The sequence below is a fragment of the Pantoea sp. C2G6 genome (assembly GCF_051336815.1).
Classification (GTDB): Bacteria; Pseudomonadota; Gammaproteobacteria; order Enterobacterales; family Enterobacteriaceae; genus Pantoea.
Genome location: NZ_JBGMNJ010000002.1, coordinates 57672 through 114071 on the forward strand (window position 1 = coordinate 57672; position 56400 = coordinate 114071).

The following is a 56400-nucleotide window of genomic DNA, read 5'->3' on the forward strand; positions in this document are numbered from 1 at the left end:
CGACCTGTTACCGGTGCCGCCTGCGGTGGCGGAATACTCCACTGGCCTGCGGATGGGCGACACGGCTGAGCAGATGGCGAAGAGCCACAGTATCAGCCGCGAGGCGCAGGATGCGCTGGCGCTGCGTTCCCATCAGCGCGCCGCCAAAGCCTGGCAATCCGGGGTACTGAATCAGGAAGTGATGCCAGCCTTTGTGCCGCCGTGGAAAGCCGCCATTGCCCAGGACAATAACGTGCGTATGGAGGCGAAAGCGGAAGATTACGCCCGGCTGCGTCCGGCGTTTGATCGGCAGCACGGCAGTGTGACCGCCGCCAACAGTACGCCGCTGACCGATGGCGCGGCGGCGGTGATATTAATGCGCGAAGGACGCGCCCGCGAACTGGGCATCCGGCCGCTGGGCTATCTGCGCAGCTACGCTTTTACCGCGATTGCGGTACAGCAGGATATGCTGCTGGGACCAGCTTACGCCTCTCCGCTGGCGCTGGATCGTGCCGGACTGACGCTGGCCGACCTGACGCTGATCGACATGCATGAAGCCTTTGCCGCCCAGACCCTGAGTAACCTTCAGCTGTTTCGTGATGAACGTTTTGCCCGCGAGGTGCTGAATCGTCCTCATGCGCTGGGTGAAGTCAACGAAGAGCGCTTTAACGTGCTGGGCGGATCGATCGCCTATGGTCATCCTTTTGCCGCCACGGGCGCACGGATGATCACTCAGACGCTCAATGAATTGCGGCGGCGCGGCGGCGGGTTAGGGCTGGTTACCGCCTGCGCGGCGGGCGGTCTGGGTGCGGCAATGGTTCTGGAGGCCGAATAATGGAACAGAATGCCTTTCAATTAAAGATGCGACTCGATCACGTTGGCATCATTACTATCGACGTGCCCGGCGAGAAGATGAACACCCTGAAAGCGGAATTCGCTGAACAGATCACCGCCATCATTGCCGAAGCACGCCGCGACCCGCAGCTGGCGGGGCTGGTGCTGATTTCCGGCAAAGCGGATAACTTTATTGCCGGTGCGGACATCAGCATGATCGATCGCTGCCAGAGCGCACAGGAAGCGGAAGCGCTGGCCAGGCAGGGGCAGGAGGTAATGGCGGCGCTTGACGCACTGCCATTCCCGGTGGTGGCGGCAATCCACGGAGCCTGTCTCGGTGGCGGCCTGGAGCTGGCGCTGGCCTGCGATGCGCGGATCTGTTCGCTGGATGATAAAACCCGTCTCGGCCTGCCGGAAGTGCAGCTTGGCTTACTGCCCGGCTCCGGTGGCACTCAGCGCTTACCCCGTTTGATCGGGGTGCAGCAGGCGCTGCCGCTGATCCTGACCGGCAAAAGTTTGCGGGCAAAACAGGCGCGTAAGCTGGGCGTGGTGGATGATGCCGTACCGCAGTCGATTTTACTGGAGACCGCCATCGCGCGGGTGAAAAAGGGCAAGGTCAGCGGGCGAACGCTGCCGCTGTGGGATCGGCTGCTGCACGGCCCGATCGCCCGTCAGGCGCTGTTTGCACTGGCCAGCCGCCAGACCTCCGCGAAAACCCAGGGCAACTACCCGGCGGCGAAACGCATTATTGAGGTGGTGCGCATCGGGCTGGAGCAGGGCAGTCAGGCCGGACATCAGGCTGAAGCGCGCGCCTTTGGTGAACTGGCGATGACGCCAGAATCTGTTGCGCTGCGCGGGCTGTTTTTCGCCACCACCGCCATGAAAAAGGAGCGGGGCGGTGAAGCGGAGCCCGCCGCGCTGAAAAGCGTCGCTATCCTCGGCGGCGGGCTGATGGGCGGCGGCATCGCCAGCGTCACCGCCATCAACGCCGGGTTGCCGGTACGCATTAAAGACATCAGCCTCGACGGTGTGAACCATGCGTTGAAAACCAGCTGGGAACTGCTGAGTAAAAAGGTCAGGCGGCGTCAGCTGACGGCGGCACAGCGCCAGCAGCAGATGGCACGCATTACCGGCGGGATCGATTATCAGGGCTTTGCGCAGCGCGACGTAGTGATTGAGGCGGTCTTTGAAGATTTAGCGCTGAAGCAGCAGATGGTCAGTGAGGTGGAAGCGCACTGTCAGCCGCACACCCTGTTTGCCTCCAATACTTCTTCACTGCCGATTGCGGACATTGCCGCCCATGCGCAGCGCCCTGAGAATGTTATCGGGCTGCACTATTTCAGCCCGGTGGAGAAAATGCCGCTGGTGGAGGTGATACCCCATCTCAATACCGCCACGTCGACGCTGGTCACCACGATAGCGCTGGCGCGTCGTCAGGGGAAAACGCCAATTGTGGTGGCGGACAAGCCGGGCTTTTATGTTAACCGCATCCTGACACCCTATATAAATGAAGCGATGCGCTGTCTGCTGGAGGGGGAGCCGATTGAACATATCGATCGGGCGCTGGTGAAGTTTGGCTTTCCGGTTGGCCCGATTCAGCTGCTGGATGAAGTGGGTATTGATGTGGGCAGTAAAATCAGCCCGATCCTGCATCAGGCTTATGGCGAACGTTTTGCCGCCCCGGCCGCCTTTGACGCGGTGCTGAACGACGGCCGCAAAGGGCGTAAAAACAACAAAGGTTTTTATCGCTATGACCAGCCGCGCTGGCAGCGTAAAAAACCGGATGCCTCACTTTATGCCCTGCTGAAGATCACGCCACAGGCGAAACAGAGTGAGGCGGAGATCGCCGAGCGTTGCGTCATGATGATGCTGAATGAGGCGGCGCGCTGTCTGGATGAGCAGGTGATCCGCTGCGCGCGCGACGGCGATATTGGCGCGGTGTTTGGCATCGGTTTTCCGCCTTTTCTCGGTGGTCCGTTTCACTACATGGAGCAATTAGGACCGGCTGAGCTGGTCAATCGGTTAACCCGGCTTACGCAGCGGCATGGGGAACGCTTTGCACCCTGCGACGCGCTGAATCAGGCGGTCAAAGAATAGACGAAATTTTACATTTCTCTGTGAAATAGAATAACCACTCCGATTCAGCGGGTTAGAAACAGGGGGTCAGAGTGTGCGGCGCAGCATGATTCTGAGAAGTGCTTATTTAATAAACAACCGGTTGACTATACTGAAGCCATTAGGGTAAAACACAGCGTTCATTCGCAGAGTGAAGAGTCAGGCGCGATGCGTCGGGCGATGTCGACAAACAACAGCGGTGCTTTATGCAAGTTTTTATCATGCGTCACGGCGATGCGGCTCTGGAAGCAGCCAGTGATTCAGTCAGGCCTTTAACCTTATGTGGCTGCAATGAATCACGCCAGATGGCCAACTGGCTTAACAGCCAGACGCCAGATATTGAGCGTGTCCTGGTGAGTCCCTATTTACGCGCGCAGCAAACGCTCGCGACCGTGCGTGAAGCCTTTCCCCTGCCGGAAGATCAGGATGTTTTACCGGAACTGACGCCGGGCGGCGATCCAGGGCTGGTAGGATGCTATCTGCAAACCCTGGCGAATGAGGGAGTGAAATCGGTACTGGTGATTTCACATCTGCCGCTGGTGGGTTACCTGGTTTCAGAACTCTGCCCGCAGGAAGCGCCGCCGATGTTTGCCACCTCCGCCATCGCCTGCGTCGAGTTCGAACCGGCGCAGCATGCCGGGAAACTGCTGTGGCAGGTCAGCCCGAAAAAGCTGGCGAAAGCGATGTGACCGCAGGGGGCCGGGATCGCCGGCCCCGCTCTCAGGGCAGCTCAGGCGGTTGCCACTCCTCAATCTCAATCAATACCAGCAGCGCGGCATCACCGCCGAACATTTTCGGTGCCTGGTGAAATGCCATCACCCACGGATGCTGGGCCAGCCACAGCGGCGTCTGCTGCTTCAGAATATGTTTTCCATGACCGGTCATGACGCTGGCGCAGAACAGATGTTCACGGCGACAGGCGGCGATCAGCGCCCCCAGCTCCTGCTTGGCCTGCTGCTGCGTTAAGCCATGCAGATCGAGGAAAATCTCTGGCGTATAGTCGCCACGCCGCAGTTTTTTCAGCTCAAAATGGCTGACATCGGCGCGCACGTAGCGGGTCGCCCCTTCGGTGGAGAGCAGCGGCTGAAACTCATCCGAAAAATAGTGGCTGTTGTCCGCCTGCTCTGAGAGCAGACGCTTTACCGGCACCTCACGGGTTTTCACCCGCGGTTTGTGCACAAAAGTATCCTGCTTTAACTGGCGCGTCCCGGTCATTAACTGACGAAACAGCGCCTGATCATCCTGGCTTAATGGCGTTTTTTTACTCATGGCGGGTCAGTCATATCTGAAAAGGCTGTCACACAGCAGAGCCGCTACCTTACCGTTAAGTGTCATTAAATGTCAGCTTTTTCACCTTGCTGCGCTGAATTCTCTGCGGCTTCATGGCACACTATCGGCCGATTTAGCAAAAGGCCTGCGGAGGGCTACGTGGACAAAATTTTCGTCGATGAGGCAGTGAATGAACTGCACACCATTCAGGATATGCTGCGCTGGGCGGTAAGCCGCTTTTCCGCTGCCGGAATCTGGTACGGACATGGCACAGACAATCCCTGGGACGAAGCCGTTCAACTGGTCCTGCCGTCACTCTGGCTGCCGCTGGATATTCCTGAAGATATGCGCAATGCGCGTCTGACCGCCAGTGAACGTCTCTTGATCGTCGAGCGCGTCATCCGTCGCGTTAACGAGCGTATCCCGGTCGCCTATCTGACCAATAAGGCCTGGTTCTGCGGCCACGAATTCTTTGTTGATGAGCGTGTGCTGGTGCCGCGTTCACCGATTGGTGAACTGATTGAACACCGTTTCGCCGGCCTGGTCAGTGAAAAGCCGCGCCATATTCTGGATATGTGTACCGGCAGCGGCTGTATCGCCATTGCCTGTGCTTACGCCTTCCCGGAAGCGGAAGTGGATGCCGTGGACATCTCCACTGGCGCGCTGGCGGTGGCGGAGCAGAATATTGAAGAGCATGGTCTGATCCACCAGGTGACGCCGATCCGCGCCGATCTGTTCCGCGAACTGCCGCCGCTGAAGTACGATCTGATCGTCACCAATCCGCCCTATGTGGATGCGGAAGATATGGATGACCTGCCGAACGAATATCGCCATGAGCCGGAGCTGGGCCTGGCCGCGGGCAGCGATGGGCTAAAGCTGGTGCGGCGCATTCTGGCCTGCGCGCCAGACTACCTCAGCGAGCAGGGCGTACTGGTCTGCGAAGTGGGCAACAGCATGGTGCATATGATTGAGCAATATCCCGATGTGCCCTTTACCTGGCTGGAGTTCGACAACGGCGGTGACGGCGTCTTTACCCTGACGCGCCAGCAGATTGTCGACGCACAACATCATTTCTCTTTCTATAAAGACTAAAAAGCGGGGCGAAGCATCGCCCGCCGCACTCTGACAAGGAATCAGCATGGCCGGAAACAGCATCGGGCAATTTTTTCGAGTAACCACCTTTGGCGAGTCTCACGGTCTTGCGCTGGGCTGCATTGTTGACGGCGTACCGCCGGGCATCCCGCTGACCGAAGCGGATATTCAGCACGATCTCGATCGCCGCCGTCCGGGAACCTCGCGCTATACCACCCAGCGCCGCGAACCGGATCAGGTGAAAATTTTGTCCGGTGTGTTTGAAGGGGTGACAACCGGCACCTCGATTGGCCTGCTGATTGAGAACACCGATCAGCGCTCGCAGGATTATGGCGCCATCAAGGATCTCTTCCGTCCGGGTCATGCCGATTACACCTACGAGCAGAAGTATGGTCAGCGCGACTACCGCGGCGGAGGACGTTCGTCGGCGCGCGAAACCGCGATGCGCGTCGCCGCCGGTGCGATTGCCAAGAAATATCTGCAAATGAAACACGGTGTGGTGGTGCGTGGCTATCTGGCACAGATTGGTGACGTCGCCTGTGAGCTGAAAGACTGGAGCATCGTGGAACAGAATCCGTTTTTCTGCCCGGATGCGGAGAAGCTGGACGCGCTGGACGAACTGATGCGCGGACTGAAGAAAGAGGGCGACTCGATTGGCGCTAAAGTCACGGTGATGGCGGAAAACGTGCCACCAGGCCTGGGCGAGCCGGTGTTTGACCGGCTGGATGCCGATCTGGCGCACGCGCTGATGAGCATCAACGCGGTGAAAGGGGTGGAGATTGGTGACGGTTTCGCGGTGGTCAATCAGCGCGGCAGTCAGCATCGCGACGAGATCCGTCACGACGGTTTTCAGAGCAATCACGCTGGCGGCATTCTGGGCGGCATCAGCAGCGGCCAGACCATCAGTGCCAATCTGGCGATGAAGCCGACCTCCAGCATCACCGTGCCGGGTAAAACCATCACCCGCGACGGCGAAGAGGTAGAGATGATCACCAAAGGCCGTCACGATCCCTGCGTCGGGATCCGCGCGGTGCCGATCGCCGAGGCGATGATGGCGATCGTGCTGATGGATCATCTGCTGCGTCAGCGGGCGCAGAACGGTGACGTTCACTGCACTGTGCCGCGCTGGTGATGCCATGAAAGCTCTCCTGCTTACGCTTAGTGCGCTGCTGTTCAGCGCCGCCAGCCTGGCGGCGACGCCGTGGCAGCGCATTCAGCAGCCGATCAGCGGTGCGCCGCAGTCGATCGGCGGCTTTGCCAACGGCTGCATTATCGGTGCCCAGGCGCTGCCGCTGAATTCACCCGATTATCAGGTGATGCGTCAGGATCAGCGGCGCTATTTCGGTCATCCCGATCTGATTCAGTTTATCCAGCGCCTCAGTACTCAGGTTCACAACCTGCAACTCGGCAACGTGCTGATTGGTGATATGGGTATGGCGGCCGGTGGCCGTTTCAGCAGCGGTCACGCCAGCCATCAGACCGGCCTGGATGTTGACATCTGGCTGCAACTGCCGAAAACCCGCTGGAGTTCGCAGCAGCTGCTGAAGCCGCAGCCGCTGGATCTGGTGGGGCCGGGTGACAAAAATGTGATTGCGCGCCACTGGCAGCCGGAGATTGACAGTCTGATTAAACTGGCGGCGAAAGATGAGGATGTGACGCGCATCTTTGTTAATCCGGCGATTAAAAAACAGCTTTGTGCCGATGCGGGCGCTGATCGTGACTGGCTGCGTAAAGTCCGTCCGTGGTTCGCCCACCGCGCGCATATGCATGTGCGGTTGCGCTGTCCGGCGGGCAGCACCGGATGCGAAGAGCAGCCATCACCGCCAGCGGGCGACGGCTGTGGCGCAGAGCTACAGAGCTGGTTCCTGCCGAAACAGCCGGGCTCTGGCGCGCCAGTGAAGCGTGAGCCGCCACCGTTACCGCCTGCCTGTCAGGCCCTGCTGGATAAACATCTTCTGTAAGGGATCCCATGGATTGGTTTGTCGTCAGCCCGCTGCTGGTCGGGTTACTGTTTCTGATCGCGATGCTTGCCGGTTTTATCGATTCCATTGCCGGGGGCGGTGGGCTGCTGACCGTACCTTCTCTGCTGGCGGCGGGGCTCTCTCCGGCGCAGGCGCTGGCGACCAATAAGCTGCAATCGGTGGGCGGTTCCTTCTCAGCCAGCCTCTACTTTATCCGGCGCGGTGCGGTGAAGCTGAATGAGCAGTGGCTGAATATCGCCATGACGCTGATCGGCTCGGTGCTGGGCGCGATACTGATTCAGCGTTTGCAGGCGGACTTTCTGCGCCAGATGCTGCCGCTGTTTTTAATCGCTATCGGTCTGTGGTTCCTGCTGATGCCGCGCCTCGGTGAAGAGGATCGCGCACGTCGTCTGCACGGTCTCGCCTATGCGCTGGTGGGCGGCGGCGCTATCGGCTTCTATGACGGCTTTTTCGGACCGGGCGCAGGCTCCTTTTATGCGCTGGCGTTTGTCACGCTCTGCGGCTACAACCTCGCCAAAGCCACCGCCCATGCTAAAATCCTGAACTTCACCTCTAACCTCGGCAGCCTGCTGTTCTTTATTTTCGGCGGCAAAGTGGTGTGGGGAACGGGCCTGGTCATGATGCTGGGGGCGTTCTGCGGCGCGCGGCTGGGTGCACGGCTGGTGCTGAGCCGCGGACAAAAGCTGATTCGCCCGATGGTGGTGATTGTCTCCGCCGTCATGAGCATTAAACTGCTGTGGGACAGCCACGGCAGCGCCGTTCTGGCGTGGTTCGCCACGCTGCAATCGTAACTTTTACCTGATAACCTCATGAACTCAACCCACCATTATGAACAGCTGATCGCGCTGTTCGATCGCTGCTTCAGCGATGAATTTCAGACCCGCCTGATTAAAGGCGATGATGAACCGATCTATCTTCCTGCTGATGCAGAGTCGCCGTGGAACCGTGTGGTGTTTGCCCATGGCTTTTACGCCAGCGCGCTGCATGAGATCTCTCACTGGTGCATCGCCGGTGAAGCGCGTCGCAAGCTGGTCGATTTTGGCTACTGGTACTGCCCGGATGGCCGCGATGCGCTGACTCAGAGCCAGTTTGAAGCGGTTGAAGTGAAGCCGCAGGCGCTGGAGTGGATGTTTTGTATGGCGGCAGGCTTTCCCTTCAACGTCAGTTGTGACAATCTCGACGGGGATTGTGAGCCGGATCGCATCGCGTTCCAGCGCAAAGTTCATGCTCAGGTCATGAGTTATCTGGCGTCGGGCATTCCCGAGCGTCCCGCGCGTTTTATTACCGCCCTGGCGGAATTTTATGGCAGGCCTTCATTAACGGCGTCACAGTTTCCCTGGCCGGACGATCTGTGAAGCAGCAAGGCACTATTACACGAGGAATTGAGATGATCGCAGAATTTGAAGCGCGTATTCTGGCCCTGATTGACGACATGGTTGATCACGCCAGTGACGATGAGCTGTTTGCCAGCGGTTATCTGCGCGGGCATTTGACGCTGGCGGTAGCGGAAGTTGAGCAGCTGGATGAACATACGCCAGAAGCATTACAGATCCAGGTCTCCCGCAGCCTGCAAAACGCCATCGCCGCCGGGGAACTTTCGCCGCGCGATCAGGCGTTGGTGGTCGGGATGTGGGATAACCTGTTTGTCCAGGCCCGCCAGCTCTCCGCCTGAGGGTGCAGGGCGGCATGCCGCCCTCAACGGTCGCGTTGCCGCGTTACACCGCTTTTCCCTTCAGTAATTTTCTTACCCAGTACCGATTCGGATTCAGCGCGGCCAGCGTGCTGGCGTCTAAAGGCTGCGGCTCGCCCGTCAGCTGGGCGGCCAGCACCTCGGCCGCCAGCGGCGCGCTGCACAAGCCCCGCGAACCCAGCGCCCCAAACAGATATAAGCCGCTAAAGTCTGGCGCGTCAGCAATCTCGTGGCCTGCGGCCTGCTGTGCCGGTAAATCGGCGTACTGCGCCAGCGTAGCGGCATAGTCCGGCACGCTGCCCACCATCGGCAGGTGATCGCGTGAGGCGCAGCGCACCCCCATCCGGGCTTCGCCGCCGCTGACATCCACCGTCTCGGCCCAGTGGTGCTCAGGCAGACAACTTATCAGGCGGCTGCGGTTCTCCTGCTGGTCCGCTTCCCGATACGCCGTGGTGGTGTCGCCACGATGGTAGCTGGCTCCGATACAGTGGGTGCCGAACTGCGGGCTGACCGGCGTCAGATAGCCGTCGTAACAGAGCACCGTTTGCAGCGCACTGAGTGCGGGCGTTGAGGGAACGTGGCTCACCTGACCGGCCACCGGATAGAGCGGAAGCGGGGCGCTTTGCGCAAAGTCAGCAATCGCATGGCCGTTTGCCAGCACCACCGTTGCGTGACGTACCGCCGGACGGTCGCTGAACGACAACTGCCAGTGCTGATCTTCCTGTTCCAGCCCGGTCACGCGGTGCAGCCAGTGAATGCGCAGCCCCTGGCTCTCGCCATAGGCGAGCATCGCCGCGGTCAGCTCCGCGGGTGACAGCCAGCCACCCTGCGGATAGAAAATGCCGCCGCAGCCGTGATCGACTTTTGCCAGCGCCTCCGCCTCTTCGGCATCCACGCCATAGGCAATGGTCTCAGGCAGGCCCATCGTCAGCATCTGCCCGATTTTTTTACGGCTTTTTTCATCCCAGCCCAGCTGTAACACGCCGCTCCAGTGGTGCTCATAGGTGACGGGCAGCTGGTCGTAAAGCCGTCGGGCAAAGCTGAACGCCGCCGGAAAAAAGGTGGCAAGCGCCGGATCGTGCTGATTAAGCAGCGGATAGAGTGCGCCCTGACGGTTGCCGGAGGCGCCCAGTGCCGGTGCCTCATCGGCGCAATAGAGCGTCACCCGCCAGCCGCGACGCAGCAGCGCCAGCGCTAAACTGGCGCTGGCGACGCCGCCGCCAATCAGCGCCACCTCCTGCGCGTCAGCGGAGCGGCGATGATACCAGGGCTGCGCGCCAGGCAGCGCAGGCGCCTGCTGGAGGGTGCCACATAACATTTCGCGCTTCGGACCAAATCCTTTGCGGCGCGTCACCGCGAAGCCAGCCTGTTGCAGGCCGCGCCGTACAAAGCCTGCCGCGGTAAAGGTCGCGAAGGTCGCCTGCGGCCGGGCCAGCCTCGCCATCATGCTGAACAACTCTGGCGTCCACATATCCGGGTTTTTCGACGGGGCGAAGCCATCCAGCAACCAGGCGTCTACCTGACGGTTCAGGCTCTCATCCAGTTCAGCCATCAGCAGGTTAATATCCCCCAGCCACAGGTCAAGCGTGATGCGTCCGCCATCAAACAGCAGGCGCTGGCAGCCGGGCAGGGCGGCAGGCCACTGTGCCTGGAGCGCCTCTGCCCAGGGCCCGAGTTCAGGCCACTGCTGCTGCGCTGCGGTCAGATCGGCACGGGTTAACGGATATTTCTCAAAGCTGATGAAATGCAGACGTTGTAGTTTCGCATCGGGCTGCTGGCGCTGAAAGGCGTCAAACGCCCGCCACAGCATCAGAAAATTAAGGCCGGTGCCAAAACCGCTCTCGGCGACAATCAGCAGATCGCGCGGATGCTCAGCAAAACGCTGCGGAAAGCCGTTGCCCCCCAGGAAGACATACGCTGTCTCTTCCAGACCATTTTCATTGGAGAAATAGACGTCGCTAAACGCTCGGGAAACAGGTGTACCCTGTTCATTCCATTCAAGCTGTGCATGTTCAACCGGGGTTAATTTCACGGTAAAGGCTCATTTTTCAGGCAGTGGCGCGATTTTAACGGCCTGCGTGACATGACGCAAATTTACAAAAGGAAATGGCTGATCGGACTTGTTCGGCGTACAAGTGTACGCTAGAGTGCACGTCAATTAAGAAGAAGTCGATGAGGAAGATTGAATGAAACGTGCTGTGATTACTGGCTTAGGGATCGTTTCCAGTATTGGTAATAACCAGCAGGAGGTGCTGTCATCTCTGCGTGAAGGGCGCTCTGGCATCACCTTTTCTGAAGAGATGAAAGATTCCGGCATGCGTAGTCACGTCTGGGGTAACGTTAAATTAGATACCACCGGCCTCATCGATCGCAAAGTTGTGCGTTTTATGAGTGATGCGTCCATCTATGCTTATCTTTCGATGGAAGAAGCGATTAAAGATTCCGGCCTCACCACTGAAATGTATCAGAGCAACCCACGGGTGGGTCTGATTGCGGGTTCAGGCGGTGGTTCTCCTCGCTTCCAGGTGTTTGGTGCTGACGCCATGCGCAGCCCACGCGGCCTGAAAGCGGTTGGTCCTTATGTGGTTACTAAAGCGATGGCCTCAGGCGTCTCTGCCTGCCTCGCCACGCCGTTCAAGATTCATGGCGTCAACTACTCAATCAGCTCCGCCTGTGCCACCTCGGCGCACTGTATCGGTAACGCGGTTGAGCAGATCCAGCTGGGTAAACAGGATATCGTTTTTGCTGGCGGCGGCGAAGAGCTGTGCTGGGAAATGGCCTGTGAGTTCGACGCCATGGGCGCGCTCTCTACCCGTTACAATGAAACGCCAGAAAAAGCGTCACGCACCTATGACAATGAGCGCGACGGCTTTGTTATCGCCGGTGGCGGTGGCATGGTCGTGGTTGAAGAGCTGGAGCATGCGCTGGCACGTGGTGCGCATATCTATGCTGAAATCGTCGGCTATGGTGCCACCTCTGACGGTGCCGATATGGTTGCCCCATCCGGTGAAGGCGCAGTGCGCTGCATGAAGATGGCGATGAACGGCGTCGATACGCCAATCGACTATCTGAACAGCCACGGCACCTCTACGCCAGTGGGCGATGTGAAAGAGCTGGGTGCGATTCGTGAAGTGTTTGGTGATAACACGCCATACATCTCTGCCACCAAAGCCATGACCGGCCACTCACTGGGTGCGGCAGGCGTGCAGGAGGCGATCTACTCGCTGCTGATGCTGGAGCATGGTTTTATTGCGCCAAGCATCAACATCAGCTCACTCGACGCGGCGGCGGAAGGCATGAATATTGTCACTCAGCCGATGGAAAAAGAGCTGACTACCGTCATGTCGAACAGCTTCGGCTTCGGCGGCACCAACGCCACGCTGACCATGCGTAAATATCAGGCGTAATTTTCTCTCTGCTCTGAGGGCCGGCTTGCCGGCCCTTTTGTTTTGTTCCCGCCGCGCGTTTTCCTTTTGCGTCAGCTCTCCCGCAGTAGCCGCTCTAACTTATCGCATCCAGCGACAATCTCATCAGGCGTCAGCGCCGCGAAGCCCAGAATCCAGCCCTGCTGACGATCCGGTCCGGCATAGAGCGGACTCAGCCGCGGCAGCAGTAAACCATGCTGCGCCGCCTGGGCGGTGAGTCGCGCCTCATTCTGTTGCACGCTTACCGTTAACTGCAATCCGCCCGCGCTGGCCAGCGGGGTGAGCCAGGGTGTCAGCCGCTGACTAATCTGCGCCAGCAGCAGATCGCGCCGGCTGCGATAGAGTTGTCGCATCAGACGCAGATGGCTGGCGAAATGGCCCTGCTGCATAAAAGCGGCGGTGATGGCCTGTGGCAGCAGCGCACTGTGTCCATCCAGTACGCTGCGTGCCCGACCGACAGGCGTAATCAGCGCGGGCGGCACCACCATCCACGCCAGCCGCAGGGAAGGAAACAGTGACTTTGAAAAAGTGCCGAGCGTGATGACCCGCTGATGGCGATCCACTCCCTGTAGCGCCGGGATTGGCCGTTCATCGTAATGAAATTCACTGTCGTAATCGTCTTCAATCAGCCAGCTCCGGTTGCGCTGCGCCCATTCCAGCCAGGCCAGGCGGCGTGGCAGGCTCAGCGTCACGCCAGTTGGATAGTGATGCGAGGGTGTCAGGTACATCAGTTTTGCGCTGCCGGCAGCCGGCACCGCCCCTTCTGCGTCAACCGCTATGCCGCGCAGCCGCGCGCCCGCCGCCAGCAGAGCGCTGCGGGCGCCAGGGTAGCCCGGCTCTTCCATCCACACCTCATCACCCGGATCGACAAACATCATCGCCAGCAGCTGCAACGCCTGTTGCGAACTGGTCAGGATAATCACCTGCTCAGGCTGGCACGCCACGCCACGGGACAGCGCCAGATAGTCCGCGATAGCGCTGCGCAGCGGCAGATAGCCGCAGGGATCGCCATATCCCATCGCGGCGCTGCCGAGCGAACGCTGTACGTTGCCGCTCAGGCGTCGCCAGGTTTCATGGGGAAAAGCGCGTAACTCCGGCGAACCGGCGGCAAAGGCATGAGGAAAAGGGGGATCCTGACAGCCGCCGGTCGCCAGCAGCAGCTCACCGCGTGCGGAGAAACGGGCAGACGCCAGCCGGGCAGGGGGCGAGGAGGTGGCTGGCATGGTAATGGCGACAAAGGTGCCACGGCCCGTCTCACGCCGCAGATACCCCTCACTCTCCAGCTGGCCGTAAGCCGCTTCCACCGTGACGCGCGACAGGCTCAGATCCTGCGCCAGCTGACGGCTTGAGGGCAGCTGCTGACCGGCGTGGAGATGGCGACGGCCAATCGCCAGCCGCAGCGTGGCGCAGAGGCGTTCACGTACGCCGCCACTGGCCTGATGCTGGAAAAGTTGCAACAGCGGTGAACGCATATGGGTCTTATTTCCCTGCTGAAATCGGTCTCAGTAAGCAGTCCACTTTGCCGTAAACTGCGCAGAGATCACAACAGGAGAATCACAATGTCATCGCTATTACGTTTTCCCGTCGCCACTCCGCAGCAGAGTCTCGACTATCTCCAGGCGAAACTCGCTTACTACACCGACGCCTGGGATCTGGCGGAGGATCTGGCACAGCAGCAGCCGGACATCGTGGTGATTGATGCCCGTGCCGCAGCAGCCTATCGAGCCGGGCATATCTGTGGGGCGATAAACTTCCCGCATCGGGAGATAGATGCAGCCACTACCGCGCAGCTCGATCGCCATAAAGTCTATGTCACCTATTGTGACGGTATTGGCTGTAACGGATCGACGAAAGCGGCGTGGAAACTGGCTTCTTTTGGCTTTCAGGTGAAAGAGTTGATTGGCGGGCTCGACTTCTGGAAACGCGACGGTCATCCGCTGACCTGGGGAGAGGCGCCGGGCGAATGGCCACTCGCCGCGCCTGGCGCATCCTGTGGCTGTTAACTCAGAGCACCAGCCAGAAGAACAGGAACACGACCAATAATGCGACAAACAGACCCAGCAGCGGACGCTGTGCCAGCGGCTGCAACGCGGGCGGCAGTGACGCTACCCACGGTGCCCAGATGGGCTGCGGTCTGATCTCGCTGGCAGCCAGCGGCTGCTCGTGTAACTTTTCGGCGCGACGGCTGAAGAGCAGGTTCAGCAGATCCTGCGTTTGCGTCACGGTCAGTATGGTTTGCGGCGTCGCCTGGAAGCGCTGCTGGCTGTAATCCTCCAGCAACCGTTGCTCCTGCTGATCGAGTGGCTGTTTCAGCGACGCTTCCAGCAGTTGCAGCGTCGGCGCGCTGTGCTGGCTCAGCGTCTGGCGCACCTGCAAATACTGGGTCAGCAGCGGGAAGTGGCGTGACGGGATCGGATCACCGCTGGTCAGCCCCACCAGTTTCAGCGCCGCGTTCCATAATTTACCGGTCGATTCGCCGGTGGCGGCGGCAAGGCGCACCACCTGCTGATTCAGGGTCTGATGCTCGGCGGGCAGCAGGCTGCGATCGCTGACGCGGGTCTGCTGCGGCTGGGGAATAGTCATCTGACCGTTCTGCAACATGGTCAGCACCTGACGCAGCTGATCCTGGCTCAGGGCGCTCAGCACCGTCTGACCAAACTGCTGTCGAATAAAATCGCTGACCGCCTGACGGTTATTGCCTTTGGGCAGCAGATCGGTCAACTGGGTCATCAGCTGGCGGGTGGCATGGCCATTCTGCGCCTGAGTCAGACGACTGTTCAGGTACTGTTCCGCCGCAGGGAAGTGGCGTGACTGCAACTCCGCTTCACTTTTAACCCCGACTTCATGACGCACGCCCGCCCAGAGCTCAGGCGCTTTCAGGTTGCTGAGCGATGAAATTCGCACAATCAGACGTTCTAAGGTGGTGCGCTGCGCAGGGGAGAGGGGCTGTTCACCCGCCACCGAACCGGGGCGCGTGGCACCGGTTTGACCATTGACAGATGAACGATCGCCGACCGGCACACCGGGGCCGCTGAGAGGTTGCATGGCGGATTCCTTGGGAAAACAGAACAGCGTGGGGTGCGCCGGAAAAAGAATGCGCCATGATAGCAAAAGCCCCCGGGAAATCCCACGGGGGCGCGCCGGTTTTGGCGGGAGTTTTATGCGGCGGTGCGTTGCAGCTGACGGCGACGCCAGCGTTTCCAGACTGGCGGCACCAGCAGCACCCCAATCGCCAGCACCAGCAGGACTTTACAGATCAGGCTTTCCCACAGGATCACCAGATTGCCGTTGCTGATCGACAGGGCACGACGCAGGTTCTGCTCCAGCATTTCACCCAGCACAAAGCCCAGAATCAGCGGCGACATCGGAAAATCCATTTTGCGCAGGATGTAGCCAAAGATCCCCAGTCCCACCATCAGCAGCAGGTCAAAGGTGGTGCTGTGTACCGCATAGACGCCGACGGCAGAAATAGCGGCAATCGCTGGCACCAGGAACCACAGGGGAATGGTTAACATGCGGGCGAAGACGTTAATCATCGGGATATTCATGATCAGCAGCATCACGTTGCCGATCAGCAGCGCCGCAATCAGACCCCAGACAATATCCGGCTGCTCAACAAACATCGCCGGACCTGGCGTGATGTTGTAGAGCGTCAGTGCACCGACCATCACGGCGGTGGTGCCCGATCCGGGGATGCCCAGCGTCAGCATCGGAATAAACGAGCCACAGGCGGAGGCGTTGTTTGCCGCTTCCGGTGCCGCCACGCCGCGAATGTCACCTTTACCGAACTGATCGCTGCCGCTGATTTTCTTCTCGGTCATATAGGCGATGGCGCTGGCGATGGTCGCCCCTGCGCCGGGTAACACCCCGACAAAGAAGCCGATAAACGAGGAGCGCAGCGTCGCGCCGGTAGCCATTGCCGCCTCTTTCATGTTGAACATCATGCGACCGCTGGCGCGGACCGCTTTCTGTCCGCCGCTGGTGGACTCCAGCATCAGCAGAATTTCACTGACCGAGAACAGACCAATCACCACCACCACAAACTGAATACCATCCGAGAGATGGACGCTGCCAAAGGTGAAGCGATAGACGCCGGTGTTGGCATCGACGCCCACCGTCGCCATCCCCAGGCCAATCAGCGCGGCGAGGAAAGATTTAAGCGGATTGTGGCTCATCATGCTGCCGAGACAGGCGATAGCGAACACCATCAGCGCGAAATATTCCGCCGGGCCAAACGCCAGTGACCAGCTGGCCAGCAGCGGGGCAAACAGAATAATGCCGAGAATGGCGATGGTCGAACCGATAAAAGAACTCACGGCTGAAATCGACAGGGCGACGCCCGCCTTGCCCTGCTGCGCCATCGGATAACCATCCAGCGCGGTCATAATCGCCCCGGCATCACCCGGCACGTTAAGCAGGATCGAGGAGATGCGTCCGCCATATTCACAGCCGATATAGACCGTCGCCAGCAGGATCAGCGCCGACTCCGCCGGTAAATGCAACGCAAAGGCCAGCGGCATCAGAATTGCCACGCCGTTAATCGGCCCCAGGCCCGGCAGCAGGCCGACGATAGTACCGATAAAACAGCCAATCAGGGCGATCAGCAGGTTCTCTGGCGTCATGGCGACGGCAAAGCCCTGCATTAAAAAGGACCAGGTATCCATGATGCTCTCCTTAACTCAGCCAGCTGCCGACCGGAAGGGTGACTTCCAGCAGACGATCAAAGGCGTAAAACAGGGCGGTGCCCATCACCACGCCGGAGAGGGCCGCTGCCCACCAGCGCGCACCAAACAGCAGGCCAATGCCAAAGGTCAGCAGGGTGGTGCAGATGGCGAAACCCAGGGTTTCAAACAGCCAGCCATAGAGCATCAGCATCGCCGCCAGCGCCACCAGCCGTTTCAGCGTGCTGCTGGCGGGCCAGTGAATGGTGTCGGGTTTACGAAATAGCATTAGCAGGGCGCAGACTGCCATCAGGCCCAGGATCGCCATCGGAAAGGGGCGTGGCCCCACCGGTTCATAGCTATATTCGCTCTGGATTTGCCAGGCTACCACCATGCCGCCGAGGCACAGCGCCAGCCACAGGCCAGCAAAAATACGATCGCTCATGATTCGCTCCGCTTATTTGGCCAGGCCAAACGATTTCGCCTGCTCACGGTAATCCGCCACCTGCTTTTTCACGTAGCTGTCGAGCTCCTGACCGAACATGTTGAACTCGAACAGGCCACGCATATCACGCTGCTTTTTGAACTCCGGGGTTTCCACCATCTTTTTGAACGCCTGTTCCCACCACTGATAGTCAGCTTCACTGACTTTCGGGCCGAGGTAGTAGCCGCGGATAACGGGCCAGACAATATCGAAGCCCTGCTCTTTGGCGGTGGGCACTTCTGCCAGCTGGCCCGGCAGACGCTTATCGGACATCACCGCCAGTACCCGCATTTTGCCGCCCTGCAAATGCGGCACCATCTCACTCATATCGCCGGAGACCACCTGAATATGATTGCCGAGCAGCGCCGTCACCGGTTCGCCACCGCCTTCAAAGGCGACATAGCGCATCTTGCGCGGATCGACCCCCGCCGCGCGCGCCAGCAGGGCGGTTTTCATCCAGTCCTGACTGCCGATTGAGGCCCCGGCACCCACCACCACTTTGGTCGGATCTTCTTTCATCGCCGCCATCAGTTCGCCGAGGGTTTTCCACGGCGCATCTTCACGCACCGCCACCATGCCGTAGTCGGTGCCGACGGCCGCCAGCCACTTCACATCGTCGACCGAATAGCGGCCAAATTTGCCCTGTGACAGATTCAGCAGCGACCCGCCAGAGAAGGCGACCACGGTGCCCGCTTCCGCCGGGCGCTGGGCGATAATGGCGTTATACGCCACCGCGCCTACGCCGCCTGGCATATAGGTCACGCGCATCGGCGTTTCAATTTGTTTGGTTTCCTGGAGTGAAACCTGCAACAGTTTACAGGTAAGGTCGAAACCGCCTCCCGGCTTAGCCGGTGCGATACATTCGGTGCGGCCAGGGCCATCGGCGGCGATAGCCGCGGGTGCCATCAGGGCCAGCAGGGCAGAGGTGAGGGCGGTATGGATTATTTTTTTCATCGTGCGCTCCATTCATTCTTCCAGAGTGTGATTTCCACCGAAATATCGGGGTTACTGAATTGTTAAAACAGTTACCTTTCATTTACCTTTCATTGCCCCGATTTAATGACAGGATGTGATATGCGTCTCTTACTGGTAGAAGATACGGTCGATCTGGCGTGCTGGTTGCAGAAAGCGCTGACGCAAAAAGGCTTTGCCGTTGACTGGGTCGCCGAGGGTGTCGCCGCCGATCACGCCCTGCAATGTGAGGCCTATGCGCTGGTGGTGCTGGATGTTTCCCTGCCGCGTATGGATGGGCTGGAGGTGTTAACGCGGCTGCGGCGACGCGGCCAGAGCGTACCGGTACTGCTGCTGACCGCCTGTAACGCGCTGGACGATCGGGTGCGCGGCCTCAACCTCGGGGCGGATGATTATCTCACCAAGCCGTTTGAACTCGATGAGCTGGAGGCGCGGCTGCGCGCACTGCTGCGTCGCAGCCAGAGCCAGCCCGCGCAAAGTCAGTCACTGGGCCAGCTGGTACTGGAAGAGGAGGGCTATTTTCTGCTGGCGGATAAGCCGCTGGCGCTGACGCCGCGTGAGTCGAGCATCCTCACCACCCTGATGCGGCGTCACGGCCGGCCCGTTTCGCGCCAGCATCTCTATGAACAGACCTTTACCCTGAGCGATGAGGCCAGCCCGGAAAGCATCGACCTTTACGTTCACCGGGTGCGTAAAAAACTGGCGGGCAGTGACGTCGCCATCGTCACGCTGCGCGGGCTCGGCTATAGCCTGGAAACGCTGCCATGCGGCTGATCCACTCGCTGCGCGGTGAACTGCTGGCCTGGCTCGGCCTGCCACTGCTGCTGCTGTGGGCACTGTCGGTCTATACCCATTATCAGAGCGGGCTGGCGGCCGCCAATCAGGCGTACGATCGCTCGCTGCTCGCCTCGGCGCGGACCGTGGCGGAACGGCTGGTGGTGCGCCAGCAGCATCTGGAGGTGGATGTCCCCTGGGTGGTGCTCGACAGCTTTGAGCGCAATATGAACGACCAGCTGTTTTATCAGGTGATCTCCCCGCAGGGCAAAACCCTCTCCGGCTATGACGATCTGCCGCCGATCCCGCCCGCCAGCAAAATGTCGGACGCCTATCCGGCGCTGGTGCACTTCTATGATGGACGCTATCGCCAGCACCGCATCCGCGTTGCGGCGTTATGGCAACCGGTGAGCGAGGCGGGCGTGGAGGGAATGGCACTGATCCTGGTGGCGGAGACGGTCAACTCCCGTCAGGAGTTTGCCCGCGGGCTGATGCGCACCGCCCTGATCAGTCAGAGCGGGCTGGTGCTGATGACGCTGCTGCTGGCCAGCCTGATGCTGCGGCGAGTGCTGCGGCCGCTGCGGCGGCTGTCGCGCATTGTTTTGCAGCGCGATGGAGGAGAGTTAACCCCGCTGCCGTCGCTGCCGTGGTCAGAGTTACAACCGCTGATCGTCGCCTTTAACCGCTATCTGGAGCGCCTGCGCGGGCTGCTGGCGCGTCAGGATCGGTTCAGCGCCGACGCGGCGCATCAGCTGCGCACGCCGCTGACCATCCTGAAAACCCAGGTAGGCGTGGCGCTCAACAGTGAACGGCCGGAGCAGTGGCAGGAGAGCCTGCACGGTATGCGGCATACGCTGGATGAGACCATTTTACTCACCGATCGGCTGCTCCAGCTGGCGCGCATCAAAGCCCGGCACGGTGAAGATAAGCCGATGGCGCGGGTCGATCTGGCCGCGATTGTGCGTGAAGCCTGCCTCAGCCGCTACACGGCGGCGCGCACCCGACAGATCGATCTCGGCTATGAGGGTGACGAGAGCAGCCAGGTGATCGGGGATGGTCTGCTGCTCGGTGAGCTGTGCGCCAATCTGCTGGATAATGCGATTAAATATACTCCTCACCACGGCGTGGTGACGGCGCGGGTGACGGCGGGAAAACTGGAGATTGAGGATAGCGGGCCGGGCATTGACGAAGCCGGGCAACTTAAAGCGCTTCAGCCTTTTCAGCGGCTGGATAATGTGGGGATGCAGCCGGGAGCCGGTATCGGGCTGGCGCTGGTTCAGGATATTTCTCTGTGGCACGGGGCCAGTATGCAGCTGGATCGCAGCCCGCAGCTGGGCGGGCTGCGGGTGACGATCGTTTTTACAGGCGCCGAAGGCTGACCGCGCCCCGGCGGGTTAACGGCTGGCGCAGCCGCTGTGCCAGGATCACCCCGAACAGCGTCAGACCGCCGCCAATCCAGTGATAGCTGTGCAGCTGTTCATGCAGGAACAGTACCGCAATCAGGGCGGTAAACAGCGGCGTCAGATTCATAAAGATGCTGGTGGTGCTGGCCCCCAGCCGCTGTACCCCGTGGATCCACAAAAAGGGGGCAATGATCGAGGCGAACAGCCCGGCAAACGCTACCAGCGGCAGATTGTGCCGGTTCAGGGCGACCTCGGGAGCCAGTAAAAAGCCGGGCAGCAACAGCAGCACGCCAAAGAAAATCTGCACATAGAGGCTCTGCCAGATCGGCAGCGGCAGTGACCAGCGCCGGGTCAGAACGCCATACAGCGCATAGGCGGTGGAGGCGCCCAGCATCATCAGCTCACCTTTACCCAGGCCGTGATCCAGCAGTTGCCCGACATCCCCCTGACTCACCAGCCACACCAGACCGGTAAAGGAGATAAGGCTGCCGAGCAGGATGCCGAGCGTGGGGGCGATCCGCAGGATCACCACGCTCAGCAGGACGGTCAGCAGCGGGATCAGCGCACCGATGATGCCCATAAACAGGGCGCTGACGCTGTGAGCCGCGTAGTAGGCGAGACTCTGATAGAGCACCATCCCCAGCAGTCCGAGGATCAGCAGCCGCCAGAGATGGGGCCTGATTGCCCGGCGCGCCCGCCAGACGCCGGGCAGCACAAAGGGCGTCAGCACCAGCAGCGCCAGCAGCCAGCGATAGAAGGAGATCGCCGCGGGATCGATCGCCGTGGCCGACAGTTTGCTGACAATCGAATTGATCGACCAGATCAACACCGCACAGAGCGGGTAAAGAAAAAACATGCGCGCACTCCAGATCAGATAGTGGGGCGCAGTGTACCCCTGGCGGGATTTATTCAGAAAGTGATGAGCAGACAAATAGATCGCCATTCGGCACAGAATGACACTTTCACCTGGCCGCCGCTATCTGGCCGTTGGTTAGGCTAACGCGGCGCTTTGTGCCAGAATAATTCCCTCTTTTGCAACAGACAGGAAAGCCGTGGTGAAAATTCTGGTTGATGAAAATATGCCTTATGCCCGTGAGTTGTTCAGCCGCACCGGAGAGGTGGTTCAGGTGCCCGGCCGGCCGCTGCCGCTGGCGGAATTAGCCGATGCCGATGGCCTGATGGTGCGCTCCGTCACCCAGGTTAATGAGGCGCTGCTGGCGGGGCAGCCGGTGAAGTTCGTCGGCACGGCCACGGCAGGCACCGACCATATCGATGAGCGCTGGCTGCAACAGGCGGGGATTGCTTTTTCCGCGGCACCCGGCTGCAACGCGATTGCGGTGGTGGAATATGTCTTCTCCGCGCTGCTGCTGCTGGCAGAGCGTGACGGTTTCCAGCTGCGTGACCGTACCGTCGGCATTGTTGGCGTCGGTAATGTCGGTGGGCGGCTGCAAAAGCGGCTGGAAGCCTGGGGGATCAAAACGCTGCTGTGCGATCCGCCGCGCGCCGATCGTGGTGATGAGGGCGATTTCCTGGCGCTGGATGAGCTGGTCGCCCAAGCGGACATCCTCACCTTTCATACGCCGCTGTTTAAAGATGGTCCCTATAAAAGCTGGCATCTGGCTGATGCGGCGCTGCTGATGGCGCTGAAACCGAATACCATCCTGATTAACGCCTGTCGTGGTCCGGTGGTCGACAACGCGGCGCTGCTTGAAGTGCTGAAGATGCGCCACGATCTCAGCGTGGTGCTCGACGTCTGGGAGCCGGAACCCGACCTGTCGCTGGCGCTGCTCGACCGGGTCGACATCGGCACGCCGCATATCGCGGGCTATACGCTGGAAGGTAAAGCGCGTGGCACCACCCAGGTGTTTGAAGCCTGGTGTGACTATCTCGGTCAGCCACAGCAGGTGCCACTCAGCAGCCTGTTACCGGTGCCGGAGTTCAGTGAAATCACCCTGAATGGCCCGCTGGATCAGCCAACGCTGAAACGCCTGGCGCATCTGGTGTATGATGTGCGCCGCGATGATGCCCCCTTAAGAAAAGTCGCGGCAAAACCCGGCGAGTTTGACCGACTGCGCAGGCAGTATGAAGAGCGCCGCGAATGGTCATCGCTACAGGTGTTATGTGATAACGCCGACACGGCTGAGCGGCTTAATCAGCTGGGTTTTAACGCCACCACCTCCCCGCGATAGTGCGTCAGGCGGTCAGGGCCGGATGTTTCGGCCTGCTAACCGCCCAGAGCTGATTGTCAGCGCCTGCGGGCGTCGGGCAATCCGGGGAGGGATAAATCTGAATCCCTGGGCGGTGAATATCACCGCCTTCTGTTTTTATGTCATTGTCTGGAGTAAACCAACATGTCTGACGGCTGGAATATTGCGCTACTGGGCGCAACAGGCGCAGTAGGGAACGCTGTACTGGAACTGCTGGCGGAACGCCAGTTCCCGGTTGGTGAATTATATTTGCTGGCCAGCGAGAACAGCGCCGGTGAGACGAAGCGTTTTGAGGGTCGCTCGCTGCGGGTCGAAAATGCGGCGACCTTCGACTGGTCACAGGCGCAGCTGGCCTTTTTCGTGGCGGGACGTGACGCCTCGGCGCGCTTTGCCGACGACGCGGCCAATGCCGGTTGTCTGGTGATCGACAGCAGCGAGCTGTTTGCGCTGGAGCCTGACGTGCCGCTGGTGGTGCCGGATGTCAATCCGCAGGTGCTGGCGGACTACCGCAACCGCAATATCATCAGCGTGGCGGACAACCTGGTCAGCCAGCTGCTCAGCGCGATTAAACCGCTGGTGGATGCGGCGGGCCTCGGCCGGTTGCAGGTGACGAATCTGATCTCCGTCTCCAGCTATGGCAAAGCGGCGGTTGACGCGCTGGCCGGTGAAAGTGCGCGGCTGCTGAACGGCATCCCGGCGGACGATCACCACTTCGGGCGTCAGCTGGCGTTTAACCTGATGCCACAGCAGGCGGACGCGGAAGGCAGCGTTGAGAGTGAGCGTCGGCTGGTCGATCAGGTGCGTAAAGTATTGCAGGATGAAGGTTTACCGATTGCGGTCAGCAGCGTGCAGGCTCCGGTCTTTTATGGCAACGCGCAGATTGTGCACATTGAAAACCTGCGTCCGCTGTCGGCGGATGAGGCGCGTGGCGAACTGGCGCAGGCGTCCGATATTCGCCTGAGCGAAGAGGATGAGGTGCCGACGCCCGTAACGGATGCGTCCGGTAATGGCGAGTTGTCTATTGGCGGGGTGCGTAACGACTATGGTATCCCGGAGCTGCTGCAATTCTGGTCAGTGGCTGACAATATTCGCTTTGGCGGCGCGCTGATGGCGGTGAAGACGGCGGAGAAACTGGTGCAGGAGTATCTGTAACCATGTCCGACAGTCAGACGCAAAAACTGGCGCTCGGCATCGAGTATGATGGCAGCCGTTATTACGGCTGGCAGCGTCAGCAGGAAGTACGCAGCGTGCAGGAGAAGCTGGAGCGCGCGCTGTCAAAAGTGGCCGATCATCCGGTCAGCGTATTTTGTGCCGGGCGCACCGATGCGGGCGTCCACGGCACCGGGCAGGTGGTGCATTTCGAAACCACCGCGCGGCGGCCGGATGGGGCCTGGACGCTGGGGGTGAATGCCAATCTGCCCGCGGACATCGCGGTGCGCTGGGTGAAAGCGGTGCCGGAGGAGTTCCACGCCCGCTTCAGCGCCACCGCCCGACGCTATCGCTACCTGATCTATAATCAGCGCCTGCGTCCGGCGGTGCTGGCGCAGGGCGTCACGCACTTCTACCATCCGCTGGATGCGGAAAAGATGCAGCGCGCCGGGCAATGTCTGCTGGGCGAAAATGATTTCACCTCCTTTCGCGCGGTGCAGTGTCAGTCGCGTACCCCGTGGCGCAACGTGATCCACCTTAACGTGACCCGTCAGGGCCCGTACGTGATTGTGGATATTAAAGCCAACGCCTTTGTGCATCACATGGTGCGCAATATCGTGGGCAGCCTGATGGAGATAGGCTGCGGCAATCAGCCGGAGTCATGGATGGCGACGCTGCTGGCGGCGAAGGATCGTACTTTAGCCGCAGCGACAGCCCGGGCAGAGGGGTTGTATCTGGTGGCGGTGGATTATCCATCCCACTTTGCGTTACCACAGCCGTCGATGGGACCCTTGTTCCTCGCGGATTAATTCACTTTCAGGCTATAGAAGGGCGCGCTATGGAGTTTCTCCATTTTCTGGTTGATTTTATTCTGCACATTGATGTGCATCTGGCCGAACTGGTTGCGCAGTACGGTGTCTGGATTTACGCAATTTTGTTCCTGATCCTGTTCTGTGAAACCGGCCTGGTAGTAACGCCCTTCCTGCCGGGCGACTCGTTACTGTTTGTGGCGGGCGCGCTGGCCGCGCTGCCGGGTAACGATCTCAATGTGCATCTGATGGTGGCACTGTTAGTGGTGGCGGCGGTGCTGGGTGATGCGGTGAACTACACCATTGGCCGCTTGTTTGGCGAGCGGCTGTTCAGTAACCCGAACTCGAAGATTTTCCGTCGCAGCCATCTGGATAAAACCCATGCGTTTTATGCCCGTTATGGCGGAAAAACCATTATCCTGGCGCGTTTTGTGCCGATCGTCCGTACCTTCGCGCCCTTTGTCGCCGGGATGGGTCACATGTCTTACCGCCACTTCGCGCTGTTTAACGTGACCGGTGCGTTGTTATGGGTGCTGCTGTTCTCCTATGCCGGTTACCTGTTTGGCGATTTGCCGGTGGTGCAGGAAAACCTGAAGCTGCTGATCGTCGGCATCATCCTGGTCTCGATACTGCCGGGTGTGATCGAAGTCTGGCGTCATCGCCGTCAGGCAAAGCAGCAGAAGCAGCCCTGAGAGTTTGCGCAGGGGTAAGACCAGATTTTTATCCACAGTCTGAACGGGTTGTGGTTTAATGAGCGACATTTACCGTCTGCTGAAGCGGTTTTCAGCAGTATCAAGACGACTGGACCAGGTCAGTTTTAAACAGAAAGGTCATCAATGAGCTGGATTGAACGCATTCTTAATAAAAGCACCACGACGCCTGCGCGCAAAGCAAGCATCCCGGAAGGGGTGTGGACCAAGTGCGACAGCTGTGGCCAGGTTCTCTACCGCGCCGAGCTGGAGCGTAACCTTGAGGTCTGCCCGAAGTGTGACCATCACATGCGCATGCACGCCCGTGAGCGTCTTGGCAGTTTCCTCGATCAGGGCACCATGGTTGAGCTTGGCAGTGAACTGGAACCCAAAGATCTGCTGAAGTTCCGCGACTCGAAAAAGTATAAAGATCGTCTGGTCGCGGCGCAGAAAGACACCGGCGAGAAAGATGCGCTGGTGGTGATGAAAGGTCAGCTGCATGGTATGCCGGTGGTGGCAGCCGCCTTTGAATTCGCCTTTATGGGCGGCTCAATGGGCTCCGTGGTCGGCGCGCGTTTTGTGCGTGCGGTTGAACAGGCGTTAGAAGATAACTGTCCGCTGGTCTGCTTCTCCGCCAGTGGCGGGGCGCGTATGCAGGAAGCGCTGATGTCGCTGATGCAGATGGCGAAAACCAGCGCGGCGCTGGCGAAGATGCAGGAGCGCGGTCTGCCCTATATCTCCGTGCTGACCGACCCGACCATGGGCGGCGTCTCGGCCAGTTTCGCGATGCTGGGCGACCTCAACGTGGCGGAACCGAAAGCGCTGATCGGCTTTGCCGGCCCGCGCGTCATCGAGCAGACCGTGCGTGAAAAACTGCCGCCAGGCTTCCAGCGCAGTGAATTCCTGATTGAAAAGGGCGCGATTGACATGATCATTCGCCGTCCTGAAATGCGCTATAAACTGGCAAGCCTGCTGGCAAAAATGATGAACCTGCCGGCACCGCTGCATGACGGTGAGCCGTCCGCACCTGCGACGACTGAGCCGGAAAGCAACGAGGCCTGACAGGAGATAGAGAGGCGCGTCCACCGCGCCTCTTACCAATGCACCGTATACCTCAGCATCACGCTGGCAGGTATAAATAAACAAAACGGGACATATGGACAATCTTCACCTTCCCCAAGCCACGTCGCCTTTGGCCACGTGGCTTTATTATCTTGAGCACCTGCATACTCAGGCCATTGAACTGGGTCTGGATCGTATTCGCCAGGTTGCGCAGCGTCTCGACCTGCTGAAACCCGCCCCCTTTGTCTTTACCGTCGCCGGTACTAACGGCAAAGGCACCACCTGCCGCACCCTGGAAACACTGCTGATGGCGGCGGGCTACCGGGTGGGCGTCTACAGCTCACCGCATCTGGTGCGCTACACCGAGCGCGTCCGTATTCAGGGCCAGGAGCTGAGCGAAGCAGAGCACTGCGCCAGCTTCGCGGAGATTGAAGCGGGGCGCGGGACGATCTCGCTGACCTATTTCGAATTTGGCACGCTGTCAGCGCTCAATCTGTTCCGCCAGGCGCAGCTGGATGTGGTGATCCTCGAAGTGGGACTCGGCGGACGGCTCGACGCCACAAACATTGTGGATGCCGATGTCGCCGTGGTGACCAGCATCGCGCTGGACCACACCGACTGGCTTGGCCCGGACCGCGAAAGCATCGGGCGCGAAAAAGCGGGCGTGTTCCGCGCGGGGAAACCGGCGGTGGTGGGGGAACCCGATATGCCGCAGAGTATTGCCGCGGTGGCGCAGGAGAAGGGCGCGCAGCTGATACAGCGCAACCGTGACTGGTCATGGCGCGAACAGGCAGAAAGCTGGTCGCTGCGTGATGGGCTGGGTGAACTGAACGACCTGCCGTTACCCCAGGTGCCGCTGCCTAACGCGGCCACGGCGCTGGTGGCACTGCGGGTTTCTGGCCTTGCGGTCAGCGAGGCGCAGATCCGCGCCAGCCTGCCGCTGGCGATGCTGCCGGGGCGTTTTCAGACCCTCAGTGAATCCCCGCGGGTGATTCTGGATGTGGCCCATAATCCCCATGCGGCGGCCTATCTGGCGTCACGTCTGGCAGCGCTGCCAAAACGCGGCAAGGTGCATGCCGTGGCTGGCATGCTGCATGATAAAGATATTGCCGGTACGCTGGCAGCGCTGGCGCCGGTGGTAGACGCATGGTATTGCGCGCCACTGGAAGGGCCACGCGGTGCCAGTGCGGAGCAGCTGCTGAGCGCGCTGCCACAGGGAGAAGCGTTCAGTTCGGTAGAACTAGCCTGGCAGCAGGCGCGCCAGCGGGCGGCGCCGCAGGACATTGTGCTGGTCTGTGGTTCGTTCCACACCGTTGCGCAGGTCATGGAATCGATTGAAACGGAGAAAGGGCGTGGCAAGTAAGTTTCAGAACCGTTTAGTCGGCACTGTTATTCTGGTGGCTGTTGGCGTGATTGTATTGCCAGGGCTGCTGGATGGTCAGAAAAAGCACTATAAAGAGGAGTTCGCCGCCATTCCGCTGGTGCCGAAACCTGACGATCAGCAGGACAGCGAAATGGTGCCGCCGGTGACGCAGTCGCTGCCGGCTCAGCCGCCGGAAGGCGCAGGCGGTGCGGTCAGCAGCAGCGGCAAAACCAATGTGACCGCCGAACAGGGCCGTGCGCAGCCCGATGAAGAGAGTGAGCCCTCAGTGGTGACGCCGCCGCCGGTCCATCAGTCCACGCCAGCGCAGACGGCGACGAAGCCGAAAGCGGTGGAGCAGACCAAACCCAAAGTGGTGGAGCAGCCGAAGCCGAAGCCGGTTGAGCAGCAGAAGCCTAAAGTGGTGGAGCAGCCAAAACCGAAGCCGGTCGAGCAGCCGAAAGCGGTGGAACAGCCGAAGCCCGCTGAGCAGCCAAAAGCCGCCGAGACCACCGCACCAGCAGGTCAGGCTTATGTGGTACAGCTGGGCGCGCTGAAGAACGCCAGCAAAGTGAATGAGATTGTGGCGCAGCTGCGACTGTCGGGGTATCGCGCCTTTACCGTGCCTTCAACGCCGGTGCAGGGTCAGATTACCCGTATCTATGTCGGACCGGATGCCTCGAAAGCCAAAATGCAGAGCGCGGTTGGCGAGCTGAAAAGCATCTCAGGACTGGGCGGGGTGGTGAAACCCTACAGCGCCCGCTAAAAGCGCTGATTGGCGTGGCCGATAGCAGTAACAGGCCGCGCCAATCGCCTCTTCCGTCCAGCCTCTGCCGGGCGGCGGCGGGTAAAAAATTGACGATTTTCAACGGCCTGTCCGGTTGAAGATCACCCCGGCGACGAAGGTTTTTTTCATCGCCTTTTTTATGGATGCAGAACAGGAAAACCGCTACGCAAACGTTTTCTTTTTCTGTTAGAATGCGCCCCGAACTGGATGCAGGGGTGCAATGGCACTGGCGCTGGAAGAGTTCATGATCTGGATTGATTACGTCATTATTGCGGTAGTTGGTTTTTCGGCTCTGGTCAGCCTGGTCCGTGGGTTTGTCCGTGAAGCCTTATCTCTCGTTACCTGGGGATGCGCGTTTTTTGTCGCCAGTCATTACTACGCTTACCTTGCAGTCTGGTTTACAGGTTTTGACGACGAGCTGGTTCGTAACGGTATCGCCATCGGTGTGCTGTTTGTGGCTACCCTGATAGTCGGGGCCATTGTGAACTACGTTATCGGCACGCTGGTGGAGAAAACCGGCCTGTCGGGAACCGACCGGGTGTTGGGCGTCTGTTTCGGGGCATTGCGTGGAGTGCTGATCGTAGCCGCTTTGCTGTTCTTCCTTGATACATTCACTGGCTTTTCCAAAAGTCCGGACTGGCAACAGTCTCAACTCATTCCCGAGTTCAGTTATATCATCAGGTGGTTCTTTGATTACCTGAAAAGCACGTCGAGTTTTTTACCCCGGTGATGTGACCGGGAGTGCGGCTTAATGAGGAAATGACAACATGTGCGGTATTGTTGGTATCAGCGGTTTCATGCCGGTCAACCAGTCGATCTATGATGCGTTAACGGTGCTCCAGCACCGCGGGCAGGATGCCGCAGGCATTTGTACTATCGATGCGCTGAAATGTTTTCGCCTGCGAAAGGCAAATGGCCTGGTCAGCGACGTTTTCGAAGCACGCCACATGCAGCGTTTGCAGGGCAATATGGGCATTGGTCATGCGCGTTATCCTACGGCGGGCAGCTCCAGTGCCTCTGAAGCGCAGCCTTTTTATGTCAACTCGCCGTATGGCATTACCCTGGCGCACAACGGTAATCTGACCAACGCCCATGAACTGCGTAAGCACCTGTTCGAAAAGGGTCGCCGTCACGTTAACACCACCTCCGATTCTGAAATCCTGCTGAACATCTTCGCCCAGGAGTTAGATCGTTTTCAGAACGATCCGCTGGAAGCGGACAACATTTTCGCCGCGGTCGCCGCGGTGCACCAGCAGGTGCGCGGTGCCTATGCGGTCGTCTCGATGATCATCGGGCATGGCATGGTCGCCTTCCGCGATCCCAACGGCATCCGTCCGCTGGTGCTGGGCAAACGGGTAATCGCCGACGGTCGCACCGAATATATGGTGGCGTCCGAGAGCGTGGCGCTGGATACCCTGGGTTTTGAGTTCATCCGTGACGTTGCGCCGGGTGAAGCGGTCTACATCACTGAGCAGGGTCAGCTCTCTACCCGCCAGTGCGCCGAAAACCCGAAAAGCAATCCCTGCCTGTTCGAGTATGTCTATTTTGCGCGTCCCGACTCGTTCCTCGACAAGATTTCGGTCTACAGCGCCCGTGTCCGTATGGGCACCAAGCTGGGCGAGAAAATTGCCCGCGAGTGGGAAGATCTCGACATCGACGTGGTGATCCCGATCCCGGAAACCTCGACTGACATCGCGCTGGAAATCGCCCGCATTCTCGATAAACCCTATCGTCAGGGCTTCGTGAAAAACCGCTACGTTGGCCGTACCTTTATCATGCCGGGCCAGCAGTTACGTCGCAGCGCGGTTCGCCGTAAGCTGAACGCTAACCGTGCCGAGTTCCGTGATAAAAACGTACTGCTGGTGGATGACTCTATTGTGCGCGGCACCACCTCTGAGCAGATCATCGAGATGGCGCGTGAAGCGGGTGCCAAACGGGTTTACCTGGCGTCAGCGGCACCGGAGATCCGTTTCCCGAATGTCTACGGTATCGATATGCCAAGCGCGACCGAGCTGATCGCCCACGGCCGGGAAGTGGAAGAGATTCGCCAGCTGATCAAAGCTGACGCGCTGATTTTCCAGGACCTGGACGATCTGATTGAAGCGGTACGCGAAGAGAACCCGGACATTACCCAGTTTGAGTGCTCGGTGTTCAACGGCGTGTATGTGACGAAAGATGTCGATCAGCAGTATCTGGAGTATCTGGAATCGCTGCGTAACGATGACGCCAAAGCGCTGCTGCGCCAGAACGAAGTGGAAAACCTCGAACTGCACAACGAAGGTTAATGTCGCTAAGCGAGCAGCATCAAACAGGGCGGGCGCAATCCCGCCCTGTTTGTTTTCAGAAAGGCGCTGAGCGCGTTATGATGGTGCATTCGCGGACATAAGGCTGGACTATGAAACGACTCATCATTGGCATCTCGGGCGCAAGCGGTGTGATCTACGGCGTGCGTATGTTGCAGGTGTTGCAGCAGGTGGAAGAGGTGGAAACGCATCTGGTGATGAGCCAGGCGGCGCGTCAGACGCTGGGGCTGGAGAGCGATTACTCACTGCGCGAGGTGCAGGCGCTGGCCGATGTGGTGCATGACGTGCGCGATATTGCGGCCAGTATCTCATCCGGCTCGTTTAAGACGCTGGGAATGGCGATTTTACCCTGCTCGATGAAAACCCTCTCCGGCATCGTACACAGCTACAGTGATTCGCTGCTGACCCGTGCCGCTGACGTGGTGTTAAAGGAGCAGCGCAAGCTGGTGCTCTGCGTACGGGAAACCCCGCTGCATGTGGGGCATCTGCGGATGATGACCACCGCGGCGGAACTGGGTGCGATTATTATGCCGCCGGTGCCCGCCTTTTATCATCGGCCGGAGACCATCGAACAGCTGGTTGATCAGACGGTTAACCGGGTTATCGATCAGTTCGATATTGAATTAGCGGAAGATCTCTTTGCGCGCTGGCAGGGTGCATAAAGTTCCGCTGGCGCACTTATTTAGTGCATAAGCGCGCCCCCGATCACTCTTCGTGCATTTGGTGCACCAAAAGTTAACATCATCGCTTTTTCTCTTTTACTTCACTGTTATATTCCCATCACAAAGTCAGCGTTTTCGCCTGTCTGAGGTCACGCTAAGTGCGCGGATAACTTGCAGAACTGGCATGAAACATGCAAATTACTTTGCGCAAACACATCACGTACCACATAACAAAAAGCACTTCACTTGAGGGTAATCTATGAAAAAGCGTGTTCTGGCTCTTTCCCTGATGCTGGGCTTAACCACCGCTGCCAGCGTTTTCGCGGCAGTACCGGGTTCAATCCGTATCGGCACAGATCCAACTTACCCACCGTTTGAGTCGAAAAACGCGCAAGGGCAGTTAGTGGGCTTCGATATTGATCTCGCTAACGAAATCTGTAAACGCATTCATACCCAGTGTACCTATGTTGAGAGCGATTTTGATGCGCTGATCCCTTCGCTGAAAGCGAAGAAGATCGATGCCATTATCTCTTCACTCTCCATCACGGCAAAACGTCAGGAAGAGATCGCCTTCTCAGATAAACTCTACGCCGCCAACGCGCGCTTAGTGGCACCGAAAGGCTCAAAAATTCAACCGACTATTGAGTCGCTGAAAGGCAAAAACATCGGTCTGTTGCAGGGCACCACCCAGGAAACCTACGCTAATCAGAACTGGCGGCCAAAAGGGGTGAACGTCACGCCTTACGCGAATCAGGATCTGGTTTATCAGGATCTGAATGCGGGCCGTATTGATGCCGCGTTCCAGGATGAAGTGCAGGCCAGCGAAGGCTTCCTGAAGCAGCCGGTGGGTAAAAATTACGCCTTTGCCGGTCCGGCGGTGAAAGATGACAAGATCTTTGGCGTCGGCACCGGGATGGGACTGCGTAAAGATGACAGCGAGCTGAAAGCGGCGATCGATAAAGCCTTTGCTGATATGCGTAAAGATGGCACCTACGATAAGATTGCGAAGAAGTACTTCGATTTCAATGTGTATGGCGACTAACCATCCTGTCGCTTTACCGGCTGCGCACCGGCGCTGACACCGACGGCGGGTGACATCCCGCCCGGACAGCGTGCCGTCACCAAAAGGTAAAGCTAAGCTGCCCGCCGTTTGCAGGCGGGCAGCGTTTTGTTCTCATCCTACGACAGGACCCTTTCGATGCTGTATGGCTACTCTGATGTAATTCTGCGCGGCACGCTGGTGACGCTGGAACTGGCGCTGACCTCGGTGATATTGGCGCTGCTGCTGGGGCTGATTGGGGCCGGAGCCAAACTCTCGCGCAGCCGACCGCTGGCGATGATAGCGGAAGGCTACACCACCCTGATTCGCGGCGTGCCTGACCTCGTTCTGATGCTGCTGATCTTCTACGGTCTGCAAATTGTCCTCAACCAGATTACCGATGCGCTGGGCATGGCCCAGTTTGATATTGACCCGATGGTCGCCGGTATCATCACGCTCGGCTTTATCTATGGCGCTTACTTCACTGAAACCTTCCGCGGTGCCTTTATGGCGGTGCCGAAAGGACAGATTGAAGCGGCCACCGCCTTTGGCTTTACCGGTGCGCAGGTGTTTCGCCGCATTCTGTTTCCGGCGATGATGCGCTTCGCGCTGCCGGGTATCGGTAACAACTGGCAGGTGATCCTGAAAGCTACCGCGCTGGTCTCGCTGCTGGGGCTGGAGGATGTGGTGAAGGCGACGCAGCTGGCGGGCAAAAGTACCTGGCAGCCATTCTACTTCGCCATTGTCGCGGGGGTGATCTATCTGGTGTTCACCACGCTCTCCAATGGCGTGCTGTGGTGGCTCAACCGGCGCTATACCGTGGGCGTGAAGAGGGCGAGCTATGATTGATATTATTCAGGAATACTGGAAATCGCTGCTCTGGACCGACGGCTACCGCTTTACCGGGGTGGCGATTACCCTGTGGCTGTTAATCCTGTCGGTCACGCTGGGCGGCTGTCTGGCGATTCTGCTGGCGATCGCGCGGGTATCACCTAACCGGTTTATCAGTTTTCCGGTCTGGCTGTTTACCTATGTGTTTCGCGGTACGCCGCTCTATGTTCAGCTGCTGGTGTTCTATTCCGGCATGTATACGCTGGAGATTGTGAAAGGCACCGAACTGCTCAACGCCTTTTTCCGCAGCGGCCTCAACTGTACGCTGCTCGCTTTTACGCTCAACACCTGTGCCTACACCACCGAAATTTTTGCCGGTGCGATTCGCGCGGTGCCGCACGGCGAGATTGAGGCGGCGCGGGCTTACGGCTTCTCCACCTTTAAACTCTATCGCTGCATTATTCTGCCGTCGGCGCTGCGCACTGCGCTGCCCGCCTACAGCAATGAAGTGATTTTAATGCTGCACTCCACCGCGCTGGCGTTTACCGCCACGGTGCCGGATCTGCTGAAAGTCGCACGGGATATTAACTCGGCGACCTATCAGCCGTTCACCGCCTTTGGTCTGGCCGCGGTGCTCTACCTGATTATCTCTTACGTGTTGATCAGCCTGTTTCGCCTGGCGGAACGTCGCTGGCTGGCCCACGTGAAACCCTCTTCATCGCATTGAGTAGAACTATGGCTGACAAAAAATTAAGCGTCACCGAATTGCATAAACGTTACGGTGAACATGAAGTGCTGAAAGGGGTCTCGTTAACCGCCAATGCCGGCGATGTGATCAGTATCATTGGATCGTCTGGTTCAGGGAAAAGTACCTTTTTACGCTGTATCAACTTCCTCGAAAAACCGAGTGAAGGCACGATTGTGGTCAATAACCAGCAGATCACCCTGGTGCGGGACAAAGATGGTCAGCTGAAGGTGGCTGACAAAGAGCAGCTGCGCGCCCTGCGTACCAGCCTGACCATGGTGTTCCAGCACTTTAATCTCTGGAGCCATATGACGGTGCTGGAAAACGTGATGGAAGCGCCGATTCAGGTGCTGGGGCTGAGTAAAGCGGCCGCGCGGGAACGCGCCATCAAATATCTGGATAAAGTCGGGATCGATGCGCGGGCGCAGGCGAAGTATCCGGTTCATCTCTCCGGTGGTCAGCAGCAGCGGGTGTCGATTGCGCGCGCGCTGGCGATGGAGCCGGAAGTGCTGCTGTTTGATGAGCCGACCTCGGCGCTCGATCCTGAACTGGTCGGCGAAGTGCTGCGCATCATGCAGAAGCTGGCGGAGGAGGGCAAAACCATGGTGGTGGTCACGCATGAGATGGAGTTTGCCCGGCACGTCTCCAGCCATGTGATTTTCCTGCACCAGGGCAAAATTGAAGAGCAGGGGCCGCCCGCAGAGCTGTTCGGCAACCCGAAAAGCCCGCGTTTGCAGCAGTTCCTCAAGGGATCGCTGAAGTAACGGTTATCGGAGCGTCAAGGTGAGGAAACAGGGCACCTGCGTAAAGTGCCCTGCGTAGAATAAGCACACACCCCGTCCAGGCGTCTGCATCATCGTCGCGTGCTGCGCCTGTACTCTGCATCCCTGCTGATTCACGCTTGCAGTAACTTCAGCGCCGTGTCCTCATCGGTTACCAGTCCCGATACCCAGCCGCCGTGCAATGCGGCGCGGATCGCCGGGTACTTGCGCTCACTACCGGCAAAGCCAATGATTTTGCGCTGAGTGTGACTTTCCAGATGTACGCTGGTCAGGAGTGCATCCGTTTCGCCCCATACACGTTCGCCCTGCTGATTGAAAAAGTGACCGAGCATCTCGCCTACCACGCCACGCTCCTTCAGCGCCTCAACCTGCGTATCGGTGATAAATCCCTCGGCGTTCAGCGGGCAGCCTCGCATCACTTCGCCAATCCCGACAAAGGCCACGTCCGCCTGTAGGGCGCGATCGGTGACCCGCTGGTACACCTTGTGCTGTACCCACATCGCTTTATCCTCTGGCGTGTCGGCGTACAGCGGCGCAGGAATAAAGAAATACTTACCCTGCATTTTTTCGGCCATCTTCAGCGGGACGTCATAGCGTGTCCCGGAATCATCCCGCGCGATGGCACCAATCATCGAAACACAATGATGCTGCGGGCGATCCACCCAGGGCAACGCATCGATCATTGCGCGCAGGGTTTTGCCGGAACCAATGCCAAACACCTGGGGTTTTTCCTCATTAATAAATTGGCTCATCACCGTCGCGCCTTCGACTGCCAGCATTTGCTGAATGGCATCTTCGTTCAGACTGGCTGAGGGCACGACGCGGCACAGATCCAGAGCAAACTTCTCCTGAACCTCGCGTGCCAGCTGCAAACAGTGGGTGACGGGGTGCTCGATTTTTACATTTACCATGCCCATTTCACGTGCACTGGATACCAGACGCTGCGCCACCTGGCGTGATAATCCCAGCGCCTGGGCAATCTCCTGCTGTGTCACACCTGCAACGTAATACATCCACGCAGCACGCGCGGCCAGCTCCTGCTTTTTCTCTTCTCTGCTCATCACGCTGTTCCGTCTGATTCGGGGGAATATCTTAACGCGAGCTACGCGAAAAGCGCTAATCGAGCAAATGCCCATAAATAGGGCAAAAGTATTATTTGTGATCGGGTTCGCAGAAGGACCTGCACCAGGGACACTATGCTAACGCTCATCGGGCAAATGCCCCTCATTGTGGCAAATGTTTAATCGAGGCGACTATGACCAGTCAATCAGTGTGGATGCATATCGGCGCAGGATCTTTTCACCGGGCACACCAGGCATGGTATCTGCATCAACTGCGTAAGCAGGGTGACGAAAGCTGGGGTATTGCGCTCGGCAATATCCGTCAGGACGCGGTGCCGCTGCTTAATCAGCTCGCGGCACAGCAGGGGGAATATGTACTGGAAACCGTGACGCCGGAAGGTCAGCGAGACTATGAAACCGTCACGTCACTGCGCAAAATTTTGCCCTGGGACAGTGAAATCAGCGCGCTGATTCAACAGGGAGCCCGTGCGGAAACGCGCGTGATTAGCTTTACCGTGACCGAAGCGGGCTACTATCTGACACCCGCATTTACCCTGGATCTCAATCAGGCGGACGTGAGAGCCGATCTGGACGGCGAAATCCGCACTCTTTACGGTGCACTCAGCCGCATTCTGACACAGCGTGTTGCACAAGGTGGTGCGCCAGTGACGCTGCTGAACTGCGACAATCTGCGCCACAATGGTGAGCGTTTTCGTAACGCCTTCCTGGCGTTCCTGACGGCTAAAGGCGACACGGTGCTGGCCGACTGGGTGCGGACACAGACCCGCTCACCGAACACCATGGTTGATCGCATTACCCCGCGTCCTACTCAGGACGTGGCAGAGCGCGTCCAGGCGGCAACCGGCAAACCGGATGGTGCCGCAGTGATGGCTGAATCTTTTATTCAGTGGGTCATTGAGGATGATTTTATTGCCGGACGTCCGGCTCTGGAAAAGGTGGACGTTGAGCTGGTGGAATCGGTACTGCCGTGGGAAGAGGCAAAAATTCGCATTCTCAATGCGACCCATGCCGCGATTGCCTGGGCGGGTACCCTGATTGGGCTGAACTATATTGACGAGAGCACCCGTCATCCGGTCATTTATCAACTGGCGTACGATTACGTGACGCAGGATGTCATTCCCTCACTGTCGCCCAGCCCGCTCGATCTGGCAGATTATCGTGACGTGGTTCTGGCCCGGTTCAGCAACCCCTACATTAAAGACACCAATCAGCGCGTCGCTGCCGATGGTTTATCCAAAATTCCCGGCATGGTGACGCCAACCCTGCACGAGTGCTACCAGCGCGGCGCAGAACCCACCGCAACGGCGATGATCCCGGCGCTCTTCTTTCTGTTTATGCAGCGATGGGCCAGTGACGATTTACCCTACCCCTATCAGGATGGTGCGCTTCAGGCCACAACGCTGCGTAAGCAGTTCGCCAGCGCCGATCCGCTGCAAGCGTTCCTGAGTGATCGTGCACTGTTTGCGGAACTGACTTCTGATAAGGCTTTTCACGCGCTGGTGACCCGCACTGTTGCGCGATTGCAGCAGTGGCTGAAACAGCCTGAACTGGCGGCGGTGTAATGATGTATCTCGGTATTGATATTGGCACCTCAGAGCTTAAAGCATTGCTCATTAATATGCAGGGGGAGATTGTCGCGTCTCAGCACGCCGGCCTCAGCGTGCAGCGTCCCCATCCTCACTGGGCAGAGCAGGATCCTGAACACTGGTGGCAGGCGTGCAGCGAGGTACTGGCGGCATTGCGTCATCAGTTTCCTCAGGCATGGGCGGCGATTCGCGCGATTGGATTATCCGGTCAGATGCACGGGGCCGTGCTGCTCGATGCCGGAGGCAGGGTGCTGCGCCCCTGTATCCTGTGGAACGACACGCGCAGTGCGCCGCAGTGTGAAAAGCTACGGAAACGCCATCCCCGGATGATAGCCATCAGCGGCAATATGATTATGCCTGGCTTCACTGCGCCGAAACTCTGCTGGGTCGCGGAAAATGAGCCAGAGATCTTTAGCCGCATCGATAAGGTTTTACTGCCGAAAGATTACCTGCGCTGGCGTCTGACCGGGTGCTTTGTTACAGAGCCTTCGGACGCAGCCGGAACGCTGTGGCTCGATGTTTCCCGGCGTGACTGGTCGGATGAACTGCTGGCCATCACCGGACTGACGCGCGCCAGAATGCCTGAACTGGTGGAAGGCAGTGCAATAAGTGGACGTCTACAGCCGACACTGGCGAGCGAGTGGGGCTTATCTGCCTCGGTCACGGTCGCGGGGGGCGGTGGGGACAATGCCGCATCGGCCGTAGGGGTGGGCGCAGTGAACGCCGGTGATGCCTTTATCTCACTGGGGACGTCCGGTGTGATTTTTGTCGTCAGCGATCGCTTACAGGCTGACCCTCTATCCGGGGTACATGCTTTCTGCCATGCACTACCTGGCCGCTGGCATCAGATGAGCGTGATGCTCAGCGCTGCCAGTTGTCTGCGCTGGCTGTGCCATCTGCTGTCAGTGAGTGAAAGCCAGCTGATGGAGGAGATGGCACAGCTCAGTGATGAACAGCTGCGCAGCGCCCCGATTTTTCTCCCCTATCTCTCCGGGGAGCGCACCCCTCACAACGATCCTGACGCCTCCGGTTCTTTTTTCAATCTGCGCCATGAAACCCCGCGCGCCCTGCTGGGCTATGCGGTGATTGAAGGCGTGGCATTTGGGCTGGCTGATGGGTTAAAGGCGCTCGGCGAGGCCCGGCATCACATTCAGCAATGCAGCCTCACCGGTGGCGGAGCGCGCAGCACACTCTGGGCTCAATTGATTGCCGATGTGCTGCAACTGCCGATTGTTACCCATCCGGCCAGCGCCTCTGGCGCGCTGGGCGCGGCACGTCTGGCGTGGCTGGCTGATGGCGGTACTGAGCATGAAGTGTGTCTGAAACCGGCAGTCCAGGCGCGCTACCAGCCGGACAAGGCACGCGGGGCCGTGCTGCAACAGCGGCTGCGACTGTTCCGGGAACTCTACATCCAGCAGCAACAGGTGCGTAACCTGCTACCTGCATAACGACTAACCAGACAGAAGGTAATGGTGATGCAATCGAACGAATACTGGTTTGGCTTACCGAAAAAGATGTTCTGGGGTTTCCTCGCTATCGCCATCTTTATGGCGGGTGATGGTTTTGAAATGGCGTTTTTGTCGCGCCATATCACCGATATGGGCTTTACGCCCGCAAAGTCGGCGGTGGTGTTCACCTTCTATGGCCTGGCGGCAGCGCTGGCAGCCTGGGCGTCGGGCGTGGTCGCCGAGCTGATCACACCGCAGCGCGCGATGATGATTGGCTTTGTGCTCTGGATTGTCATGCATACGCTGTTTATGTCGCTTGGGCTTGGACTGCGCAACTATCCGCTCATGGTGCTGTTCTACGGCATTCGCGGGCTGGCTTATCCGCTGTTTATTTACTCGTTCATGATGATGCTGGTGCAGGTCTTACCGCGCGAAAAACTGGCGGCGGCGACCGGCTGGTTCTGGGCGATGTATTCTATCGGCATCGGTGTGGTTGGCAGCTATCTGCCCAGTCTGACCATTCCGATGCTGGGGGAGACGGGGACATTGTGGCTGGCCATCATCTGGGTAGCCTGCGGCGGGATTCTTGCCTGGTTCAGCCTGCGCAATGTGCCGGTAGATCGATCCCGGGTGAACCTGCCGATGCGTGACAAGATGACAGAGATGTCGCGTGCCGTGACCATCCTGTTTACCAATCAGCATGTCTTTTATGCCTGCCTGATTCGCATCATCAACACGCTGTCACTGTTTGGTTTCGCGATTGTTATGCCACTGCTGTTTGTCGATCGTCTTGGCTTCTCCATTTCTGAATGGCTGCAAATCTGGGCGGTGTTCTTCTTTGTCACTATCTTCACAAATATCTTCTGGGGCCTTACCGGTGAGAAGCTGGGCTGGATCCGTCAGGTACGCTGGTTTGGTTGTCTGGGGATGGCCATCTCCAGCCTGACTTTTTATTATCTGCCGCTCTATGCGGGTCATAACTTCTGGGTCGCATTAATCCCTGCGGTCATGCTGGGGATCTTTGTCGCCGCGTTTGTGCCGATGACCGCCGTGTTTCCGACGCTGGAGCCGCATCACAAAGGGGCTGCGGTCTCGATTTATAACCTGTCTGCGGGTCTCAGTAACTTTGTGGCCCCGGCTATCGCCTCCGTCATGCTGCCGTTCTTCGATATTGTCGGTGTGGTATGGGCCTATACTGCGCTATATGTATTCGCTGGCGTGCTGACCTTTATTATTCGTGTGCCACAACCGGGGCACACGCGGGAGGAGAGGGCAATGCAGTCGCGGGTAGCGCGGCAGCGTAGCTGATTAAACAGACGGCGGCCTGGAGCCGCCGTCTGTTTATCCTGCGACATCCTGCAATGCTTTCTGCAAATCGTACCAGCGGAAAACAAAGCCAGAGGCTTCCAGCCGCTTCGGCAGCACATGTTGTCCTCCCAGTACCAGCACCGACGACTCGCCCATCATCAGTTTAATGGCGCTGGCCGGGGTGCGCATAAAGGCCGGACGATGCATCACCTCGCCCAGCGTTGCCGCGAACTGCTCATTACGCACCGCATAGGGCGACACCATATTAAACGGACCGCGCAGATCGTCATGATCCAGCAGCCAGAGTATCCCGTTGATCATGTCGTCAATATGGATCCACGGCATGTACTGCTTGCCGCTGCCGATCGGTCCGCCGACACCGAGCTTAAACGGCAGTTTCATCTTGCTGAGCGCGCCGCCTTCCGCCGCCAGCACCACGCCGGTACGCAACAGGCAGACGCGGGTGCGTTCGCTCTCCGCGCTGAGCGCCAGCTGCTCCCAGCGGGCGCAGAGCTGATGCGTGAACTCATCGTGACCGGGGTCCTCTTCGGTCAGCACCAGATCGCCGGTATCCCCATAAAAGCCAGTGGCGGAACCGGAGATCAGCACGGCGGGCGGCGTGGCGCTGGCGTTGATCAGGGAGGCGATCTGTTCGGTGATCTGCCAGCGGCTTTCACACAGCTGCTGTTTATGCGGCTCGGTCCAGCGTTTATCAGCAATCGGCTCGCCGGCCAGGTTAATCACCGCATCAATGTTATCGAGGCTGGACTGCTGCGCCAGGCCTGACCAGAGCGCCACGTTTTCGCCCAGCTTTTCCCGGGCGCTGACCACATCACGTGTCACGACACTGATCTGATGACCCTGCTGTTGCAGGCGCGGTATCAGATGCCGACCTATCAGTCCCGTACCCCCGGTAATGAGAATATGCATGTTGTGGCTCCCTTAACGTTTTTGTTATTCGCACCCTTCAGCATAGAAGAGTGGAGCCACTCTGAAGTGAGTCGCGTCGCGCTTTCTGACTCAGGAGGCAAACATCGGACCAGCTCAGCGTTGCCTTCGCAAATAAAAGTCGGTAAACATGATGCAACCCTGACAGCCAATTGAGGTTATCGATGAACTATCCGTCCATTACCCTGTGGTCAGATTCATCATTTTTCAGTCCTTACGCCATGTCGGCTTATGTTGCGCTTACCGAAAAGGGCATCCCGTTTAGCTTAAAGCGTGTCGATTTATCCAGAAATCAGCAATATGCAGCGGAGTACCGTGAGCTTTCCCTGACCTGTCGGGTGCCGACCTTGCAGGTTGACGGCTTTCTGTTAAGTGAGTCTTCCGCCATCAGCGAATATCTGGAGGAGCGTTTTCCCGCGCCGGAGTTTGAACGTCTCTACCCGCGTGACCGCGAGCAGCGTGCCCATGCCAGGGAGATACAGGCCTGGCTGCGCAGCGATTTTCAGTGGATCCGCCAGGAGCGTCCGACAGAAGTGCTGTTCGCCGGTGAACGCTTCGCCCCGCTGAGCGCCTCGGCGCAACAGGCGGTGGATAAGCTGATTCGCGCGGTCGAGCGTCTGCTGCCAGAGCAGCAGCAGAATCTTTTTGGAGAGTGGTCGATCGCCGATACGGACCTGGCGGTGATGCTTAACCGGCTGGTATTGCATGGCGATCCTCTGCCGCCGCGTTTACAGCATTATGCTGAGTTTCAGTGGCAGCGAGCCTCGGTACAACTGTGGTTAGCAGAAAGTGGTAAAAATCGATAACGGCTGAGGCTTGCTCAAGCTGACGGAAGTGATTACCTTACGCCACATAAAAATAACGGGCAAACGGTGTGCATCCAGGCACGCCAAACAGGAAAGGGTTACGGATGGTGGATCAAACTGCGGGTGACGGCATCGAATGGGTCGATATTGTAAACGAAGAGAATGAAGTCGTTGCTCAGGCGACACGTGCGCAGATGCGTGCCCAGTGCCTGCGTCACCGCGCCACCTATATTGTGGTTCATGACGGTATGGGCAAGATTCTGGTACAGCGTCGCACCGAGATAAAAGATTTTATGCCGGGTAAACTGGACGCGACCGCTGGCGGCGTAGTGCAGAGCGGTGAAGATATGCTGGAGTCGGCGCGACGTGAAGCGGAAGAGGAGCTGGGGATTGCCGCGGTGCCCTTTGCGGAGCATGGCAAATTCTACTTCGAAGATGAGCACTGCCGCGTCTGGGGTGGCCTGTTCAGTTGCGTGTCGCACGGACCCTTCGCCATGCAGGAATCGGAAGTCGATGAGATTATCTGGATGACGCCAGACGAGATCACCGCGCGCTGTGACGAGTTTACCGACGATTCGCTGAAGGCGCTGTCGCTGTGGATGAGCCGTAACGGGGAGAACCGGGCCTGACCGCTGGCGACCGTTCCCGCTGACAAAAAAAAGGCATGCCCGCGGGCATGCCTTTTACCTTATGGCCGGAGAATCAGCCTTCAGCCTGTTTTGACTGAATTGCGGTCAGGGCGATGGTATAAACGATGTCATCAACCAGCGCGCCGCGTGACAGGTCGTTGACCGGTTTGCGCATCCCTTGCAGCATCGGACCGATAGAGATCAGATCCGCCGAGCGCTGTACCGCTTTGTAAGTGGTGTTACCGGTGTTGAGATCCGGGAAGATAAACACCGTGGCGCGACCGGCCACCTGAGAGTTCGGCGCTTTCGATTTCGCCACATCTTCCATGATGGCGGCGTCATACTGCAACGGACCATCAATCACCAGATCGGGACGTTTCTCCTGCGCAATGCGGGTCGCTTCACGCACTTTTTCCACGTCGCTGCCGGCACCAGAATTACCGGTGGAGTAGGAGATCATCGCCACGCGCGGGTCGATACCAAAGGCTTTGGCGGAATCGGCCGACTGAATCGCAATCTCCGCCAGCTGCTCAGAGGTCGGGTCCGGGTTAATCGCGCAGTCACCATAGACCAGCACCTGCTCCGGCAGCAGCATAAAGAACACCGAGGAAACCAGCGAGCTGTTAGGCGCGGTTTTGATCAGCTGCAATGGCGGACGAATGGTGTTGGCGGTGGTGTGAACCGCACCTGACACCAGGCCATCCACTTCGCCACGCTCCAGCATCATGGTGCCGAGCACCACGTTATCTTCCAGCTGCTCCTGGGCGACCACTTCGGTCATGCCTTTGCTCTTACGCAGTTCAACCAGGCGCGGCACGTAGTTTTCACGCACCTGAGCAGGATCGACAATCTCCACCCCTTTGCCCAGTTCCACGCCCTGAGCGGCGGCCACGCGCTGAATCTCATCCGGGTTACCTAACAGCACGCAGGTCGCGATACCGCGTTCGGCACAGATGGCGGCCGCTTTCACGGTACGCGGCTCATCGCCCTCTGGCAGCACCACCCGTTTGCCTGCTTTGCGTGCCAGCTCGGTCAGCTGGTAACGGAAGGCTGGCGGCGAGAGGCGACGGCTGCGCTCTGAGGTGGCGCTCAGTGACTCAATCCAGTCAGCATTGATGTAGTTGGCGACATACTCCTGCACTTTTTCAATGCGCTGTGTATCGTCAGCCGGCACTTCCAGGTTAAAGCTCTGTAAGTTGAGCGAGGTCTGCCAGGTGTTGGTTTTCACCATAAATACCGGCAGGCCGGTCTGGAAGGCGCGGTCGCACAGGCGGGCGATGCGCTCGTCAATCTCATAGTTACCGGTCAGCAGGATAGCGCCGATCTCCACACCGTTCATCGCGGCCAGGCAGGCGGCGACCAGCACATCAGGGCGGTCGGCGGAGGTCACCAGCAGCGAGCCCGGACGGAAGTGCTCCAGCATATGGGGAATGCTGCGGGCGCAGAAGGTCACCGATTTCACCCGGCGGGTCTGAATCTCACCCTCGTTGATGATGCGCGCGTTCAGGTGGCGGCACATATCGATGGCACGGGTGGCGATCAGGTCAAAGCTCCACGGCACACAGCCCAGTACCGGCAGCGGGCTGTCGGAAAAGAGCTGTTTAGGATCGATATTGGCAATGCTGGCTTTTGATGAGTCATCAAAGATTTCAGACAGGTCAGGGCGCGTACGACCCTGTTCATCCACCGGCGCGTTGAGTTTGTTGATGATCACGCCTGTGATGTTTTTGTTCTTCTGGCCACCGAAGCTGCTCTGGGTCAGCTCAATGCGCTCTTTCAGCTGCGCCGGGGAATCATTACCCAGCGCCATCACAAAGACGATTTCCGCATTCAGGGTCTTGGCGATTTCGTAGTTAAGCGCGCTGGCGAACTGATGTTTGCGGGTTGGTACCAAGCCTTCTACCAGTACCACTTCGGCATCCTGGGTGTTGGCGTGGTAACGGGCGATAATCTCTTCCATCAGGACGTCCTGCTGGTTAGCACCGAGCAGGGATTCAACGCGCGACATCTGCAACGGTTCAGCAGCAGGAATCGACGAGTTCTTACGGATAATGGTGGTGGTCTGATCCGGGGTATCGCCGCCGGTGCGCGGCTGAGCGATAGGCTTGAAGACGCTGAGACGCACGCCTTTACGTTCCATGGCGCGGATAACGCCGAGGCTGACGCTGGTCAGGCCGACGCTGGTGCCGGTCGGAATGAGCATAATTGTACGTGACACGATTGAACCTCTCAGAAATGGCAGGGTGTCAAAAACAACTCCGTCAGCCTGAGCTGACGGAGAGAAGTGTTTACGCAGTGAGACGCGCGGCGTCCTGGGCGATAACCAACTCTTCGTTGGTTGGGATCACCAGCGCCGGGCGGGTGCCCTCTTTATTGATGTAGCCAGACTTGCCAAAGCGGGCCGCGAGATTACGTTCGTGGTCGACGTCAAAGCCGATCAGCGCCAGCTTTTTCAGCGTAATTTCACGCACCATCGCGGCGTTCTCGCCGATACCACCGGTAAAGACTACCGCGTCAAGTCGGCCATCCATCAGGGCGGTGTAGCTGCCGATATATTTTGCCAGACGGTGGCAGAACACATCCATTGCGCGCTTCGCGTCTTCTTTGGTGGTGTAGTTATCTTCAACGTAACGGCAGTCGCTGGTGACTTCGGTCAGACCCAGCAGGCCAGACTCTTTGGTCAGCAGTTTGTTGATCGCGTCAACGCTCATGCCCAGGGTATCGTGCAGGAAGAAGACGATCGCGGGGTCGATGTCGCCACTGCGGGTGCCCATCACCAGGCCTTCCAGTGGGGTCAGGCCCATAGAGGTGTCGACGCATTCGCCATTGCGAATCGCAGAGACTGAACCGCCGTTGCCGAGGTGACAGGTGATGATGTTCAGTGACTCAAGTGGCTTGTTAAGCATTTTGGCCGCTTCGTGAGTGACATAGAAGTGGCTGGTGCCATGCGCGCCATAGCGACGGACGCCATGTTCTTTATATAATTTGTAAGGCAGCGCATAGAGATAAGACTCTTCCGGCATTGTCTGATGGAATGCGGTGTCAAATACCGCGACATTCTTATCTGACAGGTGCGGGAAGTTTTTCATCGCCTCATCGATACCGATCAGATGGGCGGGGTTGTGCAGCGGGGCAAACGAGGAGGCGTCTTTAATCCCCTGAATTACCTCTTCGGTAATGATCACTGACTGTGTCAGCTGCTCGCCGCCGTGAACGATACGGTGACCGATTGCAGCAATTTGTGCCGAAAGCTCAGGTTTTTGTGCCAGAATGGTTTTAACGATGAAATTCAGCGCTTCGCTGTGCGCTGCGCCAGCACCCAAAGGCGCTTCCTGCTTCTGGCCTTCCAGTTTCCATTTAATACGGGCTTCAGGAAGGTGAAAACATTCGGCCAGGCCCGACAGGAATTCGTCACCGCTGGCGGGGTTGAGGATGGCAAACTTGAGGGAAGAGCTGCCACAGTTCAGAACCAGAACTAACTTACTCGACATGGAAGTACCTATTTTTTGAGAGTGGCTAAATAAAACGCAATCAGACTAACAGCGTAGTTCATGAAAGCTGGTAGATTAATGACAAACATCATGCGGTAGACAGAATTCTGCATTTCCGCAAAAAATTTCGGTAATCTTACGAAAAAATTTGAAGATCGCCTTGTCGAAACATGGCTCAAGCCTCTTCCCAAAGGCGCGTGCCGCTTCCAGAGAGGTGTTGAAACGGCGTCAGGATAGCCGGAGTCATCTTTAAAGACAAAAAGAATTGAAGGATGTCACGTAAAGTTGTGTGGTTATAACTATTTTTTAATCTTTACAGTATTAGTTGAGGTAAGCCATGGCGAATGAATCTGGCAGTACCAACTGGTTTCGCATGTTTCAGCGCGGACAGCACTATATGAAGACCTGGCCGGCTGACAAACGCCTGGCCCCGGTGTTCCCGGAAAACCGCGTCTCCTCGGCGACGCGCTTTGCGATCCGCTTTATGCCCCCTTTGGCGATTTTCACCCTGACGTGGCAGATCGCGATGGGCGGTCAGTTAGGCCCGGCGGTCGCGACCGCGCTGTTTGCCTGTAGCCTGCCGATGCAGGGGTTATGGTGGCTGGGCAAGCGTTCCATCACGCCACTGCCGCCGACGCTGCTGAACTGGTTCCATGAAGTCCGCGCCCGTCTGGAAGAGGCGGGGCAGGCGAATGCGCCGGTTGAGGGCAAGCCAACCTATCAGGCGCTGGCTGACCTGCTGAAGCGCGCTTTTAAACAGCTGGACCGTACCTTCCTCGACGATCTCTGACTTCTCTCCGGCTGGCGGTAAAATAATTACCGCTAACCTGCGACCAAATCAAAGAAAGGCGATACGACGATTTCCGTCTCGCTGACGCTGTGCAATCATTTCCGCATTGTCGATTAACTGAGCGGTCTCTGACCGGGAGTGAATGATGGAAATGACCCACGCGCAGCGCCTGATTCTTACCAACCAGTACAAAATCATGTCCATGCTGGAGCCGGAAAACGCCGAGCGTTTTCGCCGCTATCAGACCATCATCGAACGCGGTTATGCGTTGCAGATGCGTGAGCTGGATAAAGAGTTCGGTGAACTCAGCGAAGCGACCTGCCGCACCGTGATCGACATTATGGAGATGCATCACGCTCTTCATGTCTCCTGGTCAAACCTGAAAGATAAAGATCAGCTTGAAGAGCGGCGTCTCGCGTTCCTCGGTTTCGATGCCGCCACCGAGGCGCGCCTGCTGGGTTACGTCCGGTTTATGGTCAATACCGAAGGGCGCTACACCCACTTTGACTCCGGCAGCCACGGCTTTAATGCCCAGACGCCAATGTGGGAAAAGTATCAACGCATGTTAGCTTTATGGCAGACTTGTCCGCGCCAGTACCATTTAAGCGCAAACGAGATTGCGCAAGTGATTAATGCCTGATGAGGAGGAGCGCGTGACGTACAGAGGTTTTCTATTCGATTTAGACGGCACGCTGGTGGATTCACTGCCAGCGGTTGAACGAGCCTGGAGCCAGTGGGGTGCCCGCCATGGCATCGCGGCGGCGGAGATCCTGGATTTCATCCACGGCAAACAGGCGATCACCTCTCTGCGTCACTTTATGGCAGGTCAGTCGGAAGAGGCTATCCAGGCGGAGTTCGTGGCGCTGGAGCAGGCCGAGGCGGCTGACACCGAGGGTGTGCAGGCGCTGCCAGGCGCGGTAGCGCTGCTGAACCAGCTGAATGAATTGCAGATCCCCTGGGCGATTGTCACCTCAGGTTCGGTGCCGGTCGCCCATGCGCGCCACAAAGCGGCGGGCCTTCCGCAGCCTGCGGTGTTTATCACCGCGGAACAGGTGGCAAAAGGCAAACCGGAACCCGATCCCTATCTGCTCGGCGCAGAGAAGCTGGGCTTAGCGGCAAGCGCGTGCGTGGTGGCGGAAGATGCGCCAGCCGGCATTCTGTCCGGGCTGAACGCCGGCTGCGCGGTGATCGCAATCAATGCTCCGGCGGAGACGCCACGGCTGGATGAAGTGGCGCTGAAGCTCGAATCGCTGGCGTCGCTGGTGGTGAGCCGTGAAGCAGATGGTCGCTTTACCTTCCGCCAGCAGGCTTAAATATAACGCCGGCGGTCTGACCGCCGGTGTTACAGCGGCGTATCCTGCGAGATTTCATCCAGTGACAGGCTGAAGCTCGGAATAAACACTTCAACAAAGTAATCCATCTCCGGCGAGCGCCGGTCCGCTAAGGTCTTTTCCAGCCGCGCCTTAGCCAGTAAAAATTCGTTGTTACCGGCGGACAGCTCCTCGAGACATTTCACATAGGCACACAGCGCATCCGCCTGTTTCACCACCGCCTGCTCCTCGTCGCTGTGCAGGTGCTCATCAATCAGCGGACGGTAGATCGCCTGAAACTCCTCCGGCAGCATTTCAATCAGCTTCTGCTGGGCAATCTTCTCTATCTTTTTATATTCGTGGGCGATCTGCGCGTTGTAATACTTCACCGGAGTAGGCAGATCGCCGGTCAGCACTTCGCTGGCGTCGTGATAGAGCGCCAGCATGGCGATGCGGTCGGCATTAAGATTGCCGCTGAACTTCAGGTTTTTAATCACCGCCAGGGCGTGCGCCACCATCGCCACCTGCAAACTGTGCTCGGAGACGTTCTCGGTGCGCACATTGCGCATCAGGGGCCAGCGGTTGATCAGCTTAAGACGGGAGAGGTGGGCAAAGAAGTGGCTTTGAGTCATGAGCGTTCCTGTAGCAGGCAGGGGAGAGAGGCTCTCCCCAAATAGCGTCAGTATACGCGGGCCTGATTACTGACGATAGCCTTGCAGGAAGCGGCCAAATTTATTGATCGCCATCTCCAGATCGTCAACGCGCGGCAGCGTCACGATGCGCAGGTGATCCGGCCACGGCCAGTTGAAGGCGCTGCCCTGAACCAGCAGCACTTTCTCCTGTAACAGGAAATCCAGCACCATCTTCTGATCGTCGAAGATGTTGAATTTCTTCGCGTCAATTTTCGGGAACATATAGAGCGCACCCTGCGGCTTGACGCAGCTGACGCCAGGAATATCGTTGATCAGCTCCCAGGCACGCTGACGCTGCTCGTAGAGACGGCCGCCAGGCATAATAAATTCACTGATGCTCTGATAGCCGCCGAGCGCCGTCTGAATCGCATGCTGGGCCGGCACGTTGGCGCACAGCCGCATCGAAGCGAGCATCTCCAGCCCTTCAATATAACCTTTGGCATGTTTCTTCGGTCCGTTCAGCACCATCCAGCCCTGGCGGAAACCGGCCACGCGATAGGTTTTAGAGAGACCATTAAAAGTGACAGTGAGCAGGTCAGGGGCTAACGCGGCGATGCAGTGATGCTGCGCGTCGTCATAAAGGATCTTGTCGTAGATCTCATCAGCGAAAATGATCAGGTTATGCTGACGCGCAATTTCGACCACTTCTAACAGCAGCTCTTTGCTGTAGACCGCACCGGTAGGGTTATTCGGGTTGATAATCACGATGCCGCGGGTGCGGGGGGTGATCTTGCTGCGAATATCCTCCAGGTCCGGGAACCAGCCTGCGGACTCGTCACACAGATAGTGCACCGCTTTGCCGCTGGAGAGGGAGACCGCGGCCGTCCATAACGGATAGTCGGGCGCCGGCACCAGCATCTCATCGCCGCTGTTCAGCAGCGCCTGCATCGCCTGCACGATCAGCTCAGAAACCCCGTTGCCGATGTAGATGTCTTCTACCGTGACATCGCGCATCTCGCGCGCCTGGTAGTGCTGCATGATCGCTTTACGGGCGGAATAGAGTCCTTTGGAGTCGCAATAGCCCTGCGCGCTGGGAAGGTTTCGAATCACATCGACCAGGATCTCATCGGGCGCTTCGAAGCCAAACGGGGCCGGATTCCCGATGTTCAGCTTCAGAACTTTATTGCCTTCTTCTTCGAGACGTTTGGCCTCTTTCAGTACCGGGCCACGAATGTCATAACAGACGTTATCCAGTTTTGCGGATTTATCAATTTGAAAAGTCATTGTTGTCGCCTTAATGGGCAGAATCCTTTTGGCTGCCGCAGAAATCAATCCAGCACAATGTACTCTCCTCCCGGTCACAAATGAAGGGTAGTGCCAGGTTTTGGCGCGTTCACCAACTTTTTATCCAGCCAGTAGTGCAAAAGAGAATTGTCGCGCTAACAGCTGGTTAAATTCTCCAGATAAAAATAATCAGGCGCTATTTTCCTCTGTCTGACGCGGCGGGAGTCCGATCCGGTTTTTTCCACATTATGAAACATATTTGAGTCTTAAACGCCGGGAACCTTTCTTTGCATCTGCAATACATACCCGCTGAAATAGTTAAACGATATTTTATGAATGATTAATTATTAGACAATATTCAGGCGCAATAATGCCGCACGCCTTAACGCAGCTTAAGATTATCAGGGTTAAGGTGTTGTGATCGCCGGAGAAGTGCCAGAATCACGCCAGCCTGTTGCTGCGGATTTGAGCATTTCACGGCGTGACTTATCACTTCAGCCGCAGAAATCGGGATGCCGGAGGCGTAAAATATGATCAATAATGTGGCTTACAGGCGGGTAAAAGCCTTTAGCACAAAATTTACAGCGCTTTTCACAAAATCATTTCCATTTTGAAGTCAAAAATGATTAAGTATAATTTATTATTTAGTGCACTTTGCCGCTTCGTCTCCAGAGGCCACAAAACGCGCAATCTATCCCATCGATGCGTTTCTGGTGGGAAATAAGACAACTACGCAGCTTCCTGCATTCGCGCCCCGCGCCTTCGGTTCAGAAGTTGTTTCTGTCTTTATAGCACTGTGACCCTTTCAGATGAGTCAACAGCGCCGGCTCCAGAGTAGAATTTTTTATGTCAGTCTTCACAGGACTGTCATTGAGCACCATTACGGCTTATCACTTTGATCAGCCTGTAATAACACCAGGGTAGTAGTTCGTAAAAATCTTATAAGTGAAGAAAAAAACATGACTAATGCAAATCGTCCGATACTGAATCTCGACCTCGATCTGCTGAGAACTTTCGTCGCCGTTGCGGATCTGAACACCTTTGCAGCCGCCGCTGCGGCGGTATGCAGAACCCAGTCAGCAGTCAGTCAGCAGATGCAACGTCTGGAACAATTGGTAGGTAAAGAGCTGTTTGCCAGACATGGACGTAATAAGCTGTTAACCGAGCATGGGATCCAGCTATTAGGCTATGCCAGAAAAATCCTTCGTTTCAATGACGAAGCCTGTACCTCACTGATGTACAGCAATATCCAGGGTGTGCTGACCATTGGTGCTTCTGACGACACCTCTGACACCATTCTGCCGTTCCTGCTGAACCGCGTAACCTCGGTCTATCCAAAACTGGCTATCGACGTCCGGGTTAAACGTAATCCATTCATGATGGAGATGTTGAATCAGGGTGAAGTGGATCTGGTTGTTACCACCTCCAGCCCCGGTAATTTCACCTATCAGGTGCTGCGTACTTCACCGACCTTGTGGTACTGCGCAGCGGATTACATCTTCCAGCGCGGGGAAGCGATTCCATTGGTGCTGCTGGATGAGCCGAGCCCATACCGTGATATGGCGATCGACCATCTGAATGAAGCGGGTATCCCGTGGCGTATTTCGTATGTCGCCTCTACGCTGGCTGCGGTGCGTGCTGCGGTTAAAGCGGGATTGGGTGTCACTGCGCGTCCGGTTGAGATGATGAGCCCGGAACTGCGGGTGATGGGTGCGGCAGAAGGGCTGCCGGTATTGCCGGATACGCAATATTTGCTGTGCCGTAATCCTGACAGTGATAACGAACTGGCGCTGGCTATCTTTAACGCCATGCAGTCCACCAATGATCCCTACAACCTGAGCGCTAATCCCGATGGCGCACTGTTGCTGGATGACGAAGAGTAATTTCGCTAACGTGTTTCACCCTACACCGGCGATCCTGTCTTAACCGATCCTTATAAATAAGCCTCTCTTTCTATACGCAGAACGAGAGGCTTTTTTTATCCCTGTCTCTCTCCATCCCTTTCTGCGGCCATAATGCCAGCCTGCCGCCAATAGTTACCCACCGTAATAAATTCCATTCTGGACCTGATTGAAATTTACCCACCAAAAAATTGAACGCTTTGTTCCGAATCATCCGGTGCGATGGAGAAAATTAACGCAAAAAGGGCAAAAGTGTGTTCTGGATCAAGAAAATACCCCTGTTAAGGGGAAGGAAAACAGAGTGAGACCTGTCAAAATATGTTTGTTAAATGCACGATCCATGCGTGTAAATACCCGCTACACTAAAATTAACCCTACATACTGAAGCGATTTAGCTGGAAAGCGGGGCATCAATTGTTAATAATATGATGCAGGTGTGAAATAATGTTTGGATACTTTTGTCAAAGTTGACAAAAGGTTATCGAAAGGAGTAAAAAACCCCATAAAATTGCTGTTTATTAGGTTGAACAGCGACATTTGAAAGGTTTTTATCCTTCCCTTGAATCGATGTGGTCAGTTTGCTGCGGGAAACGCGAGCAGGATGCCAGCACCACTTTTGATGAGTAAGCAAAGAGTATGTCAACTACCACCGAAATTATCGCTCAGCACTGGGCGTTTATCGTCTTTATTGTCATCGCTTTTGGCCTGTGTGCTTTTATGCTGACCGGAGGATGGCTGCTTGGCGGCAGAGCCCGCGCCCGCTACAAAGATACGCCGTTCGAGTCGGGCATTGAATCCGTCGGTGATACTCATATCCGCCTGTCGGCAAAATTCTATCTGGTTGCGATGTTTTTCGTCATCTTTGACGTCGAAGCCCTCTTTTTATACGCATGGGCGACCTCAATCCGTGAAAGCGGCTGGGTCGGCTTTGTGGAAGCCGCAATTTTCATTTTGGTGCTGTTGGCGGGTCTGGTCTATCTGGTACGCATTGGCGCACTGGACTGGGCACCTGCCCGTCGTCGGGTGGTGGTTAAAACCACTACGGTCAGCCACACCAATCCTCATAAGCAGTAAAAGAGAGGCAATAAGATGGACTATACGCTCACCCGCATAGACCCGAACGGTGGTGAGAACGACCGTTATCCTCTGCAAAAGCAGGAAATCGTCAGCGATCCGCTGGAGCAGCACGTTCATCGCAGCGTCTACATGGGCAAACTCGAAAATGCCCTGCATGACATGGTGAACTGGGGACGTAAAAATTCCCTCTGGCCTTACAACTTTGGCCTGTCCTGTTGTTACGTTGAGATGACCACGTCGTTTACCGCGGTACACGACGTGGCGCGTTTCGGTGCTGAAGTTATGCGCGCCTCGCCGCGTCAGGCCGATTTCATGGTGATCGCCGGTACGCCATTTACCAAAATGGCGCCGGTGATTCAGCGTTTATACGACCAGATGCTGGAACCCAAATGGGTCATCTCTATGGGCGCCTGCGCCAACTCGGGCGGCATGTATGACATCTACTCGGTGGTGCAGGGCGTCGATAAATTCCTGCCGGTTGACGTGTATATTCCTGGCTGCCCGCCACGTCCTGAAGCCTATATGCAGGCGCTGCTGCTGTTGCAGGAGTCGATTGGCAAAGAGCGTCGTCCGCTTTCCTGGGTGGTTGGCGATCAGGGCGTTTACCGCGCCAACATGCCATCCGAGCGTGAAAGAAAACGTGGCGAGCGCATCGCAGTGACGAACCTGCGCAGCCCGGACGAAGTTTAAAACCGTATGGATGGACAACCGCGCCAGCAGCAGAACATCACAATTTAATGCATGGCCCCATCCTGACGCCTTCATTTGAGTGCCTGTGACCAGGCCGGAATGGTGAGTAACGTATGACAGATTTGACCACGCAAGATCTCGCTCAGCCTCTATGGCAAACCCGTGATCACCTGGATGATCCGGTGATCGGCGAGTTGCGTAACCGTTTTGGGCCGGATGCCTTTACCGTTCAGCCAACCCGCACCGGCATTCCGGTGGTCTGGGTCAAGCGTGAACAGATACTGGAAATCACCGAATTCCTGCGTAAATTGCCTAAGCCCTACGTCATGCTCTATGACCTGCATGGCGTGGATGAGCGTTTACGTACCCACCGCGCAGGCCTGCCTGCGGCGGATTTTTCCGTTTTCTATCACCTGCTGTCGATTGAACGCAATCGTGACATCATGCTCAAGGTGGCATTATCTGAAAACGATATGCACCTGCCGACCATCACCCGTCTTTTCCCGAATGCCAACTGGTATGAGCGCGAAACCTGGGAGATGTTTGGTGTCACCTTTGATGGCCACCCGCACCTGACGCGCATCATGATGCCGCCGACCTGGGAAGGGCATCCGCTGCGTAAAGATTATCCGGCGCGCGCCACCGAGTTCGATCCTTTCACGCTGACCAAGCAGAAAGAAGATTTAGAGATGGAGGCGCTGACCTTCAAACCCGAAGACTGGGGCATGAAGCGCAGCACCACCAATGAAGACTTCATGTTTCTGAACCTCGGTCCTAACCATCCCTCGGCGCACGGTGCGTTCCGCATCATTCTGCAACTGGATGGTGAAGAGATCGTCGACTGCGTGCCTGACATCGGCTACCACCATCGTGGTGCTGAAAAGATGGGCGAGCGGCAGTCCTGGCACAGCTATATTCCTTACACCGATCGCATCGAGTATCTCGGCGGTTGCGTAAACGAAATGCCTTACGTGCTGGCGGTGGAAAAACTGGCGGGCATCGTGGTGCCGGACCGCGTCAACGTGATCCGCGTGATGCTCTCTGAGCTGTTCCGCATCAACAGCCACCTGCTCTATATCTCGACCTTTATTCAGGACGTCGGCGCGATGACGCCGGTCTTCTTCGCCTTTACCGACCGTCAGAAAATTTATGACGTGGTGGAAGCGATCACCGGTTTCCGTATGCACCCGGCGTGGTTCCGCATCGGCGGCGTGGCGCACGATCTGCCGAAAGGCTGGGAACGCCTGCTGCGTGACTTCCTCGACTGGATGCCGAAGCGTCTGAAGGAGTATGACAAAGCGGCGCTGCGCAACAGCGTGCTGGTCGGTCGCTCCAAAGGTGTGGCCGCCTACAACATGGAAGAGGCGCTGGCGTGGGGCACCACTGGTGCGGGTCTGCGTGCCACCGGTCTCGACTTTGATGTGCGCAAATGGCGTCCCTATTCAGGCTACGAAAACTTCGACTTTGAAATCCCGGTGGGCTCAGGCGTCAGCGACGCTTACAGCCGCGTACAGCTGAAGATGGAAGAGATGTGGCAGTCACTGCGTATTCTGGAGCAGTGCCTCAACAACATGCCAGAGGGGCCGTTCAAGGCGGATCACCCGCTGACCACGCCGCCACCGAAAGAGCGCACGTTGCAGCACATTGAAACCCTGATCACCCACTTCCTCCAGGTCTCCTGGGGTCCGGTCATGCCAGCCAATGAATCTTTCCAGATGATTGAGGCGACCAAAGGGATCAACAGCTACTACCTGACCAGTGATGGCAGCACCATGAGTTACCGCACCCGCGTGCGTACGCCGAGCTTCCCGCATCTGCAACAGATCCCGTCGGTAATTCGTGGCAGCCTGGTATCCGACCTGATCGTCTATCTGGGTAGTATCGATTTTGTTATGTCAGACGTGGACCGCTAATTATGCACGATCAACACATTGCCATTAAAACGATCGACCCTAACGAGGTCTTCGTGCTGAGCGCGGAAGAGCATCACGCCATTGAGCACGAAAAACACCACTATGAAGATGCGCGTGCAGCCTCGATTGAAGCACTGAAAATTGTGCAGAAGCAGCGCGGCTGGGTGCCGGATGGCGCTATCCATGCCATCGCTGAGGTGCTGGGGATCCCGGCCAGTGACGTTGAAGGGGTGGCGACATTCTACAGCCAGATCTTCCGTCAGCCGGTGGGTCGCCACGTAATCCGTTACTGCGACAGCGTGGTCTGTCATATCACCGGGTATCAGGGCATTCAGTCCGCGCTGGAGCAGGAGCTGAAGATTAAGCCTGGCCAGACCACGGCGGATGGCCGCTTTACGCT

At 57.8% G+C, this 56400-nt stretch carries 54 protein-coding genes (2 of these 54 running past the window's edge); 40 read left to right on the forward strand and 14 right to left on the reverse strand.

Annotated features, from left to right (window positions below; translation table 11 throughout):
* From fadI to sixA, 3 genes are all read left to right on the forward strand, one after another.
* A protein-coding gene (gene fadI / locus ACCW71_RS03840; protein WP_436369765.1) for an acetyl-CoA C-acyltransferase FadI crosses the window boundary here: on the forward strand, positions 1-814 show its 3' portion. 497 nt of this gene lie to the left of the window's left edge; only the last 814 of its 1311 coding nucleotides appear in the window; its start codon lies beyond the left edge, outside the window; the stop codon is at positions 812-814.
* Positions 814-2910 carry a fatty acid oxidation complex subunit alpha FadJ gene (gene fadJ, locus ACCW71_RS03845; RefSeq protein WP_436369766.1) on the forward strand — a complete coding sequence of 699 codons (2097 nt, stop codon included), beginning with the start codon at positions 814-816 and terminating at the stop codon, positions 2908-2910. The genes fadI and fadJ overlap by 1 nt, the downstream gene beginning before the upstream one ends.
* Before the next feature lie 224 nt (positions 2911-3134).
* Positions 3135-3617 (forward strand): phosphohistidine phosphatase SixA, encoded by a 483-nt coding sequence (sixA, locus tag ACCW71_RS03850; protein ID WP_436369767.1) that lies wholly within the window; start codon positions 3135-3137, stop codon positions 3615-3617.
* Positions 3618-3648: 31 nt separating this feature from the next.
* Here the strand turns inward: sixA and smrB are convergent, their stop codons facing one another.
* Positions 3649-4197: an endonuclease SmrB gene (smrB, locus tag ACCW71_RS03855; protein WP_436369768.1), complete on the reverse strand. Its 549-nt coding sequence runs from the start codon at positions 4195-4197 to the stop codon at positions 3649-3651.
* Between the two features lie 159 nt (positions 4198-4356).
* Here smrB and prmB point away from each other — a divergent pair, with 159 nt between their 5' ends.
* The 6 genes from prmB to ACCW71_RS03885 are packed head-to-tail and all read left to right on the forward strand — an operon-like array spanning position 4357 to position 8943.
* The gene (gene prmB / locus ACCW71_RS03860; RefSeq protein WP_436369769.1) at positions 4357-5289 is read left to right on the forward strand and encodes a 50S ribosomal protein L3 N(5)-glutamine methyltransferase; all 933 of its coding nucleotides are present in this window, start codon (positions 4357-4359) and stop codon (positions 5287-5289) included.
* Between the two features lie 46 nt (positions 5290-5335).
* The gene (gene aroC, locus ACCW71_RS03865; protein WP_436369770.1) at positions 5336-6421 is read left to right on the forward strand and encodes a chorismate synthase; all 1086 of its coding nucleotides are present in this window, start codon (positions 5336-5338) and stop codon (positions 6419-6421) included.
* Positions 6422-6425: 4 nt separating this feature from the next.
* Positions 6426-7250, forward strand: a complete 825-nt coding sequence (mepA, locus tag ACCW71_RS03870) for a penicillin-insensitive murein endopeptidase (RefSeq protein ID WP_436369771.1) — start codon at positions 6426-6428, stop codon at positions 7248-7250.
* Positions 7251-7258: 8 nt separating this feature from the next.
* A complete protein-coding gene (locus ACCW71_RS03875) occupies positions 7259-8062 on the forward strand; it encodes a sulfite exporter TauE/SafE family protein (RefSeq protein WP_436369772.1) in 804 nt (267 codons plus the stop codon).
* An 18-nt stretch (positions 8063-8080) separates the two neighbouring features.
* Complete coding sequence (locus ACCW71_RS03880; protein ID WP_436369773.1) at positions 8081-8626, forward strand: elongation factor P hydroxylase; 546 nt, start codon at positions 8081-8083, stop codon at positions 8624-8626.
* Between the two features lie 32 nt (positions 8627-8658).
* The gene (locus tag ACCW71_RS03885; RefSeq protein WP_436369774.1) at positions 8659-8943 is read left to right on the forward strand and encodes a YfcL family protein; all 285 of its coding nucleotides are present in this window, start codon (positions 8659-8661) and stop codon (positions 8941-8943) included.
* A 43-nt stretch (positions 8944-8986) separates the two neighbouring features.
* On the opposite strand, the gene mnmC is transcribed toward ACCW71_RS03885, so the two are convergent.
* The gene (mnmC, locus tag ACCW71_RS03890) at positions 8987-10993 is read right to left on the reverse strand and encodes a bifunctional tRNA (5-methylaminomethyl-2-thiouridine)(34)-methyltransferase MnmD/FAD-dependent 5-carboxymethylaminomethyl-2-thiouridine(34) oxidoreductase MnmC (protein WP_436369775.1); all 2007 of its coding nucleotides are present in this window, start codon (positions 10991-10993) and stop codon (positions 8987-8989) included.
* A gap of 154 nt (positions 10994-11147) precedes the next feature.
* Here mnmC and fabB point away from each other — a divergent pair, with 154 nt between their 5' ends.
* Complete coding sequence (gene fabB / locus ACCW71_RS03895; RefSeq protein ID WP_436369776.1) at positions 11148-12368, forward strand: beta-ketoacyl-ACP synthase I; 1221 nt, start codon at positions 11148-11150, stop codon at positions 12366-12368.
* A gap of 71 nt (positions 12369-12439) precedes the next feature.
* Here the strand turns inward: fabB and ACCW71_RS03900 are convergent, their stop codons facing one another.
* On the reverse strand, positions 12440-13858 hold the full coding sequence (locus ACCW71_RS03900; protein WP_436369777.1) for a PLP-dependent aminotransferase family protein: 1419 nt from the start codon (positions 13856-13858) through the stop codon (positions 12440-12442).
* An 87-nt stretch (positions 13859-13945) separates the two neighbouring features.
* Here ACCW71_RS03900 and ACCW71_RS03905 point away from each other — a divergent pair, with 87 nt between their 5' ends.
* The gene (locus tag ACCW71_RS03905; RefSeq protein WP_436369778.1) at positions 13946-14389 is read left to right on the forward strand and encodes a rhodanese-like domain-containing protein; all 444 of its coding nucleotides are present in this window, start codon (positions 13946-13948) and stop codon (positions 14387-14389) included.
* A 1-nt stretch (position 14390) separates the two neighbouring features.
* Here the strand turns inward: ACCW71_RS03905 and flk are convergent, their stop codons facing one another.
* The 4 genes from flk to ACCW71_RS03925 all read right to left on the reverse strand — a co-directional run bounded on the left by flk (position 14391) and on the right by ACCW71_RS03925 (position 18485).
* A complete protein-coding gene (gene flk / locus ACCW71_RS03910; protein WP_436369779.1) occupies positions 14391-15431 on the reverse strand; it encodes a flagella biosynthesis regulator Flk in 1041 nt (346 codons plus the stop codon).
* 113 nt (positions 15432-15544) lie between these two features.
* Entirely contained in the window at positions 15545-17050 is a 1506-nt protein-coding gene (locus ACCW71_RS03915) for a tripartite tricarboxylate transporter permease (RefSeq protein ID WP_436369780.1), read from the reverse strand.
* Positions 17051-17060: 10 nt separating this feature from the next.
* Positions 17061-17492 carry a tripartite tricarboxylate transporter TctB family protein gene (locus ACCW71_RS03920; RefSeq protein WP_436369781.1) on the reverse strand — a complete coding sequence of 144 codons (432 nt, stop codon included), beginning with the start codon at positions 17490-17492 and terminating at the stop codon, positions 17061-17063.
* 12 nt (positions 17493-17504) lie between these two features.
* Positions 17505-18485: a tripartite tricarboxylate transporter substrate binding protein gene (locus ACCW71_RS03925; RefSeq protein WP_436369782.1), complete on the reverse strand. Its 981-nt coding sequence runs from the start codon at positions 18483-18485 to the stop codon at positions 17505-17507.
* Between the two features lie 120 nt (positions 18486-18605).
* Here ACCW71_RS03925 and tctD point away from each other — a divergent pair, with 120 nt between their 5' ends.
* Both tctD and ACCW71_RS03935 read left to right on the forward strand, forming a co-directional pair.
* On the forward strand, positions 18606-19277 hold the full coding sequence (gene tctD / locus ACCW71_RS03930; RefSeq protein ID WP_436369783.1) for a transcriptional regulator TctD: 672 nt from the start codon (positions 18606-18608) through the stop codon (positions 19275-19277).
* Positions 19268-20656: a sensor histidine kinase gene (locus ACCW71_RS03935; RefSeq protein WP_436369784.1), complete on the forward strand. Its 1389-nt coding sequence runs from the start codon at positions 19268-19270 to the stop codon at positions 20654-20656. The genes tctD and ACCW71_RS03935 overlap by 10 nt, the downstream gene beginning before the upstream one ends.
* Here ACCW71_RS03935 and ACCW71_RS03940 read toward each other — a convergent pair.
* Positions 20637-21536: a DMT family transporter gene (locus ACCW71_RS03940; RefSeq protein WP_436369785.1), complete on the reverse strand. Its 900-nt coding sequence runs from the start codon at positions 21534-21536 to the stop codon at positions 20637-20639. The genes ACCW71_RS03935 and ACCW71_RS03940 overlap by 20 nt on opposite strands.
* A gap of 199 nt (positions 21537-21735) precedes the next feature.
* Here ACCW71_RS03940 and pdxB point away from each other — a divergent pair, with 199 nt between their 5' ends.
* The 14 genes from pdxB to hisP all read left to right on the forward strand — a co-directional run bounded on the left by pdxB (position 21736) and on the right by hisP (position 35087).
* On the forward strand, positions 21736-22869 hold the full coding sequence (gene pdxB, locus ACCW71_RS03945; protein WP_436369786.1) for a 4-phosphoerythronate dehydrogenase PdxB: 1134 nt from the start codon (positions 21736-21738) through the stop codon (positions 22867-22869).
* A 162-nt stretch (positions 22870-23031) separates the two neighbouring features.
* On the forward strand, positions 23032-24039 hold the full coding sequence (locus ACCW71_RS03950; RefSeq protein ID WP_436369787.1) for an aspartate-semialdehyde dehydrogenase: 1008 nt from the start codon (positions 23032-23034) through the stop codon (positions 24037-24039).
* A gap of 2 nt (positions 24040-24041) precedes the next feature.
* Positions 24042-24845: a tRNA pseudouridine(38-40) synthase TruA gene (truA, locus tag ACCW71_RS03955; RefSeq protein ID WP_436369788.1), complete on the forward strand. Its 804-nt coding sequence runs from the start codon at positions 24042-24044 to the stop codon at positions 24843-24845.
* A 29-nt stretch (positions 24846-24874) separates the two neighbouring features.
* Complete coding sequence (locus ACCW71_RS03960; RefSeq protein ID WP_436369789.1) at positions 24875-25537, forward strand: DedA family protein; 663 nt, start codon at positions 24875-24877, stop codon at positions 25535-25537.
* Between the two features lie 144 nt (positions 25538-25681).
* Complete coding sequence (accD, locus tag ACCW71_RS03965; RefSeq protein WP_436369790.1) at positions 25682-26596, forward strand: acetyl-CoA carboxylase, carboxyltransferase subunit beta; 915 nt, start codon at positions 25682-25684, stop codon at positions 26594-26596.
* Positions 26597-26690: 94 nt separating this feature from the next.
* Entirely contained in the window at positions 26691-27959 is a 1269-nt protein-coding gene (folC, locus tag ACCW71_RS03970) for a bifunctional tetrahydrofolate synthase/dihydrofolate synthase (RefSeq protein ID WP_436369791.1), read from the forward strand.
* Entirely contained in the window at positions 27949-28722 is a 774-nt protein-coding gene (gene dedD / locus ACCW71_RS03975; RefSeq protein WP_436369792.1) for a cell division protein DedD, read from the forward strand. Before folC ends, dedD begins: the two co-directional genes overlap by 11 nt.
* A 265-nt stretch (positions 28723-28987) precedes the next feature.
* Positions 28988-29473: a colicin V production protein gene (gene cvpA, locus ACCW71_RS03980; RefSeq protein ID WP_003854265.1), complete on the forward strand. Its 486-nt coding sequence runs from the start codon at positions 28988-28990 to the stop codon at positions 29471-29473.
* A 37-nt stretch (positions 29474-29510) separates the two neighbouring features.
* Positions 29511-31028, forward strand: a complete 1518-nt coding sequence (gene purF / locus ACCW71_RS03985) for an amidophosphoribosyltransferase (protein WP_436369793.1) — start codon at positions 29511-29513, stop codon at positions 31026-31028.
* 110 nt (positions 31029-31138) lie between these two features.
* A complete protein-coding gene (locus ACCW71_RS03990; protein ID WP_436369794.1) occupies positions 31139-31708 on the forward strand; it encodes a UbiX family flavin prenyltransferase in 570 nt (189 codons plus the stop codon).
* Positions 31709-31967: 259 nt separating this feature from the next.
* Complete coding sequence (gene argT / locus ACCW71_RS03995) at positions 31968-32750, forward strand: lysine/arginine/ornithine ABC transporter substrate-binding protein ArgT (RefSeq protein ID WP_436369795.1); 783 nt, start codon at positions 31968-31970, stop codon at positions 32748-32750.
* Positions 32751-32906: 156 nt separating this feature from the next.
* A complete protein-coding gene (locus tag ACCW71_RS04000; protein WP_436369796.1) occupies positions 32907-33596 on the forward strand; it encodes a histidine ABC transporter permease HisQ in 690 nt (229 codons plus the stop codon).
* Entirely contained in the window at positions 33589-34305 is a 717-nt protein-coding gene (locus ACCW71_RS04005) for an ABC transporter permease (protein WP_436369797.1), read from the forward strand. Before ACCW71_RS04000 ends, ACCW71_RS04005 begins: the two co-directional genes overlap by 8 nt.
* A gap of 8 nt (positions 34306-34313) precedes the next feature.
* Entirely contained in the window at positions 34314-35087 is a 774-nt protein-coding gene (hisP, locus tag ACCW71_RS04010) for a histidine ABC transporter ATP-binding protein HisP (RefSeq protein WP_436369798.1), read from the forward strand.
* 131 nt (positions 35088-35218) lie between these two features.
* Here the strand turns inward: hisP and ACCW71_RS04015 are convergent, their stop codons facing one another.
* Complete coding sequence (locus ACCW71_RS04015; RefSeq protein WP_436369799.1) at positions 35219-36166, reverse strand: sugar-binding transcriptional regulator; 948 nt, start codon at positions 36164-36166, stop codon at positions 35219-35221.
* A 194-nt stretch (positions 36167-36360) separates the two neighbouring features.
* On the opposite strand from ACCW71_RS04015, the gene dalD reads away from it, so the two are divergent.
* From dalD to ACCW71_RS04030, 3 genes are read left to right on the forward strand one after another with little or no spacing between them, the layout of a single operon-like run.
* Positions 36361-37749 (forward strand): D-arabinitol 4-dehydrogenase, encoded by a 1389-nt coding sequence (dalD, locus tag ACCW71_RS04020; protein ID WP_436369800.1) that lies wholly within the window; start codon positions 36361-36363, stop codon positions 37747-37749.
* A gap of 2 nt (positions 37750-37751) precedes the next feature.
* Positions 37752-39221 carry a xylulokinase gene (gene xylB, locus ACCW71_RS04025; RefSeq protein ID WP_436370162.1) on the forward strand — a complete coding sequence of 490 codons (1470 nt, stop codon included), beginning with the start codon at positions 37752-37754 and terminating at the stop codon, positions 39219-39221.
* Positions 39222-39248: 27 nt separating this feature from the next.
* Positions 39249-40529, forward strand: coding sequence for an MFS transporter (locus ACCW71_RS04030; RefSeq protein WP_436369801.1), 1281 nt, complete (start codon positions 39249-39251; stop codon positions 40527-40529).
* A gap of 33 nt (positions 40530-40562) precedes the next feature.
* On the opposite strand, the gene ACCW71_RS04035 is transcribed toward ACCW71_RS04030, so the two are convergent.
* Positions 40563-41459 carry a TIGR01777 family oxidoreductase gene (locus ACCW71_RS04035; protein WP_436369802.1) on the reverse strand — a complete coding sequence of 299 codons (897 nt, stop codon included), beginning with the start codon at positions 41457-41459 and terminating at the stop codon, positions 40563-40565.
* Positions 41460-41641: 182 nt separating this feature from the next.
* On the opposite strand from ACCW71_RS04035, the gene yfcF reads away from it, so the two are divergent.
* Together yfcF and yfcD are read left to right on the forward strand one after the other, a co-directional pair.
* Positions 41642-42283: a glutathione transferase gene (gene yfcF / locus ACCW71_RS04040; protein ID WP_436369803.1), complete on the forward strand. Its 642-nt coding sequence runs from the start codon at positions 41642-41644 to the stop codon at positions 42281-42283.
* Between the two features lie 104 nt (positions 42284-42387).
* Positions 42388-42912, forward strand: a complete 525-nt coding sequence (gene yfcD, locus ACCW71_RS04045) for an NUDIX hydrolase YfcD (protein WP_436369804.1) — start codon at positions 42388-42390, stop codon at positions 42910-42912.
* 73 nt (positions 42913-42985) lie between these two features.
* Here yfcD and pta read toward each other — a convergent pair whose 3' ends face one another.
* Together pta and ackA are read right to left on the reverse strand one after the other, a co-directional pair.
* Positions 42986-45130, reverse strand: a complete 2145-nt coding sequence (gene pta / locus ACCW71_RS04050) for a phosphate acetyltransferase (RefSeq protein ID WP_436369805.1) — start codon at positions 45128-45130, stop codon at positions 42986-42988.
* Positions 45131-45200: 70 nt separating this feature from the next.
* On the reverse strand, positions 45201-46403 hold the full coding sequence (gene ackA / locus ACCW71_RS04055; protein WP_436369806.1) for an acetate kinase: 1203 nt from the start codon (positions 46401-46403) through the stop codon (positions 45201-45203).
* 337 nt (positions 46404-46740) lie between these two features.
* On the opposite strand from ackA, the gene yfbV reads away from it, so the two are divergent.
* The 3 genes from yfbV to ACCW71_RS04070 all read left to right on the forward strand — a co-directional run bounded on the left by yfbV (position 46741) and on the right by ACCW71_RS04070 (position 48506).
* The gene (gene yfbV, locus ACCW71_RS04060; protein WP_436369807.1) at positions 46741-47193 is read left to right on the forward strand and encodes a terminus macrodomain insulation protein YfbV; all 453 of its coding nucleotides are present in this window, start codon (positions 46741-46743) and stop codon (positions 47191-47193) included.
* A 145-nt stretch (positions 47194-47338) separates the two neighbouring features.
* Positions 47339-47833, forward strand: coding sequence for a YfbU family protein (locus ACCW71_RS04065; protein ID WP_436369808.1), 495 nt, complete (start codon positions 47339-47341; stop codon positions 47831-47833).
* Positions 47834-47846: 13 nt separating this feature from the next.
* On the forward strand, positions 47847-48506 hold the full coding sequence (locus tag ACCW71_RS04070) for a sugar phosphatase (protein WP_436369809.1): 660 nt from the start codon (positions 47847-47849) through the stop codon (positions 48504-48506).
* Positions 48507-48535: 29 nt separating this feature from the next.
* On the opposite strand, the gene yfbR is transcribed toward ACCW71_RS04070, so the two are convergent.
* Positions 48536-49135: a 5'-deoxynucleotidase gene (gene yfbR, locus ACCW71_RS04075; RefSeq protein ID WP_436369810.1), complete on the reverse strand. Its 600-nt coding sequence runs from the start codon at positions 49133-49135 to the stop codon at positions 48536-48538.
* 66 nt (positions 49136-49201) lie between these two features.
* Positions 49202-50419 (reverse strand): pyridoxal phosphate-dependent aminotransferase, encoded by a 1218-nt coding sequence (locus tag ACCW71_RS04080; protein ID WP_436369811.1) that lies wholly within the window; start codon positions 50417-50419, stop codon positions 49202-49204.
* A 959-nt stretch (positions 50420-51378) separates the two neighbouring features.
* On the opposite strand from ACCW71_RS04080, the gene lrhA reads away from it, so the two are divergent.
* The 5 genes from lrhA to nuoE form a co-directional block, all read left to right on the forward strand.
* Entirely contained in the window at positions 51379-52302 is a 924-nt protein-coding gene (gene lrhA / locus ACCW71_RS04085; protein WP_436369812.1) for a transcriptional regulator LrhA, read from the forward strand.
* A 654-nt stretch (positions 52303-52956) separates the two neighbouring features.
* Positions 52957-53394 (forward strand): NADH-quinone oxidoreductase subunit A, encoded by a 438-nt coding sequence (locus ACCW71_RS04090; protein ID WP_033743372.1) that lies wholly within the window; start codon positions 52957-52959, stop codon positions 53392-53394.
* 15 nt (positions 53395-53409) lie between these two features.
* Entirely contained in the window at positions 53410-54087 is a 678-nt protein-coding gene (locus ACCW71_RS04095) for a NuoB/complex I 20 kDa subunit family protein (RefSeq protein WP_003854245.1), read from the forward strand.
* Between the two features lie 113 nt (positions 54088-54200).
* The gene (gene nuoC, locus ACCW71_RS04100; protein WP_436369813.1) at positions 54201-56000 is read left to right on the forward strand and encodes an NADH-quinone oxidoreductase subunit C/D; all 1800 of its coding nucleotides are present in this window, start codon (positions 54201-54203) and stop codon (positions 55998-56000) included.
* A 2-nt stretch (positions 56001-56002) separates the two neighbouring features.
* Positions 56003-56400 carry the 5' portion of an NADH-quinone oxidoreductase subunit NuoE gene (gene nuoE, locus ACCW71_RS04105; protein WP_436369814.1) on the forward strand. 118 nt of this gene lie beyond the right edge of the window, so the window shows 398 of its 516 coding nt (coding positions 1-398); the start codon lies at positions 56003-56005; its stop codon lies off the right edge, out of view.

What these genes read in the sequence shown, in the direction of transcription:
- ACCW71_RS03920 (WP_436369781.1), bottom strand. Translation starts at nt 17,492, where the DNA reads ATGAGCGATCGTATTTTTGCTGGCCTGTGGCTGGCGCTGTGCCTCGGC.
- ACCW71_RS03905 (WP_436369778.1), top strand. Translation starts at nt 13,946, where the DNA reads ATGTCATCGCTATTACGTTTTCCCGTCGCCACTCCGCAGCAGAGTCTC.
- ACCW71_RS04015 (WP_436369799.1), bottom strand. Translation starts at nt 36,166, where the DNA reads ATGAGCAGAGAAGAGAAAAAGCAGGAGCTGGCCGCGCGTGCTGCGTGG.
- cvpA (WP_003854265.1), top strand. Translation starts at nt 28,988, where the DNA reads ATGATCTGGATTGATTACGTCATTATTGCGGTAGTTGGTTTTTCGGCT.
- ACCW71_RS03990 (WP_436369794.1), top strand. Translation starts at nt 31,139, where the DNA reads ATGAAACGACTCATCATTGGCATCTCGGGCGCAAGCGGTGTGATCTAC.
- dalD (WP_436369800.1), top strand. Translation starts at nt 36,361, where the DNA reads ATGACCAGTCAATCAGTGTGGATGCATATCGGCGCAGGATCTTTTCAC.
- ACCW71_RS04080 (WP_436369811.1), bottom strand. Translation starts at nt 50,419, where the DNA reads ATGACTTTTCAAATTGATAAATCCGCAAAACTGGATAACGTCTGTTAT.
- yfbR (WP_436369810.1), bottom strand. Translation starts at nt 49,135, where the DNA reads ATGACTCAAAGCCACTTCTTTGCCCACCTCTCCCGTCTTAAGCTGATC.
- fabB (WP_436369776.1), top strand. Translation starts at nt 11,148, where the DNA reads ATGAAACGTGCTGTGATTACTGGCTTAGGGATCGTTTCCAGTATTGGT.
- ACCW71_RS04095 (WP_003854245.1), top strand. Translation starts at nt 53,410, where the DNA reads ATGGACTATACGCTCACCCGCATAGACCCGAACGGTGGTGAGAACGAC.
- ACCW71_RS03950 (WP_436369787.1), top strand. Translation starts at nt 23,032, where the DNA reads ATGTCTGACGGCTGGAATATTGCGCTACTGGGCGCAACAGGCGCAGTA.
- accD (WP_436369790.1), top strand. Translation starts at nt 25,682, where the DNA reads ATGAGCTGGATTGAACGCATTCTTAATAAAAGCACCACGACGCCTGCG.
- truA (WP_436369788.1), top strand. Translation starts at nt 24,042, where the DNA reads ATGTCCGACAGTCAGACGCAAAAACTGGCGCTCGGCATCGAGTATGAT.
- ACCW71_RS03935 (WP_436369784.1), top strand. Translation starts at nt 19,268, where the DNA reads ATGCGGCTGATCCACTCGCTGCGCGGTGAACTGCTGGCCTGGCTCGGC.
- purF (WP_436369793.1), top strand. Translation starts at nt 29,511, where the DNA reads ATGTGCGGTATTGTTGGTATCAGCGGTTTCATGCCGGTCAACCAGTCG.
- ACCW71_RS03900 (WP_436369777.1), bottom strand. Translation starts at nt 13,858, where the DNA reads ATGCGTTCACCGCTGTTGCAACTTTTCCAGCATCAGGCCAGTGGCGGC.
- ACCW71_RS03875 (WP_436369772.1), top strand. Translation starts at nt 7,259, where the DNA reads ATGGATTGGTTTGTCGTCAGCCCGCTGCTGGTCGGGTTACTGTTTCTG.
- ACCW71_RS04005 (WP_436369797.1), top strand. Translation starts at nt 33,589, where the DNA reads ATGATTGATATTATTCAGGAATACTGGAAATCGCTGCTCTGGACCGAC.
- yfcF (WP_436369803.1), top strand. Translation starts at nt 41,642, where the DNA reads ATGAACTATCCGTCCATTACCCTGTGGTCAGATTCATCATTTTTCAGT.
- yfcD (WP_436369804.1), top strand. Translation starts at nt 42,388, where the DNA reads ATGGTGGATCAAACTGCGGGTGACGGCATCGAATGGGTCGATATTGTA.
- nuoC (WP_436369813.1), top strand. Translation starts at nt 54,201, where the DNA reads ATGACAGATTTGACCACGCAAGATCTCGCTCAGCCTCTATGGCAAACC.
- lrhA (WP_436369812.1), top strand. Translation starts at nt 51,379, where the DNA reads ATGACTAATGCAAATCGTCCGATACTGAATCTCGACCTCGATCTGCTG.
- argT (WP_436369795.1), top strand. Translation starts at nt 31,968, where the DNA reads ATGAAAAAGCGTGTTCTGGCTCTTTCCCTGATGCTGGGCTTAACCACC.
- ACCW71_RS04090 (WP_033743372.1), top strand. Translation starts at nt 52,957, where the DNA reads ATGTCAACTACCACCGAAATTATCGCTCAGCACTGGGCGTTTATCGTC.
- mepA (WP_436369771.1), top strand. Translation starts at nt 6,426, where the DNA reads ATGAAAGCTCTCCTGCTTACGCTTAGTGCGCTGCTGTTCAGCGCCGCC.
- ACCW71_RS03915 (WP_436369780.1), bottom strand. Translation starts at nt 17,050, where the DNA reads ATGGATACCTGGTCCTTTTTAATGCAGGGCTTTGCCGTCGCCATGACG.
- aroC (WP_436369770.1), top strand. Translation starts at nt 5,336, where the DNA reads ATGGCCGGAAACAGCATCGGGCAATTTTTTCGAGTAACCACCTTTGGC.
- ACCW71_RS04035 (WP_436369802.1), bottom strand. Translation starts at nt 41,459, where the DNA reads ATGCATATTCTCATTACCGGGGGTACGGGACTGATAGGTCGGCATCTG.
- ackA (WP_436369806.1), bottom strand. Translation starts at nt 46,403, where the DNA reads ATGTCGAGTAAGTTAGTTCTGGTTCTGAACTGTGGCAGCTCTTCCCTC.
- smrB (WP_436369768.1), bottom strand. Translation starts at nt 4,197, where the DNA reads ATGAGTAAAAAAACGCCATTAAGCCAGGATGATCAGGCGCTGTTTCGT.
- ACCW71_RS03960 (WP_436369789.1), top strand. Translation starts at nt 24,875, where the DNA reads ATGGAGTTTCTCCATTTTCTGGTTGATTTTATTCTGCACATTGATGTG.
- ACCW71_RS04065 (WP_436369808.1), top strand. Translation starts at nt 47,339, where the DNA reads ATGGAAATGACCCACGCGCAGCGCCTGATTCTTACCAACCAGTACAAA.
- fadJ (WP_436369766.1), top strand. Translation starts at nt 814, where the DNA reads ATGGAACAGAATGCCTTTCAATTAAAGATGCGACTCGATCACGTTGGC.
- folC (WP_436369791.1), top strand. Translation starts at nt 26,691, where the DNA reads ATGGACAATCTTCACCTTCCCCAAGCCACGTCGCCTTTGGCCACGTGG.
- flk (WP_436369779.1), bottom strand. Translation starts at nt 15,431, where the DNA reads ATGCAACCTCTCAGCGGCCCCGGTGTGCCGGTCGGCGATCGTTCATCT.
- ACCW71_RS03925 (WP_436369782.1), bottom strand. Translation starts at nt 18,485, where the DNA reads ATGAAAAAAATAATCCATACCGCCCTCACCTCTGCCCTGCTGGCCCTG.
- ACCW71_RS03940 (WP_436369785.1), bottom strand. Translation starts at nt 21,536, where the DNA reads ATGTTTTTTCTTTACCCGCTCTGTGCGGTGTTGATCTGGTCGATCAAT.
- yfbV (WP_436369807.1), top strand. Translation starts at nt 46,741, where the DNA reads ATGGCGAATGAATCTGGCAGTACCAACTGGTTTCGCATGTTTCAGCGC.
- sixA (WP_436369767.1), top strand. Translation starts at nt 3,135, where the DNA reads ATGCAAGTTTTTATCATGCGTCACGGCGATGCGGCTCTGGAAGCAGCC.
- hisP (WP_436369798.1), top strand. Translation starts at nt 34,314, where the DNA reads ATGGCTGACAAAAAATTAAGCGTCACCGAATTGCATAAACGTTACGGT.
- ACCW71_RS04030 (WP_436369801.1), top strand. Translation starts at nt 39,249, where the DNA reads ATGCAATCGAACGAATACTGGTTTGGCTTACCGAAAAAGATGTTCTGG.
- xylB (WP_436370162.1), top strand. Translation starts at nt 37,752, where the DNA reads ATGTATCTCGGTATTGATATTGGCACCTCAGAGCTTAAAGCATTGCTC.
- ACCW71_RS03885 (WP_436369774.1), top strand. Translation starts at nt 8,659, where the DNA reads ATGATCGCAGAATTTGAAGCGCGTATTCTGGCCCTGATTGACGACATG.
- ACCW71_RS04000 (WP_436369796.1), top strand. Translation starts at nt 32,907, where the DNA reads ATGCTGTATGGCTACTCTGATGTAATTCTGCGCGGCACGCTGGTGACG.
- tctD (WP_436369783.1), top strand. Translation starts at nt 18,606, where the DNA reads ATGCGTCTCTTACTGGTAGAAGATACGGTCGATCTGGCGTGCTGGTTG.
- ACCW71_RS03880 (WP_436369773.1), top strand. Translation starts at nt 8,081, where the DNA reads ATGAACTCAACCCACCATTATGAACAGCTGATCGCGCTGTTCGATCGC.